53 protein-coding genes and 3 tRNA genes (1 of these 56 only partly in view) are annotated in these 56073 nt (G+C 71.2%); 28 read left to right on the plus strand and 28 right to left on the minus strand.

Annotated elements, in window-relative coordinates; genetic code table 11:
- On the minus strand, window positions 1–1427 hold a 1427-nt coding region (gene lysS, locus VFZ39_RS01590; RefSeq protein WP_330863968.1), incomplete at its 3' end, for a lysine--tRNA ligase.
- Window positions 1428–1672: 245 nt separating this feature from the next.
- Between lysS and VFZ39_RS01595 the strand changes: the two genes are divergently transcribed.
- A complete protein-coding gene (locus tag VFZ39_RS01595) occupies window positions 1673–2668 on the plus strand; it encodes a helix-turn-helix transcriptional regulator (RefSeq protein WP_330863969.1) in 996 nt (331 codons plus the stop codon).
- A gap of 7 nt (window positions 2669–2675) precedes the next feature.
- On the opposite strand, the gene VFZ39_RS01600 is transcribed toward VFZ39_RS01595, so the two are convergent.
- Window positions 2676–3587 (minus strand): diacylglycerol/lipid kinase family protein, encoded by a 912-nt coding sequence (locus VFZ39_RS01600; RefSeq protein ID WP_330863970.1) that lies wholly within the window; start codon window positions 3585–3587, stop codon window positions 2676–2678.
- A 192-nt stretch (window positions 3588–3779) separates the two neighbouring features.
- On the opposite strand from VFZ39_RS01600, the gene VFZ39_RS01605 reads away from it, so the two are divergent.
- Window positions 3780–5069, plus strand: coding sequence for an adenylosuccinate synthase (locus tag VFZ39_RS01605; protein WP_330863971.1), 1290 nt, complete (start codon window positions 3780–3782; stop codon window positions 5067–5069).
- Between the two features lie 21 nt (window positions 5070–5090).
- Window positions 5091–5972, plus strand: a complete 882-nt coding sequence (locus VFZ39_RS01610; RefSeq protein ID WP_330863972.1) for a catalase — start codon at window positions 5091–5093, stop codon at window positions 5970–5972.
- Window positions 5973–5976: 4 nt separating this feature from the next.
- Here the strand turns inward: VFZ39_RS01610 and VFZ39_RS01615 are convergent, their stop codons facing one another.
- From VFZ39_RS01615 to VFZ39_RS01635, 5 genes are read right to left on the minus strand one after another with little or no spacing between them, the layout of a single operon-like run.
- Entirely contained in the window at window positions 5977–7005 is a 1029-nt protein-coding gene (locus VFZ39_RS01615) for a LacI family DNA-binding transcriptional regulator (RefSeq protein ID WP_330863973.1), read from the minus strand.
- Window positions 7006–7015: 10 nt separating this feature from the next.
- Window positions 7016–8434 carry a GH1 family beta-glucosidase gene (locus tag VFZ39_RS01620; protein WP_330863974.1) on the minus strand — a complete coding sequence of 473 codons (1419 nt, stop codon included), beginning with the start codon at window positions 8432–8434 and terminating at the stop codon, window positions 7016–7018.
- Entirely contained in the window at window positions 8431–9249 is an 819-nt protein-coding gene (locus tag VFZ39_RS01625) for a carbohydrate ABC transporter permease (protein ID WP_330863975.1), read from the minus strand. The genes VFZ39_RS01620 and VFZ39_RS01625 overlap by 4 nt, the downstream gene beginning before the upstream one ends.
- Window positions 9246–10268, minus strand: a complete 1023-nt coding sequence (locus VFZ39_RS01630; protein ID WP_330863976.1) for a carbohydrate ABC transporter permease — start codon at window positions 10266–10268, stop codon at window positions 9246–9248. The genes VFZ39_RS01625 and VFZ39_RS01630 overlap by 4 nt, the downstream gene beginning before the upstream one ends.
- A 13-nt stretch (window positions 10269–10281) precedes the next feature.
- Window positions 10282–11565: an ABC transporter substrate-binding protein gene (locus VFZ39_RS01635; RefSeq protein ID WP_414690251.1), complete on the minus strand. Its 1284-nt coding sequence runs from the start codon at window positions 11563–11565 to the stop codon at window positions 10282–10284.
- A 220-nt stretch (window positions 11566–11785) separates the two neighbouring features.
- Between VFZ39_RS01635 and purD the strand changes: the two genes are divergently transcribed.
- The 8 genes from purD (at window position 11786) to purQ (ending at window position 18941) form a co-directional block, all read left to right on the plus strand.
- Window positions 11786–13051, plus strand: a complete 1266-nt coding sequence (gene purD / locus VFZ39_RS01640) for a phosphoribosylamine--glycine ligase (protein ID WP_330863978.1) — start codon at window positions 11786–11788, stop codon at window positions 13049–13051.
- A gap of 113 nt (window positions 13052–13164) precedes the next feature.
- The gene (purB, locus tag VFZ39_RS01645) at window positions 13165–14583 is read left to right on the plus strand and encodes an adenylosuccinate lyase (RefSeq protein ID WP_330863979.1); all 1419 of its coding nucleotides are present in this window, start codon (window positions 13165–13167) and stop codon (window positions 14581–14583) included.
- 136 nt (window positions 14584–14719) lie between these two features.
- Window positions 14720–15574 (plus strand): phosphoribosylaminoimidazolesuccinocarboxamide synthase, encoded by an 855-nt coding sequence (locus VFZ39_RS01650; RefSeq protein WP_330863980.1) that lies wholly within the window; start codon window positions 14720–14722, stop codon window positions 15572–15574.
- Window positions 15463–16014, plus strand: coding sequence for an SRPBCC family protein (locus VFZ39_RS01655; RefSeq protein WP_330863981.1), 552 nt, complete (start codon window positions 15463–15465; stop codon window positions 16012–16014). The genes VFZ39_RS01650 and VFZ39_RS01655 overlap by 112 nt, the downstream gene beginning before the upstream one ends.
- Window positions 16015–16119: 105 nt before the next feature.
- Window positions 16120–17709, plus strand: coding sequence for a long-chain-fatty-acid--CoA ligase (locus VFZ39_RS01660; RefSeq protein ID WP_330863982.1), 1590 nt, complete (start codon window positions 16120–16122; stop codon window positions 17707–17709).
- Window positions 17709–17900 (plus strand): hypothetical protein, encoded by a 192-nt coding sequence (locus VFZ39_RS01665; RefSeq protein WP_330863983.1) that lies wholly within the window; start codon window positions 17709–17711, stop codon window positions 17898–17900. Before VFZ39_RS01660 ends, VFZ39_RS01665 begins: the two co-directional genes overlap by 1 nt.
- A gap of 118 nt (window positions 17901–18018) precedes the next feature.
- Window positions 18019–18276, plus strand: coding sequence for a phosphoribosylformylglycinamidine synthase subunit PurS (gene purS, locus VFZ39_RS01670; protein WP_330863984.1), 258 nt, complete (start codon window positions 18019–18021; stop codon window positions 18274–18276).
- Window positions 18273–18941, plus strand: coding sequence for a phosphoribosylformylglycinamidine synthase subunit PurQ (purQ, locus tag VFZ39_RS01675; RefSeq protein WP_330863985.1), 669 nt, complete (start codon window positions 18273–18275; stop codon window positions 18939–18941). Before purS ends, purQ begins: the two co-directional genes overlap by 4 nt.
- Before the next feature lies 1 nt (window position 18942).
- Here purQ and VFZ39_RS01680 read toward each other — a convergent pair whose 3' ends face one another.
- Entirely contained in the window at window positions 18943–20262 is a 1320-nt protein-coding gene (locus VFZ39_RS01680) for a glycoside hydrolase domain-containing protein (RefSeq protein WP_330863986.1), read from the minus strand.
- Between the two features lie 150 nt (window positions 20263–20412).
- On the opposite strand from VFZ39_RS01680, the gene purL reads away from it, so the two are divergent.
- Window positions 20413–22659 (plus strand): phosphoribosylformylglycinamidine synthase subunit PurL, encoded by a 2247-nt coding sequence (gene purL / locus VFZ39_RS01685; protein WP_330863987.1) that lies wholly within the window; start codon window positions 20413–20415, stop codon window positions 22657–22659.
- A gap of 34 nt (window positions 22660–22693) precedes the next feature.
- Window positions 22694–23413, plus strand: coding sequence for an alpha/beta hydrolase family protein (locus VFZ39_RS01690; protein ID WP_330863988.1), 720 nt, complete (start codon window positions 22694–22696; stop codon window positions 23411–23413).
- Here VFZ39_RS01690 and VFZ39_RS01695 read toward each other — a convergent pair.
- Window positions 23297–24640 carry an MFS transporter gene (locus VFZ39_RS01695; RefSeq protein ID WP_330863989.1) on the minus strand — a complete coding sequence of 448 codons (1344 nt, stop codon included), beginning with the start codon at window positions 24638–24640 and terminating at the stop codon, window positions 23297–23299. The genes VFZ39_RS01690 and VFZ39_RS01695 overlap by 117 nt on opposite strands.
- 75 nt (window positions 24641–24715) lie before the next feature.
- Here VFZ39_RS01695 and VFZ39_RS01700 point away from each other — a divergent pair, with 75 nt between their 5' ends.
- From VFZ39_RS01700 to VFZ39_RS01715, 4 genes are all read left to right on the plus strand, one after another.
- Window positions 24716–25288 (plus strand): winged helix-turn-helix domain-containing protein, encoded by a 573-nt coding sequence (locus VFZ39_RS01700; RefSeq protein WP_330863990.1) that lies wholly within the window; start codon window positions 24716–24718, stop codon window positions 25286–25288.
- Window positions 25289–25328: 40 nt separating this feature from the next.
- A complete protein-coding gene (locus tag VFZ39_RS01705; RefSeq protein WP_330863991.1) occupies window positions 25329–25682 on the plus strand; it encodes a sterol carrier family protein in 354 nt (117 codons plus the stop codon).
- Window positions 25683–25690: 8 nt separating this feature from the next.
- Window positions 25691–26584, plus strand: a complete 894-nt coding sequence (locus VFZ39_RS01710; protein WP_330863992.1) for a 2-hydroxyacid dehydrogenase — start codon at window positions 25691–25693, stop codon at window positions 26582–26584.
- A 118-nt stretch (window positions 26585–26702) separates the two neighbouring features.
- Window positions 26703–28046, plus strand: a complete 1344-nt coding sequence (locus VFZ39_RS01715; RefSeq protein ID WP_330863993.1) for a dipeptidase — start codon at window positions 26703–26705, stop codon at window positions 28044–28046.
- Window positions 28047–28059: 13 nt separating this feature from the next.
- On the opposite strand, the gene VFZ39_RS01720 is transcribed toward VFZ39_RS01715, so the two are convergent.
- Window positions 28060–29856 carry a HAMP domain-containing sensor histidine kinase gene (locus VFZ39_RS01720; protein WP_330863994.1) on the minus strand — a complete coding sequence of 599 codons (1797 nt, stop codon included), beginning with the start codon at window positions 29854–29856 and terminating at the stop codon, window positions 28060–28062.
- A 354-nt stretch (window positions 29857–30210) separates the two neighbouring features.
- Between VFZ39_RS01720 and purF the strand changes: the two genes are divergently transcribed.
- From purF to VFZ39_RS01735, 3 genes are all read left to right on the plus strand, one after another.
- A complete protein-coding gene (purF, locus tag VFZ39_RS01725) occupies window positions 30211–31740 on the plus strand; it encodes an amidophosphoribosyltransferase (protein ID WP_330863995.1) in 1530 nt (509 codons plus the stop codon).
- A 12-nt stretch (window positions 31741–31752) separates the two neighbouring features.
- Window positions 31753–32835: a phosphoribosylformylglycinamidine cyclo-ligase gene (gene purM / locus VFZ39_RS01730; RefSeq protein WP_330863996.1), complete on the plus strand. Its 1083-nt coding sequence runs from the start codon at window positions 31753–31755 to the stop codon at window positions 32833–32835.
- Window positions 32836–33025: 190 nt separating this feature from the next.
- Complete coding sequence (locus VFZ39_RS01735; RefSeq protein ID WP_414690252.1) at window positions 33026–33190, plus strand: DUF3073 family protein; 165 nt, start codon at window positions 33026–33028, stop codon at window positions 33188–33190.
- Window positions 33191–33400: 210 nt separating this feature from the next.
- Here the strand turns inward: VFZ39_RS01735 and VFZ39_RS01740 are convergent, their stop codons facing one another.
- Entirely contained in the window at window positions 33401–34483 is a 1083-nt protein-coding gene (locus VFZ39_RS01740; protein ID WP_330863998.1) for a Glu/Leu/Phe/Val family dehydrogenase, read from the minus strand.
- A gap of 106 nt (window positions 34484–34589) precedes the next feature.
- On the minus strand, window positions 34590–37388 hold the full coding sequence (locus tag VFZ39_RS01745; RefSeq protein WP_330863999.1) for a PAS domain-containing protein: 2799 nt from the start codon (window positions 37386–37388) through the stop codon (window positions 34590–34592).
- 110 nt (window positions 37389–37498) lie between these two features.
- On the opposite strand from VFZ39_RS01745, the gene VFZ39_RS01750 reads away from it, so the two are divergent.
- Window positions 37499–38065, plus strand: a complete 567-nt coding sequence (locus VFZ39_RS01750) for a hypothetical protein (RefSeq protein WP_330864000.1) — start codon at window positions 37499–37501, stop codon at window positions 38063–38065.
- Between the two features lie 366 nt (window positions 38066–38431).
- Here VFZ39_RS01750 and VFZ39_RS01755 read toward each other — a convergent pair.
- Window positions 38432–38508 (minus strand) — tRNA-Phe (locus tag VFZ39_RS01755).
- Between the two features lie 114 nt (window positions 38509–38622).
- Between VFZ39_RS01755 and VFZ39_RS01760 the strand changes: the two genes are divergently transcribed.
- The 4 genes from VFZ39_RS01760 to VFZ39_RS01775 all read left to right on the plus strand — a co-directional run bounded on the left by VFZ39_RS01760 (window position 38623) and on the right by VFZ39_RS01775 (window position 39606).
- Window positions 38623–38698: transfer RNA gene (locus tag VFZ39_RS01760), tRNA-Glu, on the plus strand.
- Between the two features lie 91 nt (window positions 38699–38789).
- Window positions 38790–38863: transfer RNA gene (locus VFZ39_RS01765), tRNA-Asp, on the plus strand.
- A 76-nt stretch (window positions 38864–38939) separates the two neighbouring features.
- On the plus strand, window positions 38940–39209 hold the full coding sequence (locus tag VFZ39_RS01770) for a GlsB/YeaQ/YmgE family stress response membrane protein (RefSeq protein ID WP_330864001.1): 270 nt from the start codon (window positions 38940–38942) through the stop codon (window positions 39207–39209).
- Window positions 39210–39252: 43 nt separating this feature from the next.
- Entirely contained in the window at window positions 39253–39606 is a 354-nt protein-coding gene (locus VFZ39_RS01775; protein WP_330864002.1) for a metallopeptidase family protein, read from the plus strand.
- Here VFZ39_RS01775 and VFZ39_RS01780 read toward each other — a convergent pair.
- Entirely contained in the window at window positions 39597–40484 is an 888-nt protein-coding gene (locus tag VFZ39_RS01780; protein WP_330864003.1) for an ATP-binding protein, read from the minus strand. The two genes, VFZ39_RS01775 and VFZ39_RS01780, sit on opposite strands and share 10 nt — an antisense overlap.
- A gap of 244 nt (window positions 40485–40728) precedes the next feature.
- Here VFZ39_RS01780 and VFZ39_RS01785 point away from each other — a divergent pair, with 244 nt between their 5' ends.
- A complete protein-coding gene (locus VFZ39_RS01785; RefSeq protein ID WP_330864004.1) occupies window positions 40729–42204 on the plus strand; it encodes an NAD(P)/FAD-dependent oxidoreductase in 1476 nt (491 codons plus the stop codon).
- Window positions 42205–42254: 50 nt separating this feature from the next.
- Here the strand turns inward: VFZ39_RS01785 and VFZ39_RS01790 are convergent, their stop codons facing one another.
- The 13 genes from VFZ39_RS01790 to VFZ39_RS01850 all read right to left on the minus strand — a co-directional run bounded on the left by VFZ39_RS01790 (window position 42255) and on the right by VFZ39_RS01850 (window position 55064).
- Window positions 42255–43508, minus strand: a complete 1254-nt coding sequence (locus tag VFZ39_RS01790; protein WP_330864005.1) for an NAD(P)/FAD-dependent oxidoreductase — start codon at window positions 43506–43508, stop codon at window positions 42255–42257.
- A complete protein-coding gene (locus VFZ39_RS01795) occupies window positions 43505–43825 on the minus strand; it encodes a TraR/DksA family transcriptional regulator (RefSeq protein WP_330864006.1) in 321 nt (106 codons plus the stop codon). Before VFZ39_RS01795 ends, VFZ39_RS01790 begins: the two co-directional genes overlap by 4 nt.
- A gap of 78 nt (window positions 43826–43903) precedes the next feature.
- The gene (locus VFZ39_RS01800) at window positions 43904–44065 is read right to left on the minus strand and encodes a hypothetical protein (protein ID WP_330864007.1); all 162 of its coding nucleotides are present in this window, start codon (window positions 44063–44065) and stop codon (window positions 43904–43906) included.
- 78 nt (window positions 44066–44143) lie between these two features.
- Window positions 44144–46540, minus strand: a complete 2397-nt coding sequence (locus VFZ39_RS01805) for a glycoside hydrolase family 65 protein (protein ID WP_330864008.1) — start codon at window positions 46538–46540, stop codon at window positions 44144–44146.
- The gene (locus VFZ39_RS01810) at window positions 46537–47295 is read right to left on the minus strand and encodes a beta-phosphoglucomutase family hydrolase (protein WP_414690253.1); all 759 of its coding nucleotides are present in this window, start codon (window positions 47293–47295) and stop codon (window positions 46537–46539) included. Before VFZ39_RS01810 ends, VFZ39_RS01805 begins: the two co-directional genes overlap by 4 nt.
- Window positions 47292–48191, minus strand: a complete 900-nt coding sequence (locus VFZ39_RS01815) for a universal stress protein (protein ID WP_330864009.1) — start codon at window positions 48189–48191, stop codon at window positions 47292–47294. Before VFZ39_RS01815 ends, VFZ39_RS01810 begins: the two co-directional genes overlap by 4 nt.
- On the minus strand, window positions 48191–48556 hold the full coding sequence (gene mnhG / locus VFZ39_RS01820) for a monovalent cation/H(+) antiporter subunit G (protein WP_330864010.1): 366 nt from the start codon (window positions 48554–48556) through the stop codon (window positions 48191–48193). Before mnhG ends, VFZ39_RS01815 begins: the two co-directional genes overlap by 1 nt.
- Window positions 48553–48831 (minus strand): monovalent cation/H+ antiporter complex subunit F, encoded by a 279-nt coding sequence (locus tag VFZ39_RS01825; protein ID WP_330864011.1) that lies wholly within the window; start codon window positions 48829–48831, stop codon window positions 48553–48555. Before VFZ39_RS01825 ends, mnhG begins: the two co-directional genes overlap by 4 nt.
- Window positions 48828–49397, minus strand: coding sequence for a Na+/H+ antiporter subunit E (locus VFZ39_RS01830; RefSeq protein WP_330864012.1), 570 nt, complete (start codon window positions 49395–49397; stop codon window positions 48828–48830). Before VFZ39_RS01830 ends, VFZ39_RS01825 begins: the two co-directional genes overlap by 4 nt.
- On the minus strand, window positions 49394–51076 hold the full coding sequence (locus VFZ39_RS01835) for a Na+/H+ antiporter subunit D (RefSeq protein ID WP_330864013.1): 1683 nt from the start codon (window positions 51074–51076) through the stop codon (window positions 49394–49396). Before VFZ39_RS01835 ends, VFZ39_RS01830 begins: the two co-directional genes overlap by 4 nt.
- Complete coding sequence (locus VFZ39_RS01840) at window positions 51073–51519, minus strand: Na(+)/H(+) antiporter subunit C (RefSeq protein WP_330864014.1); 447 nt, start codon at window positions 51517–51519, stop codon at window positions 51073–51075. The genes VFZ39_RS01835 and VFZ39_RS01840 overlap by 4 nt, the downstream gene beginning before the upstream one ends.
- Window positions 51516–54407 carry a Na+/H+ antiporter subunit A gene (locus VFZ39_RS01845; RefSeq protein WP_330864015.1) on the minus strand — a complete coding sequence of 964 codons (2892 nt, stop codon included), beginning with the start codon at window positions 54405–54407 and terminating at the stop codon, window positions 51516–51518. The genes VFZ39_RS01840 and VFZ39_RS01845 overlap by 4 nt, the downstream gene beginning before the upstream one ends.
- A gap of 75 nt (window positions 54408–54482) precedes the next feature.
- Window positions 54483–55064 carry a TetR/AcrR family transcriptional regulator gene (locus VFZ39_RS01850; protein ID WP_330864016.1) on the minus strand — a complete coding sequence of 194 codons (582 nt, stop codon included), beginning with the start codon at window positions 55062–55064 and terminating at the stop codon, window positions 54483–54485.
- Between the two features lie 67 nt (window positions 55065–55131).
- Between VFZ39_RS01850 and VFZ39_RS01855 the strand changes: the two genes are divergently transcribed.
- Entirely contained in the window at window positions 55132–55389 is a 258-nt protein-coding gene (locus VFZ39_RS01855; RefSeq protein WP_330864017.1) for a hypothetical protein, read from the plus strand.
- 111 nt (window positions 55390–55500) lie between these two features.
- The gene (locus tag VFZ39_RS01860) at window positions 55501–55803 is read left to right on the plus strand and encodes a hypothetical protein (RefSeq protein WP_330864018.1); all 303 of its coding nucleotides are present in this window, start codon (window positions 55501–55503) and stop codon (window positions 55801–55803) included.
- Here the strand turns inward: VFZ39_RS01860 and VFZ39_RS01865 are convergent.
- Window positions 55800–56073 carry part of the coding region annotated (locus VFZ39_RS01865; RefSeq protein ID WP_330864019.1) for a BTAD domain-containing putative transcriptional regulator on the minus strand (this coding region is incomplete at its 5' end). Its footprint extends 3751 nt past the window's final position, so 274 of the 4025 annotated nt are shown. The genes VFZ39_RS01860 and VFZ39_RS01865 overlap by 4 nt on opposite strands.

Here is a 56073-nt window from a genome sequence, read left to right on the forward strand (position 1 = left end):
TCGAGCTCGCCCTCGGGGAGTCCGGTCAGGAGCAGCCGCAGCCACTCCGATTCCTGCGGGCCGAGCGCCGACAGGGCCGCGGCGTCGGGGGTGGTGCGGACCGTGGTCCGCTCGGACGCCGGGACGAACTCCTCCATCCACTGCATCGCCTTGGCCAGCCGCGGCTGCAGGTCGTCGACCGAGTCGTGCGGGTACCCGACGTCGCGGACGACCCTGCTGATCAGGGCGGACGAGCCGGCCGTCACGTCGGCCACCGACGACAGCACCCGGAAGGGCACGGTCACCGGGGACGTCGGCAGCTGCCCGGCGCTCGCGGTCGCCGACGCCCGCTCGTGCGCGAGGACGGCGCCGTCCCGCTTGCCCGAGGCGGCCTTGCGACCGAGGGCGTCCCACTCGTCGTACAGCCGGACGACCTCGGGGCCGAAGTCGATGTCGAAGGCCTGTCGCGGGTTGCGGCGCACGTAGAGCCACCGCAGGATCGGCGCCTCGAGCACCCGCAGCGCGTCCGCGGCGGTCGGTGCGCCGCCGGCCGACGATGACATCTTCTGGACCCCCGCGAACCCGACGAAGCCGTAGCCGAACCAGGCTGGTCGCGGCATCCCGAACACCGACTCCACCAGCTCGTGTCCCACGGTGAACGACGACCCCGGCGTCGCATGGTCCATGCCGGCCGGCTCGAAGTCGACGTGCTCGAACGCCCATCGCATCGGCCAGTCGACCTTCCACACCAGCTTGCCCTCGTCCTGCGTGGTGAGGTTGGTGACGCCGGAGAACCCGCACGAGGAGCAGGTGTAGGCGAGGTCGGTCGTCTCGTCGTCGTACGACGAGGGGGTCGTCGTGTCGCGACCACACTGTCGGCAGTAGGCCTTGAACGGGAACCGAGCCAGGTCGTCGACGGCGGCGGCGTCGTCGGGGTCGGGCGCCTTGGTGCGGTGCCTCGCCAGCACCGCCTCGATGTCGTCGCGGTGCGACACCGCGCGAAGGATCTGTTCGCGGTAGACGCCGGCGCGGTACCGCTCGGTCTGCGACACCTCCTCCATGTCGACGCCGAGCTCGTGGAGGGCCGTGCGCAACGGCTCCTTGAAGTGCTCGGCCCAGGAGGAATGGCAGTCCCACGGGTCGGGGACCTCGCTGAGCGGCCGCCCGATGTGCTCCGCCCACGACTGGTCGACCCCGGCCGGGACCTTCCGGAAACGGTCGTAGTCGTCCCACACGTGGAGGTGACGGGCCGGTACGCCGCGGCGCGCGAGCTCGTCGGCCACGAAGTGCACCGTGAGGAACTCGCGCAGGTTGCCGAGGTGTACCGGACCGGACGGCGACGCGCCCGACGAGCAGGTCACCGTCTCACCGTCGCGGGCGTGGCGGAGCGCGTCGTCGGCGGCCCTCGTGACCCAGTCGGTCGGGGGCCCTTGCTGGCCTCGTGCCATCGGTCGTCGGCTCCTGGCGGGCTGGTGGTCGGGCGTGGTGGGGGGCGCGCCAACGCTACCGGAGGGGGCCGACGCGAAAGGCGCCGGACTCTGCAGTCCGGCGCCTTCGCCGCGGTCGCTCGACCTGTTCCCCCGCCCCAGGTCGACACAGCGGCGTGGTGCCGCGCGGCGCGTGCGGGGCACAGTCTGCCAGTGACAGGACCGTGCCACCGGAGAACAACTGCCGCTGGCACTATCATGCCACGATGCCCGTCATCCAGTCACCGTCCGTCATCACCGCGCTGGGGTTCAGCAAGCGGGTCGAACGTGACTACCACCGGCTGCTCGCGCAGTCGGGCCGCGAGCTGGTGTCGGTCGCCGACTCGCTGCTCCGCACGCCGGAGCAGCTGCTGCACGACGTCCGCGGCCTGGTCGAGGCCGGGATCATCCGGATCGAGGACGCGCGCATCCACGTCGCCACCCCGCCCGAGGCGGTGGCACTCCTGCTGCGCGAGACGGCCGCCGCAGCGGCACTGGCCAACACGCGGCTGGAGGAGGTCGCCCGCGCGCTACCGCACCTGGCTGCGCCGGCAGCTCGCCCGCGGCCGGGGGACGTGCTCGACGTGCGGCCGATCGACGGAGAGATCAGCTCCGGCGGGAACCCCGTCCCGTTGTTGCGGGCGCTGATCACCGAGAGCGCGGGTGACCTGTGCTGGCTGCGCCCGGACGACCTCGGCACCAAACGAGAGCAGGCGATGGCGGCGGTGGTCGGCCAGGTCATCGAGCAGGGTCGCTCGTCCCGGGCGATCTACCCCGCGCGGTCGTGGGCGGACTCGCGCGAGACGCTCGAGCTGCGTGCCTCGGTGGGGGAGCACGTCCGGCTGCTCCCGGAGCTGCCGACGCGGATGTTCATCATCGGCACGACCCACGTCGTGCTGCCCGAGCCGCTCGGCTTCGTCGACGAACCACGTTCCCTGGTGCGACAGCCCGGCCTCGTGCAGGCGCTGACACTGTGGTTCGAGCTGCTGTGGGAGCGCGCCAGCCCGCTGCCCGAGGCCGGTCGCCCCAGCACGGACCGAGCCGAGCGCGACCGGTTCCTGCTGCAGCAGCTCGCCAGGGGGGCCAGGGACGAACAGATCGCACGCACCCTCGGCCTGAGCCTGCGAACCGTCCGCCGCCGCGTCGCGGACCTGATGGCAGACCTCGGTGCCGACTCGCGGTTCCAGGCCGGCGTCGAGGCGGCCCGCCGCGGGTGGCTGTGAGGAAGGCCTACGGCAGCGCCATCGAGTACGCCGCAGGCAGGACCCGCCAGCTGCGGTGACGCTCCGGACCGATGATCTCCCCGTCGGCCGAGCAGTAGAACTCCTCACCGGAGACGGTGACCCGGGACCCGCGCAGGTACGTGACGTCGTCCCGCTCGTGGTGTCGGGAGCGGGACAGGTGAGCGACGTACACGAACTTCGCGACCGGCCCCACCGCCCGGGAGATCATCACGTCGACCTTGCCGTCCTCGGGGTCTGCCTCCGGGGTCAGCTCCGTCCCACCTCCGACGCTGGTGCCGTTGCCCGCCGCGACCATCAGCACCGGGTCGTCGAAGTCGACCACGACCTTGCCGTCCACCTCGACCCGCAGCCGCAGCTGCGGCGGGTGGAAGGCCGCCAGCAACGCTCCGATCGGGTATCCCAGCTTGCCGAGATTGACCCTGCCCACCCCGACCGAGCCGAGCCGATGCTTCCACCGGTGACCGCGCCGGCTGGCCTGCGCCCCCGCGCCGACGTGGACGTTGTTCACGACGATCCCGCCCAGCTCGTCGACCAGCAGGTCGACCGGCCGGACCTCGCCGTCGATCACGAGCCGGGCGGCCTCCTCGGGGTCGAGCGGGACGTCCATGCAGCGGGCGAAGTCGTTTCCCGTGCCGAGCGGGATCAGCCCGAGCACGTGGTCGGCGAGCTCGTTGCGGCGGTGGAGCGCGGCGACCACCGCGTGCAGGCTGCCGTCCCCACCGGCGACCACGATCCGGCGGGTGCCCGCGCGGTGCAGCACACCGTCCAGCTCACCGGGGTTGGACGTGGAGACCACCTCGATCGAGCTGCGGTCGCTGAGGACCGCGACGGCCCGGTCCAGAGATTCCTGGTCGGCGGTGCCGGCGCCCTCGTTGGTGATGACCAGGCAGGACTCCACGCGGCGACCATAGACGACCCGTGCACGTTTCCCCGCTTGAACGGACAAGTCACGCAAGCGCGACGCCAGGCAGTGCCCACGGGGCCGAGGGGTCTGCTTTGGTAGCCTGCGGCGGCAAGAGCCTTGGAGCGGTTGTTGCCGCCCGGGGCTCTCGCGTTTCGCAGCACTCCCGAACCGGAAAGTGGGCCAGCGATGCCGGCCATCATCGTCCTCGGCGCCCAGTGGGGTGACGAAGGCAAGGGCAAGGCGACCGACCTCCTTGCCACGACCGACACCATCGACTTCGTCGTCCGCACCAGCGGCGGGCACAACGCCGGCCACACGATCGTGGTGAACGGCGAGAAGTATGCGACTCACCTGCTGCCCTCCGGCATCCTGACCCCGGGGGCGACCTCTGTGATCGGCAACGGCGTGGTGGTCTCGCCCGAAGCGCTCTTCCACGAGATCGACGGTCTGCTGGCCCGAGGCGTCGACGGCGTCGAGGACCGGCTGGTCGTCTCCTCGAACGCGCACGTCATCGCGCCGTACCACGTCACCGTGGACAAGGTCACCGAGCGCTTCCTCGGCAAGAACAAGATCGGCACCACCGGCCGGGGCATCGGCCCGACGTACGCCGACAAGGTCAACCGGCTCGGCATCAGGATCGCCGACCTCTTCGACGAAGCGCTGCTGCGGGACAAGGTCGAGGGCGCCCTCGACCTGAAGAACCACGTGCTGGCCAAGGTGTACAACCGGCGGGCGGTCGATCGCGACGCAGTCGTCGAAGAGCTGCTCTCGTACGTCGAGCGGCTGCGGCCGATGGTGCAGGACACGACGCTGCTGCTGAACCGCGCGCTCGACGACGGCCGGACCGTGCTCTTCGAGGGCGCCCAGGCGACGATGCTCGACGTCGACCACGGCACCTATCCGTTCGTCACCTCCTCGAACCCGGTGGCGGGCGGCGTGTGCATCGGCGCCGGGGTCGGGCCCACCCGGATCGACCGCGTGATCGGTGTGATCAAGGCCTACACCACCCGCGTGGGGTCCGGTCCGTTCCCGACCGAGCTCTTCGACGCCGACGGCGAGAAGCTCTGGAAAGTGGGCGGCGAGGTCGGCGTCTCGACCGGCCGCGACCGCCGCTGCGGCTGGTATGACGCGGTGATCGCCCGTTACGCCACCCGCGTCAACGGCCTCACCGACCTGTTCCTCACCAAGCTGGACGTGCTCTCGAGCTGGGAGAGGGTGCCGGTCTGCGTCGCGTACGACGTCGACGGGGTCAGGCACGACGAGATGCCGATGACCCAGAGCGAGTTCGCGCGAGCCACCCCCGTGTACGAGCACCTCGACGGTTGGTGGGAGGACATCTCCGAGTGCCGCAGCTTCGACCAGCTGCCGGTCAACGCCCAGCGGTACGTCCAGGCCCTCGAGGAGATGAGCGGCACCCGGATCTGGGGAGTCGGCGTCGGCCCGGGTCGGGAGCAGACGCTGGTCGTCCACGACTGAGAGCGCCACTACAGTCATTCCGTGGAGCCCGAGGAGGCGATCGACCGGCTGCGCGCGGCGTTCGGAGGGCCGCCGGGCTACCGGACCCTGCACGCCAAGGGCCGGTTCTACTCCGGCACGTTCACCGCGACGCCCGAGGCTGCGGTGCTCTGTCGGGCCGGTCACCTCGACGGCAGGACCCGGCCGGTGCTGGTGCGGTGGTCGACCGCGTCGGGCAACGGCCGGACGAAGGACACCTCGCCCGACATCCGTGGCATGGCGGTGAAGCTCGCGGGAGACGACGGGCAGCCGTTCGACCTGTTGGGCCAGACGTCGCCCTCGTTCCCGACGCAGGACCCGGAGGAGTTCGTCCGGATCGCCGAGGCATCGGTGAAGCAGCTGACCCTCCCCCTGTTCCTGCTGCGTCATCCTCGGCTGGTGCCGGCTCTGGTCCGCGGCCTGGCCGGGGTGAAACCCCACCACAGCTTCGCCGAGGCAGCGTTCCACCCGCTGCACGCCTACGGGTGGCTGGACGAGCACGGCCGGCGGACCTGGGTGCGCTACCAGTTCCGGCCGACCGCCACGCAGGCGGATCGGCTGCCGGAGACGTTCGAGGGTCGGGACCGGCTCGCCGAGGAGATCGCGGCCCGGCTGGCCCGCGGACCGGTCGTCCACGAGGTCTGGGTGCAGGTCGCGGGGGAGGGCCATGACCCGGACGACGTCACCACGTCGTGGCGAGGCGCCCGTGAGCTGCTCGTGGGGCGGCTCGTGGTGACCGCGGAGGCCGACGACCCCGAGGCCGGAGGCGCACCGACCGTGTTCGACCCCACCCGCACCGTCGACGGCATCAAGCTGCCGAACGACCCGATCCTGCGCTACCGCCGCGGCGCCTACACCGAGTCGGTGCGCCGGCGTACGTCGTGACGGCTCACGCCGACTGGCGGATCACCAGCTGCGTGGGGATGATCAGGCGGTAGGGACCGCCGCTCTCGCGGCCGTCGATCCGGTCCAGCAGCAGTCGCGTCGCGCGCTCGGCCATCTCCCCGATCGGGTTCTTCATCGTCGTCAGCGCCGGATCGGTCCGCTCCGCGACACCGAGGTCGTCGTAGCCGATGACCGCGAGGTCGTCCGGCACCCGCCGGCCGTGTTCGGCCGCGACGCGGAGCGCGCCGCGTGCCATCAGGTCGGACGCCACGACCAGGCCGTCGAGGTCGGGGTGCTGCTCGAGCAGGTCCGAGGCCGCCAGCCTGCCGCCCTCCTCGGTGAAGTCGCCGTGAACCACCGCGTCGGCCGACAGCCCGGCCGTGTGCAACGCCTGCGCCCAGCCGGTGAGCCGGTCGGTCGCGGCGGTCATGTCGGCCGGACCGGCGATCGTCCCGATCCTCCGGCAGCCGCGACGTACCAGGTACTCGGTCGCCTCCCGGCCACCGGCCACGTTGTCCACGTCGACGTAGGGCACCCGCTCGCTGCCGCTCCACGGCCGGCCACCGAACACGCACGGCACCCCGATCTGCGGCAACAGCTCCGCCAGCCGGTCGTCGCGGTGGTGGGACACCACGAGGGCACCGTCGACGTGACCGTTGGAGAGGTAGCGGAGCATCCGGGTCTCCTCCGCGCCCGGCTGCGCGAGCAGCAGCACGAGCTGCACCTCCCGCTCGCCGAGGACCCGGGTCACCGCGCGCAGCGTGCTCGCGAAGAACGGGTCGCTGAAGACCCGCTCGTCGGGCTCCGGTACGACGACCGCGACCGAGTCGGTGCGGCGGGTGACCAGCGTCCGGGCCGCCCGGTTCGGGACGTAGCCGAGGGTGCGGACCGCCTCCTCCACCGCGCGGCGGGCGTGCTCGCTGACCCGGGGCCCGCCGTTGACCGCACGCGACGCAGTGGCGCGGGAGACCCCGGCGACTCGGGCGACCTCGTCGAGGGTCGGGGAGCCGTTGGTGCGGCGGGGTGGATCCATCGCGGTCACGCTACTGGCTCCGATCCGGCAGCCGACCGGTCCGAGCGACGTCGGAGAACCAACGGGCGCTCGACTTGGGCGTGCGCACCTGGGTGTCGTAGTCGACGTGGACGATCCCGAAGCGCTTCGCGTACCCCTCGGCCCACTCGAAGTTGTCGAGGAACGACCATGCGAAGTAGCCGCGGACGTCGGCCCCGCCGGCGCGCGCGGCATGCACCGCGCGCAGGTGCGCGTCGAGGTAGGCCAGGCGCTCGGGGTCGTCGACCTCCCCGTCGGGTCCCACCTCGTCGTCGTACGCCGCGCCGTTCTCGGTCACCACCAGCGGCAGTCCCGGGTGCTCGTCGTGCAGCCGCAGCAGCAGCCGGGTCAGACCCTCGGGCTGGACCTCCCAGCCCATGGCGGTCCGAGGCAGGTCGCGCAGCGGCATCGAGAGCCGGTCGAGCCCCGGGAACGGGCTCGGCCCCCCAGGGTCGGCTGCGGGCCGCGCCGAGACGGAGTCACCGTGGTAGTAGTTCACGCCCAGCACGTCGATCGGTGTCGCGGAGATCGCGGCCAGGTCGCCGTCGCGGACCACCTCGGTCCAGCCGAGGTGCTCCGTGTCGGCCAGCAGGTCGGCGGGGTACTCCCCGTGCCGGATCGGCTCCAGGAACATCCGGTTGTGGAGCGCGTCGACCCGGCGCGCGGCGTCCACGTCGGCGGGATCCTCGGGGTCGGCGGGGTCGGCCACCGTGAAGTTGAGCGTGACCCCGAGCGTGTCGGCCCCTCGGGCGCGCAGCTCGGTGGCCGCGAGCCCGTGCGCCAGGAGCAGGTGGTGGGCGGCCCGCAGCCCGGCGGCTCCTTCCTGCCGGCCCGGCGCGTGCCGGCCGGACGTGTAGCCGAGGAACGCCGAGCACCACGGCTCGTTGAGCGTCGTCCACACCGGGACCCGGTCGCCGAGCGCCTCGTGCAGCGTCACGGCGTACTCGACGAAGCGGTCGGCCGTGTCGCGCACGGTCCAGCCGCCGGCGTCCTCCAGTGCCTGCGGGAGGTCCCAGTGGTAGAGCGTCAGCCACGGCGACACGTCGTGGGTGAGCAGCTCGTCGACGAGCCGGTCGTAGAAGCCGATCCCGGCCGGGTTCGGTGCGCCACCGTCGGGCCGGACCCGCGGCCAGGCCACCGAGAAGCGGTACCAACCGACGCCGAGGCCGGCCATCAACCGCACGTCGTCGGCCATCCGGTGGTAGTGGTCGCACGCCACGTCGCCGGTGTCGCCGCCCACGACGGCGCCGGGCACCCGGGAGAACGTGTCCCAGATCGACGGGGTCCGGCCGTCCTCGGCCGCTGCACCCTCGATCTGGTACGACGCGGTGGCGACTCCCCACCGGAAGTCGGGTGGGAACGCGAGCGGACCAGGTGCGGCTTCGGCCGAGGCGGGCAGTGTCGTGGTCATCCCTTGACGGCTCCTTGCATGATGCCGGACACCAGCTGGCGTCCGGCGACGATGAACAGGACGAGCAGCGGGATCGTGGCGAGCGTGGTACCCGCGAGCACCAGGCTGTAGTCCTTGAAGAAGCCGCTCTGCAGCTGGTTGAGCGCGACCTGGATGGTCGGGTTCTCGTGCGGCAGTGCGATCAGCGGCCAGAAGAAGTCGGTCCAGACCTGCATGAACGTGAACAGCCAGAGGATCGCGGCGGCCGGTCGCGCGGCCGGGGCGGCGACATGCCAGAACACCCGGATCTGCGAGCAGCCGTCCATCCGGGCGGCCTCGAGCAGTTCGTCCGGGACCGCGTCGACGAGGTACTGCCGCATGAAGAACACGCCGAACGCGGTCACCAGCCACGGGATGACGACTGCCCAGATGGAACCGGTCCACCCGAACTCCGACATCAGGATGAAGAGCGGCACCACACCGAGCTGGGTCGGGACCGCCATGGTGGCGATGACGAAGACCATCAGCGGGACGCTGCCGCGGAACCGGAGCTTCGCGAAGGCGTAGCCGGCCAGGGTGCAGAAGAAGACGACGGATGCAGCGGTCACCGACGACACGAGGATGCTGTTGCCGAGGGCCTTCCAGAACGGCACGGTGTCGAGCACCCGTTGCGCGTTGTCGAGGAAGTGGCCGCCGGGCAGCAGCGGTGGGACGCCCTGGGCCGCGACCTGCGCGGTGTGGGAGCCGAGCAGGAACGACCAGTAGAGCGGCGCGGCGGAGCCCAGGACGAACGCAAGCAACAGGCCGTAGACGAGGAAGCCCGGACGCCGGCTCATCGGTCGACACCCCCCAGCCGGCCCAGCCGTCGGATCGCGACGTAGTTGAGTGCCGCGAACAGGCAGATCAGCACGAACAGCATCCAGGCCGTCGCCGATGCCCGACCGAGGTCGCGCAGCTGCCACCCGAAGTCGTAGACCAGCATCGTGATCGTGCCGAACTGGCGGTCGCTGCCGCCGTTGCGGGCCGTGGTCTCGTCGAAGAGCCGCGGCTCGGCGAAGATCTGCAGTCCGCCGATGGTGGAGGTGATGATGACGAACACCATCGTGGGCCGGATCATCGGCAGCGTGACGCTCAGGAACTGACGGACCCGACCGGCCCCGTCGAGCTCGGCGGACTCGTAGAGGTCCCGCGGGACGGCCTGCATCGCGGCCAGGAAGATCAGGGCGTTGTAGCCGGTCCAGCGCCAGTTGACCATGGTCGCGATCGCGACGTGGCTGGCGAGCCGGTCGGTGTGCCACGGGATCGCGTCGATCCCGATGACGCCGAGCATCTCGTTGAACAGGCCGTAACGGTCGCCGAACAGGTTGCCGAAGATGATCGCGACCGCGACCGGCGAGACGACGAAGGGCAGCAGGATGCTCATCCGCCACCAGGTCCGACCGCGCAGCTGGTTGTCGAGCAGCGCCGCAAGGGTCACAGCGATCACGACCTGGGGCACCGACGAGAGCAGGAAGATGCTGACCGTGTTGACCAGCTGCTTGACGAAGTACGGGTTGTCGACCACCTCGCGGTAGTTCTCCAGCCCGACGAACTCGCCCTGACCGCCCAGCAGGCTCCAGTCGTGCACCGAGACGTACGCCGTGTACGCCAGCGGGAACAGCCCGACCACTGCGAACAGGACGAAGAAGGGGGAGATGTAGAGGTACGGCGAGAACCGCACGTCCCAGGCGGCCAGCCGCTGGCGCAGGCCGGGTCGCACCGGGACGGCGGAGGGGGCTGGGGTGGAGGGGATCGACGGCGGGGACATCCGAGGAGTATCGGTGTCCCCGCCGTCGACCTTCATGACTTCGCTCATTCGAGAAGGGTGATCAGCCCAGGGCCTCGACATCCGCGAGGAACTGGTTCCAGGACTCCTCCGGCTCCTGTGAGCCGTCGTCGACCCGGAGGATCGATGCCTGGAACGCCTGCAGGATGTCGGAGTACTTCGGGCCCTTGTAGGGCTGGACCGTCACCGCTTCGGCGCGGTTGGCGAGGATCTCGCCGATCGGGGCGTCGTTGAAGAAGGCGTTGCTGGCACCGGTGATCTCCGGTGAGTCGAGCGCCTCCACCTGGCTCGGGAAGGTTCCCTTGGCCGCGAACGCCTTCGCCTGCTGCTCCGGCGCGGTCAGCCAGGCCGCGACCTGCTTGGCCTCCTCGATGTTGTCACCCTGGGCCGGGACCGTCAGGAAGGACCCGCCCCAGTTGCCGCCGCCGCCCGGGAAGACGTCGGCGAAGTCCCAGCCCTTGACGCCGTCGGCGTTGCCCTCGACCACGCCCAGCATCCAGCCGGGGCAGGCCATAGTCGCGAAGCCGTCGTTCTGGAACGACGAGGTCCAGTCGTCACTCCACTGCGGGAGCCTGGTCGAGAGGCCCTTGGCGATGTTGCCGGTGACGGTGTCGAAGACCGCCTTCAGCTCGGGGTTGTCGACCGCGACCGTGTTGTCGTCGGTCTCGAACGGGTTCTCGACCTGGTTGAGCATCGCCTGGGACAGCCCGACGGATGAGTCGTACCACGCGGTGTCGGGGACCTTCTTCACGAAGTCCTCACCCAGGGCGAAGTACTCGTCCCACGTGCCCATCAGGCCGGCCACCTCGGCACGGTCTGTCGGCAGGCCTGCCTTCTTGAACAGGTCGGCGCGGTAGCAGATGCCCTCGGGCCCGATGTCGGTGGCGTACCCGATCATCTGACCCTCGGAGTTGGTGGCCTTCTCGGCGACCCAGTCGAGCCAGCGGCCGTCGAGCTCGGCGTCGGTGAGGTCGACGAAGGCGTCGGCCTCGGCCAGGATCGCAGGCATCGCGTCGCCCTCGATCGCCTCGATGTCGGAGAGTCCCGACCCGGCGGCGAGCTTGGTGTAGAGGTTGGCCTTGGCGTCGTCCCACGTACCGACCTTGACCTGCTCGATCTTGATGTCGTCGTGCTCGGCGTTCCACTCCGAGATGAGCTCCTCGTAGCCGAACTCGTTGAAGGTGGCGACCGTGACGGTCGTCGTGCCGTCCGCGTCGCCCGACCCGCCGTCGTCACCGCCGCACGCGGTCAGGACTGCGAGTAAGAGCGCCGTGAGGACGCCGAGGGCCAGCCGCCCCCGCTGGGTTGATCGGACCAAGTTGTGCACCGTGTCTCCTGTGTCTGCTCGGCCGCCGGCTCTCCGGCGGGATGGTGGAACAGGTGTGAGAGCGCTTCCACCACCGCTTGCTCTGAACCGTGACAGCGGTCACATATCCCTGTCAAGATCCTTGGATAACAATGTGGAAGCGCTTCCACAAATGTCGCTCACGTGAGCGGGGACGAGCCGCGAGAGGTCTGAACCGGTCACGGCGCTAGCATCGCTGGTCGTGAGGACTCTCGTCATCGGCACCGGCGGTCGCGAGCACGCGCTGGCCCGCGCTCTGGCACACGACCCCGGCGTGGCCGAGGTGCACGCAGCGCCTGGCAATCCCGGGATCGCCACCGTGGCGACCCTCCACGACGTCGACCCGATGGACGGCGAGGCGGTCGCCGCGCTCGCCGAGCGGCTCGACATCGACCTGGTCGTGGTCGGACCGGAGGCGCCGCTCGTGGCGGGCGTCGCCGATGCGGTGCGGGCCCGCGGCATCGTGTGCTTCGGGCCGAGCCGCGACGCCGCCATGCTCGAGGGGTCCAAGGCGTTCGCGAAGGACGTGATGGCGGCGGCCGGCGTGCCGACCGCGCGGGCCGTGGTGTGCACGACCGACGCGGAGGCGGCCGCTGCGCTCGACGAGCTCGGCTCGCCGTACGTCGTGAAGGACGACGGCCTCGCCGCGGGCAAGGGCGTCGTGGTGACCGACGACCGGGACCTTGCGCTGACCCACGCGGGCAGGTGCGACCGGGTCGTGATCGAGGAGTACCTCGACGGCCCCGAGGTCTCGCTCTTCGCGCTCTGCGGTTGGAACGAGGCGGACGGCGCGACGGTCTACCCGCTGCAGCCGGCGCAGGACTTCAAGCGGATCTTCGACGGCGACCGAGGCCCCAACACCGGAGGCATGGGTGCCTACACGCCGCTGCCGTGGGCTCCCGACGGGCTGGTCGAGGACGTGGTGCGCGACGTGCTGCAGCCGACCGTCGACGAGCTCGCCCGACGCGGCACACCGTTCTCCGGGCTTCTGTACGCCGGGCTGGCGCTCACGTCGCGGGGGGTACGGGTCATCGAGTTCAACGCCCGTTTCGGCGATCCCGAGACCCAGCCGCTGCTCGCACTGCTCGACTCGCCCCTGTCACCGCTGCTGCACGCCGCGGCGACCGGCACTCTCGCCGACGTGCCGGCCCCGGTGTTCCGCGACGGCGCCGCGGTCGCGGTCGTCATGGCCAGTCGCGGCTACCCGGAGTCGGCCACCAAGGGCGACGTCATCCTCGGGGTCGACGAGGCCGAGGCCCTCGAAGGCGTCCACGTGATCCACGCCGGGACTGCCGAGAGCGGCGGCCACCTGGTCACCGCCGGCGGTCGCGTGCTGGCGGTCGTGGGCACCGGCGCCGATCTGGCCACAGCCCGCGCCGCGGCGTACTCGGGCGTCGGCCTGATCGACTTCGACGGTGCGCAGCACCGCACCGACATCGCCGCATCCGCCTCCGTCCAGACCGGGTAACGCCCCCTGACTGGCGCTCCCACCCCGTTAGAACGTCCTGGGAGCGCACCTGGCGACGCGTTACCCAACGCACCCGGAGCCGGGACGGGTCCGGACCGCCGTAGCATCGTGCCGTGACCGTCCCCAACGTGCTCGCCGGCCGCTACGCCGGAGCCGACCTGGTCGAGATCTGGTCTCCGGAGCACAAGATCGTCCTCGAGCGGCGGCTGTGGATCGCGGTCCTGCGTGCCCAGCGCGACCTCGGGGTCGACGTGCCCGAGGGCGTGGTGGAGGCCTACGAGAACGTCGTCGACAAGGTCGACCTCGACTCGATCGCCGCCCGCGAACGGGTCACCCGTCACGACGTGAAGGCGCGGATCGAGGAGTTCAGCGCGCTGGCCGGTCACGAGCACGTGCACAAGGGCATGACCAGCCGGGACCTGACCGAGAACGTCGAGCAGCTGCAGGTCCGGCAGTCGCTCGCGCTGCTGCGTGACCGCGCGATGGCGGCGCTGGCGCGGCTGGCCCGGCTCGCGGCCGAGCACGAGACGACCGTGATGGCGGGCCGGTCCCACAACGTCGCCGCCCAGGCCACCACGCTCGGCAAGCGGTTCGCGACGGTGGCCGACGAGCTGATGGTGGCCGTCGAGCGGCTCGAGGAGCTGCTGGCCCGCTACCCGCTGCGCGGCATCAAGGGCCCGATGGGCACCTCGCAGGACATGCTCGACCTGCTGGACGGCGACGCCGAGCGGCTCGCCGAGCTCGAGTGGCGGGTGGCGAACCACCTGGGGTTCGACCGGGTCCTCACCAGCGTGGGGCAGGTCTACCCGCGCAGCCTCGACTTCGACGTGCTCTCCGCGCTCGTCCAGCTGGTCGCGGCACCCTCCAACCTGGCGACGACGATCAGGCTGATGGCCGGCCACGAGCTCGTCACCGAAGGGTTCGCCGAGGGTCAGGTCGGCTCCAGCGCGATGCCGCACAAGATGAACACCAGGTCCTGCGAACGGGTCAACGGCCTGGCCGTCGTCACCCGCGGCTATCTCTCGATGGTCGGTGAGCTCGCCGGCGACCAGTGGAACGAGGGCGACGTGTCGTGCTCGGTCGTCCGCCGGGTCGCGCTCCCCGACGCGTTCTTCGCCGCCGACGGGCTCTTCCAGACCTTCCTCACCGTGCTCGACGAGTTCGGTGCCTTCCCCGCCGTGATCCAGCGCGAGCTCGACCGCTACCTGCCGTTCCTCGCGACGACGAAGGTCCTGATGGCCGCCGTACGCCGAGGCGTGGGCCGCGAGACCGGGCACGAGGCGATCAAGCAGGCGGCGGTCGGCACCGTGTTGGCGATGCGGCAGGGCCAGGCCGCCAACGACGTCTTCGACCGGCTCGCCGCCGACGAGCGACTCGGCCTGAGCCGCTCCGACATCGACGCCCTGGTGTCCGACCCGATCTCCTTCACCGGTGCCGCCGTCGCCCAGACCCAGGTGGTCGTGCGCGCCGTGGAGCAGCTCGTCGCGCGTCACCCCCACGCTGCGGCGTACTCACCCGGCGCCATCCTCTGACCCCCCTCTGCGATAGTCCGTCGCCGAAATCATCGATCAGACCCCTGTGGACGATGATTTCGGCGGCGGAGTATCGGGCCGACGACCTGGCCGACCGCTTCCGCCGGGCGGGAGACGGTCGCTCTAGGATCGCGGCGTGACCGGCGACCTCCAGCACGTCCACTCCGGCAAGGTGCGGGACCTGTACGCCCTCCCGGACGGCCGACTGCTGATGGTCGCCAGCGATCGCATCAGCGCGTTCGACTTCGTCCTCGAGTCCGAGATCCCCGACAAGGGCGAGATCCTCACGCGGATGTCGCTGTGGTGGTTCGACCAGCTCGCCGACCTGGTGCCGAACCACGTGGTGTCCACCGACGTGCCGGAGCAGTTCCGGGGACGCGCTGTGGTGTGCGAGCGGCTCGCGATGCTCCCCGTGGAGTGCGTGGCGCGGGGCTACCTCACCGGGTCGGGACTGCTCGACTACGAGCAGACGGGGGAGGTGTGCGGCGTCGCCCTTCCGCCGGGGCTGGTCGACGGGAGCCGGCTGCCAGAGCCGATCTTCACGCCCGCGACCAAGGCGGAGCTCGGCGACCACGACCAGAACGTGTCCTACGAGGCGGTCGTCCGGACCGTGGGGGAGGAGACCGCCGCGGCGCTGCGCCAGCTGACGCTCGCCATCTACGACCGGGCAGAGGAGATGGCGAGCGAGCGGGGCATCATCCTCGCGGACACCAAGTTCGAGTTCGGGCTGCGCACGGACGACGTGATGGTGTTGGCCGACGAGGTGCTCACACCCGACTCATCCCGGTTCTGGCCGGCGAGCGAGTGGCAGCCCGGGCGCGCGCAGCCGTCCTACGACAAGCAGATCGTGCGCAACTGGCTGTTGTCGCCGGAGTCCGGGTGGGACCGGGCGTCTGGCGAGCCGCCTCCGCCGTTGCCGCCGGCGGTCGTCGAGCGCACGCGCAGCAGGTACGTGGAGGCCTACGAGCTGCTGACCGGGGAGTCGTTCTGAGCACGGTCGAGTTCGAGGCGCTGGTGGACATGCAGCACCCGCCCGAGACGGTCTTCCGCTACCTCGCCGATCCCCGCAACCGCCCGGAGTGGCAGGCGTCGCTGCTGTCGGTGACGCTGCACGACCGAGCCGAGCCGTACGTCGGCATGACCTGGCGCGACAACACCCTGGCCGGGGTGCGGCCCGCCATGGAGATCACCGAGCTGACGCCGTTCAAGGTGTTCTCCGAGGTCGGCAGGTGGCGGGGGATCGACGCGACCCTGTCGCTGCGTTTCACCGGCGTGGCCACCGGGTGCCGTGTGCATGCGATCGGGAGCCTCAGCGGCTCCGGGCCGTGGCAGCTGCCAGCCCGTGCCGCCGGGAGGCTGGCCGGACCGGCGATCCGTCGCGACCTGGTCCGGGCCGGGGTAATCCTCACCCGGGGCCGGCTGTCGAGGTGAGTACGACGGCCCCGGCTGACCCACCGTCGAGTCCACCTCGGTGAGGGTTGCTCGACCTCGCTCCACGCACTGCCCTCGGGCATCGGGCACGGCTAGGGTCGGGTCATGTTGAACCTCGCGTCCCTCCTCGAGAGCTCCGCCGAGCACTACGGCGACCGGGAGGCGGTCGTCCTCGTCCGACCGGACGGACAGACCACGCGACTGACCTACACGCAGGTGAACGCCGTCGCCAACCAGGTCGCGAACCTGCTGGTCTCGCGGGGCATCCAGCCCGGCGACAAGGTCGCGCTGAGCTGTCCGAACCTGCCCTACTTCCCGATCGTCTACTACGGGATCCTCAAGGCCGGGGCGACGGTCGTCCCGCTCAACGTGCTGCTCAAAGGGCGGGAGGTGGCCTACCACCTCGACGACTCCGACGCGGTCGCGTACATCTGCTTCCCGGGCACGCCGGAACTGCCGATCGGGCAGGCCGGCTACGAGGGGTTCGCGGCGACCGACGGCTGTCGGCACTTCTTCGTCATCACGGCGGACCCCGCCGCGCCGTCGCCGATCGAGGGCACCGAGACCCTCGGTCAGGGGTTGGCCGGCCAGCCGCCAACGTTCGAGACCGTGCCGACCGACGAGGACGACACCGCCGTCATCCTCTACACGTCCGGGACGACGGGACAGCCCAAGGGTGCGGAGCTGATGCACCGCAACATGCACTCCAACGCCATGACCGGCGAGGAGCTCTTCGGCGCGGACGCGAGCAACCCCGACACCTACCTCTGCGTGCTCCCCCTGTTCCACTCGTTCGGGCAGACCGTCATCATGAACGGCGGGTTCGCGTACGGCGGCCGGGTAGTGATGCTGCCCCGCTTCGAGGCAGAGGCGGCGTTGAGGACGATGGCCCAGGAGCGGGTCACCTTCTTCGCCGGCGTGCCGACGATGTACTGGGGGCTGCTCGGTGCGCTCGACTCCGTCCAGAACGAGGAGGGCGGTGTCGACGTGAAACAGCTCGCGGCTGACCTGCGGATCGCCGCCGCCGGCGGCTCCGCGCTGCCGGTCGAGGTGCACAAGGAGTTCGAGCGGCGGTTCGGCGTGACGATCCTGGAGGGCTACGGCTTGTCGGAGACCTCCCCGGTGGCGAGCTTCTCGCCGCTCGGCCACGGCGTGCGGGTCGGCTCGATCGGAAAGCCGATCCCCGGCGTGGAGATGAAGCTCATCAACCCGGACTGGTCCGAGCTCGAGGACGACCCCGACGCGGTCGGCGAGATCGCGATCAAGGGCCCCAACATCATGAAGGGCTACTACGGCCGGCCGGAGGCGACCGCCGAGGCGATCCACGACGGCTGGTTCCGCTCCGGTGACCTCGGCAAGCGCGACGCGGACGGCTGGTACTCCATTGTGGACCGGTCCAAGGACATGATCATCCGCGGTGGCTTCAACGTGTATCCGCGGGAGGTCGAGGAGGTGCTCCTGGAGCACCCGGCGGTGTCCCTCGCGGCCGTGATCGGCATCCCCCGCGAAGGCCTCGGCGAGGAGATCAAGGCCGTGGTCATCAAGGCGAAGGACCACGACGACGTCTCCGAGGAGGACCTGGTCGCTTGGAGCAAGGAGCAGCTCGCGGCGTACAAGTATCCGCGCGTGGTCGAGTTCGTCGACTCCCTCCCGATGACCGCCACCGGCAAGATCCTCAAGCGCGAGCTCTCCTGATGGGTCGGGTCATCGGGCTCGGGCTGGCCGTGCTCATGGTGCTGGTCGGCGGGCTCTGGACCTTGCAGGGGCTCGGGTACGTCGAGGGCAGCTCGATGTCCGGGTCCGGCACGTGGGCGGTCATCGGGCCGATCGTGGCCGGCCTCGGGGTCGCGCTGGCGATCGTGGTGCTGCAGCGCCGCCCCGGCTGACGCGTCGGTCGCGGGACCTGGCCTGGCCGCCGCCACGACCGCGGCGCCCCGCTCAGGATCCGGGCGTGCGTTCACCTAGACTCGGCGACGTCCCGTCCCCCCGCTCAGGAGAACCGCCGTGGCCCGTGTCGTCGTCGACGTCATGCCCAAGCCCGAGATCCTCGACCCGCAGGGGAAGGCCGTGCTGGGCGCGCTGCCGAGGCTGGGCTTCTCCGGCGTCACCGACGTGCGGCAGGGCAAGCGGTTCGAGCTCGAGATCGAGGGGGACGTCAGCGACGAGGTGCTCGCCTCGGTCGCGCAGATGGCCGAGACGCTGCTGTCGAACCCGGTGATCGAGAACTACCAGGTCCGCGTCGAGGCCGGCGACAGCGCATGAGGGTCGGGGTCGTCACCTTCCCGGGGTCGCTCGACGACGTCGACGCGCAGCGCGCGGTCCGGCTCGGCGGCCACGAGGCGGTGGCGCTGTGGCACGGCGACCACGACCTGCGCGACGTGGACGCGGTCGTGCTGCCGGGGGGCTTCTCCTACGGCGACTACCTGCGCTGCGGCGCGATCAGCCGGTTCGCGCCGGTCATGACGGAGGTGGTCGAGGCGGCCCGGCGCGGGATGCCGGTGCTCGGCATCTGCAACGGGTTCCAGATCCTCTGCGAGTCCCACCTGCTCCCGGGTGCACTGATCCGCAATGACCACCGCAAGTTCGTCTGCCGCGACCAGCGGCTGCGCGTCGAGAACACAGCGACGCCGTGGACCTCGGCGTACCGGCAGGGCGCGGAGATCACGATCGTCCTCAAGAACGGGGAGGGCGGGTACGTCGCGGACCAGCCGACCCTCGACCGGCTCGAGGGCGAGGGCCGGGTCGTGGTGCGCTACCTCGACGACAACCCGAACGGGTCGTTGCGCGACATCGCGGGCATCACCAACGAGCGGGGCAATGTGGTCGGGCTGATGCCGCACCCGGAGCACGCGGTCGAGGAGCTGACCGGGTCGGGCACGGACGGCGTCGGCTTCTTCACGTCGTTGGCCCTCGCCAGCTTCGCCTGACTCAGCGTCGGCCGGCGCGCAGCGCCCTCCACGTCCGGCCGACCACGATCCCGTTGGCGGTCTGGCCGACGGAGGCCTGCCAGGACTTGACCGCGTTCGTCGTGCGCTTCGTGTAGCGGCCGGTGATCTTCAGCTTCGCGCTCGCCCCGGCGGCCTTGAGGGCCCGCTGCACGCGGCGTACGTCCTCGCCGGCGGAGCCGAACTTGAGGACCCGGGCGGGGCCGTCGGCCAGCAGGCTCATCCAGTGCGTCCGGGTCCACGTGTCGCGGGCGGCGAACCCGTGGTCGGTCTGCCACTGGCGTGCGGCGGCGGCCGTCTTGGCGGTGTACCTCCCGTGCAGCCTGCCGCCGTAACGGCCCTTCTCCTTCAGCAGGCACTGCAGCGCCTTGACGAGCGCCGTCTCGGAGGTACCCGCTGCCAGCGGCAGGTACGCCGGGTGGTCGACGTCGACGCCGTCGCAGTGCGACACGGGCCGGGCGAACATCCCCTTACCGAGGTTGAGCCAGTTGCTGTCGATGTTGATGGTGACCCCACCCCAGGTCTCGTTGTGCCCGCCGCGGTACTGCTTCATCCGGCCGCCCGGCAGCCAGCCGTCGTCGCGGATGTAGTCGGTCCGGGTGTTGGCCAGGCCGTCCCACCGGGCGATCCAGATCCGGTCGGGCAGCACGACCTTGTCGGGTCGGTTGACCCGGGCGTCGTCGAGCATCTTGATCCCGGAGCCGGCGCTGGAGTAGACGCCCGAGACGTAGCCCAGCGCGCGGATCCTGGTCGTCCACGCCGAGAGGAACGCGATCGCGGACTCCCGGCAGCGCCGGTTGGTGACGTCGAATCCTTCGAGGTCGTACCAGAGGGTGCTGCGCTTCACGATGCCGAGGGCCTGGGCGGCAGCGACCGCCTTCGTCGCCTCGCGGCGGGCCTGGCGGCGGGCCTTGCGGTACGTGCCGGCCTGGCCCGGCCGGGGGTTGATGGTCGGGTCGTTGCCGTACCGGGGGAAGCTCGGGTGGCACGAGGCCTGCGGGCCGAGCGTGATCGGCAGCAGCCGCCAGCCCTTGCGCAGCTGGGTGGCCACCCACTTCTGGCTGAGGTTCGGCTGGGTGCGGCAGCCACGGCTGTCGCCGGAGATGTAGATCCCGACGGCCAGGAACGGCGAGGAGCGCAGCCAGGCGTTCATCGCCTTCTGCGTGGGTGCCACGCACTGGTCGAACCCGTGGCCCTTGAAGTTCCCAGGAGTCGCCACGTTTCCCGCGTCCGCGCGCACCGGCACGGTGAGCACGGCCGCGGCCAGCAGCCAGGCAAGCGTGAGGGGGATGGCGCGGAACATGACGACTCCTGGGTAGGGGGTAGCGGCACCATAACCTCACCAGTCACACGTGCAACATGAGTTCTAGACAACTACAAGGTTGTAGTTTTCGGGAGCCGCTACCAGCGGGCGTCCCGCTTCCGCCTCCGGCCCGACCAGTAGATTGGCGCCGTGCTGGACACTGTCGCTGCCGCAGCCAAGGACCCCGACCACGAGCAGCCGTGGGCCGAGCTCGGGCTCAAGGCCGACGAGTACCAGCGGATCCGCCAGATCCTCGGTCGCCGCCCCACCAGCAGCGAGCTCGCGATGTACTCCGTGATGTGGAGCGAGCACTGCTCCTACAAGTCGAGCAAGGTCCACCTGAAGCAGTTCGCCGAGATCCCGCAGGAGACTCCGGTCGGGAAGATGCTCGCAGGCATCGGCGAGAACGCAGGCGTGATCGACGTCGGCCAGGGGTACGCCGTGACGTTCAAGGTGGAGAGCCACAACCACCCGTCGTACGTCGAGCCCTACCAGGGAGCCGCCACGGGAGTGGGCGGCATCGTGCGCGACATCCTCGCGATGGGTGCGCGCCCGGTCGCCGTGATGGACCCGCTGCGGTTCGGACCGCTCGACGCGGACGACACCCACCGCGTGCTGCCAGGGATCGTGGCGGGCGTCGGCGGCTACGGCAACTGCCTCGGGTTGCCCAACATCGGCGGCGAGGCGGTCTTCGACCCGACCTATCTCGGCAACCCCCTGGTCAACGCGCTCTGCGTGGGGGTGCTGCGTCACGAGGACCTCCACCTCGCCAAGGCCTCGGGGGTCGGCAACCGGGTGATGCTGTACGGCGCTCGCACCGGCGGCGACGGCATCGGCGGCGTCAGCGTGCTGGCCAGTGAGACGTTCGAGGAGGGCGGCCCGGCGAAGCGCCCCAGCGTCCAGGTCGGCGACCCGTTCATGGAGAAGCTCCTGATCGAGTGCACGCTCGAGCTCTTCGCTGCGGGCATCGTCACCGGGATCCAGGACCTCGGCGGGGCCGGGCTCTCGTGCGCCACCTCGGAGCTGGCGAGCGCCGGCGAGGGCGGCATGCACGTCGAGCTCGACCGGGTGCCGCTGCGCGACTCGACGCTGGCTCCCGAGGAGATCCTGATGAGCGAGTCGCAGGAGCGGATGATGGCGGTCGTCGCGCCGGGCGACGTCGAGCGATTCCTCGCGATCTGCGCGAAGTGGGAGGTCGAGGCGACCGACATCGGCGAGGTGACCGACACCGGGCGACTTCGGATCGACTGGCACGGCGAGCAGGTGGTCGACGTGCCGCCTCGCTCCGTGGCCCATGACGGTCCGACGTACCACCGCCCGTTCGCCCGGCCCGAGGGCCAGGACGCAATGCAGGCCGATCGTGCCGAGGACCTGCCGCGGCCCGACTCCGGTGACGAGCTGCGCGAGACCGTGCTCCGGCTCGCGGGCAGCCCCAACCTGTGCGACAAGTCGTGGGTCACCGACCAGTACGACCGGTACGTCCGTGGCAACACGGTCCTGGCCCAGCCCAGTGACAGCGGCATGATCCGGGTCGACGACGAGACCAACCTCGGTGTCGCGCTCGCGACCGACTGCAACGGGCGGTTCGCTGCGCTCGATCCGTACGCCGGCGCCCAGCTCGCGCTCGCCGAGGCGTTCCGCAACGTGGCGACCGGCGGCGCCCGGCCGCTGGCCGTCAGCGACTGCCTCAACTTCGGGTCGCCGGAGGATCCCGGCGTCATGTGGCAGTTCGCCGAAGCGTGCCGCGGCCTCAAGGACGCCTGCGTGACCCTGGGGATCCCCGTCACGGGCGGCAACGTCAGCCTCTACAACCAGACCGGCGAGACCGCGATCCTCCCCACGCCTGTGGTCGCGGTGCTCGGCGTGATCGAGGACGTCACCCGACGGACTCCGACCGGGTTCCCGGCCGAGGGCCACGAAGTGGTGCTGCTCGGCGAGACCCGCGAGGAGCTCTCGGGGTCGGAGTGGGCGCATGTCGTGCACGACCACCTCGGTGGCGTTCCGCCACGGGTCGACCTGCTGGCGGAGTACCAGCTCGCCACGTTGCTCATCGACGCGTCCCGCTCCGGGCTGCTCACCTCGGCGCACGACCTGTCCGAGGGCGGGCTGGCCCAGGCGCTCGTCGAGTCGACCGTGCGCCGCGGGATCGGCGCCACCGTCCGGCTCGAGGGCGACCCGTTTGTCGCCCTCTTCTCCGAGTCGGCCTCGAGGGCGGTCGTGACGGTGCTGGCCGACGAGGTGACGCAGCTGCTCACGATGGCCGAGGCGCTCGGCGTGCCGGCCCGCACGATCGGTGTCACCGGCGGCAGCACCCTCGAGGCCGAGGGGTGGTTCGACGTACCGCTGGACGAGCTGCGGGCCGCGTGGATCGCGACGCTACCCGCCATGTTCGGCTGACGCCCGGAGCAGTGGCCGGAAGGGGAGACGTGAGGTGGGCGAGCGGTCGCGGGCGATCCGGTACGGCACGGACGCGAGCCAGTTCGGAGAGCTGAGCCTCCCCGACGGCCGACCGCGCGGCGTGGTCGTGGTCATCCACGGCGGGTTCTGGAAATCGGCGTACGACCTGTCCCTCGGCCGCCCGCTGGCCGAGAGCCTGGTCGCCGAGGGCTGGGCCGCCTGGAACCTGGAGTACCGCAGGGTCGGCAACGGCGGTGGCACCCCGGAGACGTTCGACGACGTGGCGGCGGGCATCGACCGGCTCGCAACCGTCGAGGGCCTCGACCTCACGACCGTCGTCACGCTCGGACACTCCGCGGGCGGTCACCTCGCTGCGTGGGCTGCCGGCCGCCCCGATGCTGCGGTCGGGGTGACCGGGGTCGTCTCGCAGGCGGGTGTGCTCGACCTGGTGCGCGCCCACGAGCTCGGTCTCGGCGGCGGCGCCGTCGAGGGGCTTCTGGGCCACCCGCCCGTCCCGGCGGATGCGACCTTCGACCCCTTCCAGCAGCTGCCGCTCGACGTCCCCGTCCGCTGCATGCACGGCCGAGCCGACGACGTCGTCCCGATCGAGATCTCCGAGCGGTACGTCGCCGCGGCCTCAGACGCGGGTGGCGACGCCGCTCTCACGGCGGTCGAGGGTGATCACTTCGTCGTGATCCATCCCCGCTCCGAGGCCTGGCAGCTGACGCTCAGGCTGCTCGACGAGCTCGCCTGACTCGTCCAGCACCGGCCAGTCACGCGGCCGCGGGACCGAGCGCACCGAGCGGGCCAGGGTCGGGATCAGCGCCGTCAGCACGGCGGCCACGAGCAGCATCGTGGTCGCGGTCGCTGCGCCGTACGTCTCGAGCAGCCAGCCGCCGAGGATCGGCGCGAGCGGGATGGTCATGAAGCCCAGGAACTGCGACGACGACGCGATCCGGCCCTGCAGCTCGTCGGGCGTGATCGCCACCCGGTAGGACTGGCCCGCGGCGTTGCCGGCCGGGTTGAGCAGCAGGCCGATGCACAGCATCGCGCCGACCAGCCACGGCGAGGACCAGAAGATCAGCGGGACCAGGAGCGGGACCCAGCTCCAGGCCACCGACATCGTGAGGTGGCCGGTGCGCATCCGGTCGATCAGGAACGGCGCGATGATCGCGCCCACGACGCCGCCGACCCCGGCCAGCGCCTCCACCAGTCCGATCGTCGTCGAGGGAACGCCCGCCTCGACCAGCCGCACGATCGCGACGAAGAACACCGCGTTGACGACCAGGTTGCACATCGCGCCGAACGCCGCGACGGACCGGAAGTAGGGCCGCGCCAGGAGGTAGCGCAGTCCGTCGCCGAGCTCGCGCACCGGCGCCCGCCGCGGCCTGTCGACCGGCGAGAGGTCTGCCCGGACGCGCGACACCGTGAGCAGCGAGACGGCGAAGGTCACGGCGTCGACCACGAACGGGAGCGGCCTCCCGACGGCGTACAGGACGCCTCCGAGAGGCCCGCCCAGCAGTGAGGCGATGTGGTGACGGGCCTGGTTCTGGCTGATCGCCGTCGACAGCTCGTCACGCTCGACCACGGAGCGCACCGCGGACAGCTCGGTGGGCATGTAGAAGCCTGCGACCGCCCCGGTGCCGAGCGCCACCACGATCAGGTGCGGCATCGTCATCGCCCCGAGCAGCCCGGCGATCGCGATCGACGCCGTCAGGACCAGGCCGACGGCACTCGCCGCCAGCAGCAGCAGCCGGCGGTCGACCTGGTCGGCGACGACGCCGGCCGGCAGGAGGGACACGGCGATGCCGAGCGTGTACGCCGCGACGGGGAGCGCGGCGAGCAGAGCGGACCCGGTCAGGGCGTAGCCGATCAGGGGGAACACGAACAGGCTCGCCGCCGTGCCGAGCTGGCTGACGGCCTCACCGACCCAGAGCCGGGTGAAGTCACGGTTCCGAGCGAGCTCACGGTAGCTGGTCATGGACCCGAGGATAGATGCGCACCATCACTTGCGCAAGTAGTATTGCGCAATTAGTGGTGCGGGTATGATCGGGGCATGGCCAACGTCCACGACCCCACGGTGCTGCGGGCGATCGCCCACCCGATCCGCAACCGGATCCTCGGCGAGCTGTCCGCCCAGGGGCCGCTGCGCGCTGCTGACCTGTCCCAGGAGCTCGCGATCCCCGCCAACCAGGCGTCGTTCCACCTCCGGCAGCTCGCGAAGTACGGCCTGGTGGAGGAGGCCGTCGGGGAGGGTCGCGATCGGCGTGATCGGGTGTGGCGACTCGTGCAGGAGGAAGGACTCAACCTCGACCTCGGGGAGCTCGAGAAGCAGCCGGGCGGGGCCGCGGCGGCAGCGGTGTTCCGCTCCCAGTCGGCGGCCTGGGCCCACGTCGTCATCGATGCCGCCCACACGCCCGAGAAGGAGCCCGACGTCTTCCGCTCGATCACCGAGCAGACCCTGCGCCTCACGAAGGACGAGGCTCGCCAGCTGGGCAGTGAGCTCAACGAGGTGCTGCAGGACTGGGTCCGCCGCACCCGCGGCCGCGACCAGACCCGCCGGACCTACCTGCTGTTCTCGATCCTGCAACCCCACCCCGAGACGCCCGCGCGCCGCGAGGAATCGTGACGCGGTGCCGCCGAGCAGGGCGCTGGCTAGGCTCGAGGCCGTGCCTTCCCGCCTGAGACTCGCCGCGCCGGAGGAGGTGGCCGCAGCGCTCGCCCGCCGATCACCGGCGGACGACCGGCTCCTGACCAAGCACTTCCTCGCCGTGCTGGCCGAGCGGGCTCCGGGCCGATCGGTCGAGGTCCGCGTCCCGCCGTACGCCGCCGTGCAGGCGATCCCAGGCGTCCGGCACACCCGGGGCACCCCGCCGGCCGTCGTCGAGACCGACCCCGACACCTGGGTCGCGCTGGCGACCGGCGAGCTGACCTGGACCGACGCCGTCGCCGGCGGGCGGGTCACCGCCTCTGGGGAGCGGGCCGAGCTCACGCCGTACCTGCCGCTGCTGGGGGACCCGTGATCGCCTCGATGCCCACCGAGGAGCTGCGCGGAGCCGTGGGCACCGTGGCAGGGGTCGAGACCGTGCTCTGGGACGGCATCACCGAGCCGGACCCGAGGATCGAGGTGTGCGTGCCCGACTACCGGGACACGGCTCAGGCACTGCGACGGCTCGGCGAGCTGCCGTCGGTGCGGGTGGTGCAGACCCAGCTCGCGGGGTACGACGGCCAGCTCGAGCTGCTGCCCGACGGGGTGACGCTGTGCAACGCGGCAGGCGTGCACGACGACGCGACCGCCGAGCACGCCGTCGGCCTGGCGCTCGCCGTGCTGCGCGGCATCCCCGAGGCGGTGCGGGCGCACGGCAGCTGGAGCGGTTTGCAGGAGGGACGCCGGTCGCTGGCCGACTCACGGGTGCTCGTGCTGGGTTACGGCTCGATCGGCCGCGCGCTGGCCGAACGGCTGACGGCCCACCGGGCCGTGGTCACGGCGGTGGCGAGCCGTCCGCGCGCCGATGACCTGGTCGGCCAGGTGCACGGCGTTGTGGAGCTGCCGGCCCTCCTCGCCGACCAGCACGTCGTGGTGCTGCTGCTGCCCTTGAACGACTCCACCCGGCACTTCGTCGGCGCCGATCTGTTGGCCGCGCTGCCGGACGACGCCGTGGTCGTCAACGTCGCCCGAGGCGGGGTCCTCGACACCGACGCGGTGCTCGCCGAGGCCGGTCGGTTGCGGTTCGCGCTCGACGTCACCGACCCCGAGCCACTCCCCGACGGGCACCCGCTCTGGGACGCACCCGGGGTGCTGATCACCCCGCACGTGGCGGGCGGCACCACCGCCATGCTGCCGCGGATGGCGTCGCTCGTGCGCGAGCAGCTGGCGGCGTACGTCGCCGGGAAGCCGCTGCGCAACGTGATCCGCGCCGGCTGACCCCGAGTGGTGGCGCGTAACGGTGCCTCGTCTGCGCTCCCACCCCGTTGCAGCGGGGTTGAAGGGCACCTGCGGCACCGTTACCGGGACCCGACGCAACCCTCACTAGGGTGGCTGCATGAAACGCGACGAGCTGCGCGCCCGGGTGGCCGAGGTGCTGCCCGGGATCCGCGCCGACCTCGAGGACCTGGTGCGCATCGAGTCGGTCAGCGCCGACCCTGCTCGGGCGTCGGAGGTGCAGCGGAGTGCCGAGGCGGTGCGGGCGCTCTTCGAGGCCGAGGGCTGCGAGACCGCGATCGTGTCCGTCGACGGCGGCGCACCGGCGGTCATCGCCCACAAGTCCGGCCCCGAGGCTGCGCCGACCGTGCTGCTGTACGCACACCACGACGTCCAGCCCGAGAACGACCACGCCGAGTGGGACTCCCCGCCGTTCGAGCCGACCGAGCGCGGCGCGCGCCTCTTCGGCCGCGGTGCCGCCGACGACAAGGCCGGCATCGTGACCCACCTCGCCGCGCTGCGGATCTTCCGTGACGAGCTGCCGGTCAGCGTCACCCTCTTCATCGAGGGGGAGGAGGAGGTCGGCTCCGACACCCTCCCGGCGCTGCTGCGCGAGCACCACGAGCGGCTCGCGGCCGACGTGATCGTGATCGCCGACTCCGGCAACTGGGACATCGGCGAACCGGCCCTGACCACCAGCCTGCGTGGTCTGGTGCGGGCCGACGTGGAGGTCCGCACCCTGACCCACGCCGTGCACTCCGGCATGTGGGGCGGGCTCGTGCCCGACGCCCTGATGACGCTGAGCCGGCTGATCGCGACGCTGCACGACGACGCCGGCAACGTTGCCGTCGCCGGCCTGCACCAGGGCCCGGCTGCCGACGTGACGTACCCCGAGCAGCGGCTGCGCGCCGAGTCCGGGGCGACCTCGCAGGTGGAGTGGATCGGCGACGGGTCGGTCGTGGAGCGGCTCTGGACTCGTCCCTCGCTCAGCATCACCGGACTCGACGCGCCGCAGGTCGACGGCGCCAGCAACACCCTGGTGCCGGTCGCGCGAGCCAAGATCTCGATGCGGATCGCCCCTGGCGACACCACCGCCAACGCCACCGAGTGCCTGCGGCGCCACCTCGAGCAGCACGTGCCGTGGGGCGCCGAGCTGACCTTCACGGTCGTCGACACGGGGGAGGCCACCCAGATCGACGCCACGGGCCCGGCGTACGACGCCGCCCGGCGAGCGTTCGCCGAGGCCTGGGACGGGACGGAGCCGGTCGACATGGGAGTCGGCGGATCGATCCCCTTCATCGCCGAGTTCCTCGAGAGCTTCCCGGACGCGAGCGTGCTGGTGACCGGCGTGGAGGACCCGGACACGCGTGCGCACGGCGCCAACGAAGGACTCCACCTCGCCGAGTTCGAGCGGGTCGTGCTCGCCGAGGCGCTGCTGCTCGACGGGCTGGGCCGCGGCTCCTAGCGCGCCCCGCGACTCAGGTGGCCGCGGGCAGCGAGACCGTGAACGTGCTGCCCACACCGAGCTCGGACGCGACCGAGATCTCGCCGCCGTGCCGTTCCACGATCCGCTTCACGATCGCCAGCCCGAGGCCGGTGCCCGGCTGCTGCGCCGCCTGGTGGTGCGAGGAGCGGAAGAACTCCTCGAACAGTCGCTCCTGGTCCGCTGCGGAGATTCCGAAGCCCTCGTCGGCCACCTCGAGCACGACCCGGTCGCCGGTACAACGGAGCCGAATGTCCACCCGCCGGCCGCTGGGGGTGTACTTCACGGCGTTGCTGACCAGGTTGGAGACCAGCCGGTCGACCTCCGTGGCGTCGCCCCAGGCCGTGACCGGGTCCGCTGGAACGTCGACGGCGACGGTGAGGTCCTTGTGCCGTGCCGTCACCGCGACCAGGTCGGTCACCTCGTCCACGACCCGTTTCACGTCGACCTCGGCGGCGATCATCCGCTGGTGCGGGTCGCCCACCTTCGACAGCAGCAGCAGGTCCTCGACGACCCGTGAGAGTCGGGCCGCGCCGCGACCCATCGCGTCGACCGCGGAGCGTGACGACGGGTCGAGTGAGTCTGCCGACTCGAGGATCTCGAGGTATCCGGTGATCGCCGTGAGCGGGTTCTTGAGCTCGTGCGACACCGTGGCGATCAGCTGGCTCTTGTAGGTGTCGAGCGCCTGCAGCTCGACCACCAGCTCGTGCTCCCGCTGGAACGTGCGTGCGTTGAGGATCACCCGGCCGAGGTCGTGCCCGATGTCGAGGGCAGCCCGGCGGTCGAGCTCGGTCCACGCCTCCCGGCCGGACCGGGTCAGGACCAGGTTGCCGAGGCACTCAGCGCCGGCGCCCAGCGGCACGAAGAGGAGCGACCCGATCCCCATCGCGTCCAGGAAGTCCACGATGGTGGCGCGCTCCTCCTCGGTGATCCCCGCCGGGAGCGGGTGCCGACCTCCGACCACCTGCACGACCTGGTGCGCCCAGCAGTAGCGCGCCGAGCGTTCCGCGAGGTCGACGAACTCGTCTGGCAGGTCGACATGGATGCCGTTCGCGGAGTGCACGGCACCGGAACCGCGGCCGTCCTCGTCGAACGTCTGGATCCACGAGCCGCGGGCGCGAAAGCCCCGCGCCAGGCTGTCCTGGAGGTCGGCCAGCACCTCACCGAGGTCTCGTTGCGCGCTGGCGTTCCGCACGATCGTGCGGGCGGTGTCGGCCAGTCGGACCTGCTCGGCGAGCTCCTCCCGCTCGAGCGTGGTGACCACGGCTCGCCCGGCCATGGTCGCGTACTTCTCCAGCAGTGCCCGCTGATCCTCGCCGGGCCGCCGTCCGTTCTCGGGCAGGTCGATGGCGAGCGTTCCGCGCAGCACCCCGTGGTCGTCGTGGAGCAGCGCCACCAGCAGGTCGAGCGGGTGCCAGGCGTCCGGTGCGTCGATCGGCTCGAAGTCCGGGACCACCCAGCCGTAGGCGTTCTCCACGTCCTCGGTCTCGAGCAGCTCGTGAGGCAGGAACCGGAACTGCCCCCACACCTCTGCCTTCTCCAGCTCCATCAGCAGGCTCGCGAGCGGCGTACGCCGACCCACGATGATCTCGCCGCTCGGGTCGTCACCGGCGTCCGCGATGACCTCGAGCTCCTCGGTGCCGTCGGCCGCCTGCCGGACCACGCTGATGGTGGCGAGCTGGAAGCCGACGATCTCCGTCACGCCTTCCGCGATCAGCTGGAGGGCGTCACGGAACACCTGGTCCGACCCGCCCGCGGGCAGGTCCCCCGAGCTCGCATCCTGGTGACCCACGTTGCTCCCTGTTCTTGACGCCCCGCGGCGAATGGTACGGAACCAGCCCCCGCGGTGTCCCGTCCCTGCGTGAAGTAGCCGCGACCGCGTTACCCCGACGCCAGCGGCGGGCTCGGCCGAGGACATCGGCGTTTGGGCAGATACGACGGCTGCCGCGGGCGTGTCGTCGCCGTTTGTGTCCAAACGGGATCTGCCTCGTCCGCCGCGCGAGCCTCATCGCCCCCCAGGCGCGTTTGGGCAGATACGACGGGCGCCCCCGGCGTGTCGTCGCCGTTTGTGTCCAAACGGTGAGCGCGAACCCCGACTGGCCCCGCCGAAGCAGGGTTGAGACCCGAAGGTTTGTAGACTCCAGACGTGCTCCGAGCCAGCTGGTCCCGTCCCGGCGACGGCCGACTCTCCGACTCGCTCGACCCGCAGGATCTCGGCCCCCAGGACGCGTGCGGTGTGTTCGGGGTGTGGGCTCCCGGCGAGGACGTCGCCAAGCTCACCTACTTCGGCCTCTACGCCCTGCAGCACCGCGGCCAGGAGTCGGCCGGCATCGCGGTCAGCAATGGTCGCCAGATCCTCGTCTACAAGGACATGGGGCTGGTGTCGCAGGCGTTCGACGAGACGACGCTCGCCTCGCTGAAGGGGCATCTCGCGGTCGGCCACTGCCGGTACTCCACGACCGGCTCCAGCGTGTGGCAGAACGCGCAGCCGACGTTCCGGCCGACTGCCGACGGCTCGATCGCGCTCGGCCACAACGGGAACCTGATCAACACCGCCGACCTGATGGCGCAGGTCGCCGCGCTGCCGAGCGCGACCGACGAGCTCGACATCCACGCCCGCAACCTCGAGGCGTCCACCAACGACACCGGCCTGGTCACCGCCCTGCTCGCGCACCACCCCGACACGTCGCTGGAGCAGCGGGCGCTCGACGTGCTGCCGACGCTGGAAGGCGCGTACTGCTTCGTCTGGATGAACGAGGACACGCTGTACGCCGCCCGCGACCCGCAAGGCATCCGCCCGCTCGTGCTGGGCCGGCTCGAGCGCGGCTGGGTGGTCGCGTCCGAGGACGCCGCCCTCGCCACCATCGGCGCCAGCGTCGTCCGCGAGGTGGAGCCTGGCGAGCTGCTCGTGATCGACGAGAACGGGCTGCGCAGCCACCGGTTCGCCGAGCCCGCGCCGAAGGGCTGCGTGTTCGAGTACGTCTACCTCGCCCGGCCCGATGCCACCATCAGCGGCCGCAGCGTCCACGAGGCGCGGGTCGAGATGGGTCGTCGGCTGGCGCGGGAGTTCCCGGTCGACGCCGAGCTCGTGATGCCGGTGCCGGAGTCCGGCACTCCCGCCGCCGCGGGCTACGCCGAGGAGAGCGGCATCCCGTTCGGCCAGGGCTTCGTCAAGAACGCGTACGTCGGGCGCACCTTCATCCAGCCCAGCCAGAGCCTGCGTCAGCTCGGCATCCGGCTCAAGCTGAACGCCTTGGAACACATGATCCGTGGCCGCCGGATCGTCGTCGTCGACGACTCGATCGTGCGCGGCAACACCCAGCGCGCCCAGGTGCGGATGCTGCGCGAGGCCGGGGCCCTGGAGGTCCACGTGCGGATCTCGAGCCCGCCGGTGAAGTGGCCCTGCTTCTACGGCATCGACTTCGCCACCCGGGCCGAGCTGATCGCCAACGGCCTCGACGTCGACGAGATCGCAGCGAGCATCGGTGCCGACAGCCTGGGTTACATCTCGCTGGAGGGCATGGTGGAGTCGACCGGCCGGCCGGCGTCCTCGCTCTGCACAGCGTGCTTCACCGGCAGCTACCCGATCCCGCTCCCCGACGAGGCCCTGCTCGGCAAGCACCTGCTGGAGTCCTCCCTGACCGCCGAGGCACTCCCCGTCCTCAACAACCCCTGACCCGGAGGTCCCGTGACCGAGCCCGAGGCTCCCCAACCCGAGGACCGCCAGCCCGCCTACGCCGCGGCCGGCGTCTCGATCGAGGCGGGCGACAAGGCCGTCGAGCTGATGAAGGTGTGGGTCGAGAAGGCCCGTCGACCTGAGATGGTCGGCGGGATCGGGGGTTTCGCGGGGCTCTTCGACGCCACTGCCCTCAAGTCCTACGACCGCCCGCTGCTGGCGTCCTCGGCCGACGGCGTGGGCACCAAGGTCGCGATCGCCCAGGCGATGGACAAGCACGACACGATCGGATTCGACCTGGTCGGGATGCTGGTCGACGACCTGGTCGTCTGCGGCGCGGAGCCGCTCTTCCTCACCGACTACATCGCGACCGGCCGAGTCGTGCCGGAGCGGGTAGCCGCCATCGTGAAGGGGATCGCCGAGGCGTGTGTCGAGGCCGGCTGCGCGCTGATCGGCGGCGAGACCGCCGAGCACCCCGGCCTGCTCGAGCCGGACGAGTACGACGTCGCCGGCTCCACCACCGGGGTGGTCGAGGCCGATCGGCTGCTCGGCCCGGGCCGGGTGCGACCCGGGGACGCGGTGATCGCGATGGAGGCGAGCGGCCTCCACTCCAACGGCTACTCCCTCGTCCGTCACGTCCTGCTGGCGCAGGCCGGGTGGAGCCTGGACCGGCACGTCGACGACCTCGGGCGCACGCTCGGCGAAGAGCTGCTCGAGCCGACCAGGATCTACGCCAAGGCGTGCCTGGCCCTGGCGGCCGCGGGCGGCACCCACGCCATGTCGCACATCACGGGCGGAGGACTCGCAGCCAACCTCGCCCGGGTTCTGCCCCTCGAGCTCGATGCGAGGGTCGAGCGAGGCACCTGGGTGCTGCCGCCGGTCGTCGAGCTGGTGCAGCGGGTGGGCGACGTACCGCTCGGGGATCTCGAGCAGACCCTCAACTGCGGAGTGGGGATGGTGGCCCTCACCGCTCCCGAGGCGGCCGACGAAGCGGTCCGAGTGCTCGAGCAGCACGGCATCCGCGCCTGGGTCGCCGGTGAGGTCACCGCGGGCAGTGGGACGGTGTCGCTGACCGGTTCCTACGCCGGTTCGTAGCCGGTCGAGCGGCGATCACGCTCATTTGCCGGAGTGGGTGTGCGGGAACAGCCGGGCAGCAGGTAGCGTTGCCCCTACGAGAAACCAGACCGATCAGACCGGGGGAACGCCCGCGTAGGGTGGCCCCGGCCCAGTGTGCGAGGGGGTCGACCCTATGGGGCGCGGCCGAGCGAAAGCGAAGCAGACCAAGGTGGCCCGCGAGCTGAAGTACCGCTCTCATGAGACGGACTTCGGCGCGTTGGCCAAGGAGCTGCACGGCGAGAAGGACGGGTCCGAGCCAGCAGGCAGCCCGCCCGACGACGTCGGCGATGACGACGAGTGGTCGGCGTACGCCGCCGACCGCGAGCGGGACTGACCTCCCCCCACCCAGCCCGCCTCCGGCGGGCTGTTGAGTCGCGCGTCCGCGGCGGTTGAGTCGCGCGTCGGCGGCGGTTGAGTCGCGCGTCCGCGGCGGTTGGGTCGCGCGTCCGCGGCGGTTGGGTCGCGCGTCGGCGGCGGTTGGGTCGCGCGTCTGCGGCGGCCCACAGGCCGCAACCGCGCCGTTCGAGTGCCGCCTACGCGCGACTCAACGGAGGTGGATGCCGCGGAGCCGGCCGACGTCGCGCATCCGCTGTTCTGCGAGCCGGTCCGCGGCCACGGCCGGCGGCACTTGCTCGGCGCGGGCCAGCTCGAAGACCGAGCGCGTGGTCTCGAAGATGCCGCTCGCCCGCTGCTGCGCACGCTCGAAGGAGAAGCCCTCGAGTTCGTCGGCGACCTGGATCAGCCCCCCGGAGTTCACGCAGTAGTCGGGCGCGTACAGGATGCCGTGCTCCTCGAGCACCTTCTCGACGCCGGGGTGCGAGAGCTGGTTGTTGGCGGCGCCGCAGACGATCTTGGCCGACAGCGTCTCGACCACGGCGTCGGTCAGCGCGCCGCCGAGCGCGCACGGCGCGTAGACGTCCAGCGGCGAGGCGACCAGCGCGTCGGTGTCGGCCACGACCTTGACCTGCGGGAACTCCGCCAGCACCCGGTCGACCGAGGGCCGGTACGGATCGGAGACGACGACGCTCGCGCCGTCCTCGACCAGGTGGCGGACCAGGTGCCACCCGACCTTGCCCACGCCCGCGACGCCCACCGTGCGACCGCCGAGCGTCGGTTCGCCCCAGACCGCCTCCGCGGCCGCGCGCATCCCCTGGAACACGCCGTACGCCGTGAGAACCGAGCTGTCGCCGGCGCCACCGTGCGCCACGGTGCGGCCGGTGACGAAGTCGCACTCGCGGGCCACGTGGTCCATGTCCTCGCTGTAGGTGCCCACGTCGCACGCGGTGTAGTAGCGGCCGTTCAGCGACTGCACGAACCGGCCGTACGCACGCAGCAGCGCCTCGGACTTCAGCGTGTGAGGGTCTCCGATGATGACGGCCTTGCCGCCGCCGAGGTCGAGCCCGGCCAGGGCGGCCTTGTAGGACATCCCTCGCGACAGGTTGAGGACGTCGCGCACGGCGTCGTCGGTCGACTCGTAGGGGAAGAATCGGGTTCCGCCGAGGGCCGGGCCGAGCGCGGTGGAGTGGATGGCGATGACGGCGCGAAGGCCGGTGGCCGGGTCGTTGGCGAACACGACCTGCTCGTGCTCAGCGCCGAGCTCGAAGACGTCGACCGAGGTGCTGGACATGTGATGACCGCTTTCTGTCTGTCTGCTGCCACGCGGGTGGGTGGCCGTGGGGTGCGAGCCGCAGGGGTGGCGCGGCCCGCGCGTCAAGGGTAGTTGTCCGTCCGGGTTACCCAGAAGTACGCGCGGCGCGCTCGCGGCCGAGGGCCGTGACCGCCTCCGCCATCTCTCGGACCAGGTCGTCGTAGGCCTGCTCCGTGCCGGCCAACCGCCCCGCGCGACCGCTCTCCTCGAGAGCGAGCGCGGCGGCGCCGACCCGCGGCAGTCCGAGGTTGAGGGCGCTGCCCTTGAGCTTGTGAGCGGCCGCCGACAGCCGGGCGGCGTCGCCGTCTCGCACCGCCGCGTCGATCGCAGCCAGGTGGTCCTGGGCGTGCGCCAGGAAGTTGCCCGAGCTGCGCTGGAACAGGCTGACGCCGTCCTTCACCATCTCGTGCAACATGTCGAGCCTGGCCGCGTCCACGGTGTCGAGCACGTCGGCGTCGGCGACGGTCGTCGGGGTCTCGCCCCCTGGCCGGCCGTCGGCCTCCACCCCGTCCGTGGTCCACGCGCGGACGACCCGTTGCATGCGTCCGGCATCGACCGGTTTGGTCAGGAAGTCATCCATGCCCGCCTCCAGGCAGCGCTCACGCTCACCCTCGAGGGCCGATGCGGTCATCGCGATGATCGGCACCCGCCCTCCGGGCCGCTCCTGGGCCCGGATCGCGCGCGTGGCGGTGAACCCGTCCATCCGCGGCATCCGGCAGTCCATCAGCACCGCGGCATAGCCGTGGTCGCCAGCCAGCGCGGCGACGGCCTCGAGCCCGTCCTCAGCCACGTCGGCCGCGTACCCGGAGCTCTCCAGCAGGCCCACGGCGACCATCTGGTTCACCTGGTTGTCCTCGACCACGAGGATCCGCTGCACTGGCGCGTCCGCCGGTCGCACCCCGACCGACGCCCCCTCCACCTCGCGCTCGTCGCCGGTGGCCGGTCCGAACGGCGCCGTGAACCAGAACCGTGACCCCCCACCCGGCTCGCTCTTGAGCCCCAGCTCGCCTCCCAGCGCGTCGACGAGCTGCCGGACGATGGTCAGGCCGAGTCCGGTGCCGCCGTGGCGTCGGGTCGTCGAGGGATCGGCCTGCGTGAACGCGTCGAAGAGCCGGGCCTGGCCCTCGGGCGGGATCCCCGGACCGGTGTCCTCGACGACGGTCTCGAGCACCACGCCGTCCGGGGCCTGCTGCGCGGCCTCCACCCTCACGGTGACCGAGCCGGAGTCGGTGAACTTCACGGCGTTCGATCCCAGGTTGGACAGCACCTGCGCCCAGCGCCCGGCGTCGCCGCGCGCGTACGTCGGGACGTCGTCCGCAACCGTCACCTGCAGGTCGAGACCCTTCTCGATGGCGGGGCCGCGGAGCAGGTGCACCGTCTGCTCGACGACGGCTCGGACCTCGAAGTCCACCAGCTCCAGCTCGAGCTTCCCGGCCTCGATCTTGGACAGGTCGAGGATGTCGTTGATGATGCCGCGCAGCGTCGCGCCGGCGCCGTGGAGCGCTTCGGCGAGGCGTCGCTGCTGGTCGTCGAGGTTGGTGCGCATCAGCAGGTCGGTGAGCCCGATGACGCCGTTCATCGGGGTCCGGATCTCGTGGCTCATGGTGGCCAGGAACTCCGACTTCAGCCGGGACGCCTCCATCGCCTGGTCGCGCGCCTCGGCGAGCTCTGCCGCGCTCCGCTCGCGCTCGGCCACGCGTCCCAGCTGGACGGCGATCTGCTCGATCAGGTCGCGGGAGTTCGCGTCCGGGGGCACTTCGTCCGCCACCAGCTCCACCACGCAGGCGACGCCGCCGCCGTGCAGGACCGGGAAGGCCACCAGGCTGTGGCTGCGCTCGTAGCCGGGCACCGGCACGTGGACGAGCGTCTGCGAGTCCCACGAGCGTTCCGCCAGGTCGAGATCGGGGTCGAGGCCCCACGGTCGGTCGGGCGCCGCGAGCACCAACGGCGTCAGGTCACCGGACGTCTCGTCCCGCACGAACACCGCGATCGGGTCCCACCCGGGTGTCCCCGTGAGGGTCTCCGCGGCGCGGGCCAGCGTCTCGACCAGGCTCGTCGACTGGTTGGCCGCCTCGGCGACCTGCCGGAGCAGTCCGAGGCGGCGGGTGTACTCCGCGATCTCGTTGTCGGCGTGCACCTGAGCGGTGATGTCCTGGTCGACCCCGGTCAGCCGGATCGGCGTACCCGTTGCGTCCCGCTCCACCTGGCCGAGACAGCGGCACCACCGCTCCTCACCGTCGGGCCGGACGATCCGGGCCTGCCACGTGAAGGTGTCGTCCCCCTCGAACGTCGCGTCCAGCGCCGCCCGGACGTGGTCGCGGTCCTCGGGGTGGACGCACTCGAGGAACGCGTCCCAGTCACCACCGAAGGTCTCGGGGTCGATGCCGTAGATCCGGTACAGCTCCTCGGACCAGACGCTCTCGTCGTGGACGATGTCCCACTCCCAGCTGCCCATCTTCGCGATGTGCTGAGCCGTGGCGAGCTGTTGCTCGCGGTGCGCGAGCTGGTCGATCAGGCCGTGCGCCTCGGTGTAGTCGGAGTACTGGTGCAGGAAGCCGATCAGGGAGCCGTCGATGTCGTGCACCGGCCGGAAGCTGACCAGCACCCAGACCGGCGTCCCGTCCGGCTTGTAGTACTTGGCCTCGCGGTCGAAGTGCCCCGGGTGTCCCGCCCGTGCCTCGGCGAGGTGCTGGGCGAACTCGACCTTGCCTTCCTCGTCGTGGACGTCGAACGCGGAGAGGCCCTCCATCTGCGCCGGGGTGCGGCCGAGGAGCTCGGCCATCCGCGGGTTGTAGAGGATGGTGGTGCCGTGCTCGTCGAGCAGCCACAAGCCGTCGGCGCTGGCCTCGACCAGCTTCCGGTACAGCTCGGGGTCCTGACTCACGGGGGCTCCTCGTCGGGGATCCCACCATGATCCCGCGACGCACCCGTTTCCGCCGAGGTTTCGCGCTGCCCGCACGGGAACCGAGGAGGAACGTCGGCCGTCGGATCGCCATGAGGTCGTTCCGGATCCTGATCGCCGCGGTACTGCTGGGCGCGGGGCTGGCACTGGGCGCCCCGGCGTTCGCCTGCAGCTGCGTCGCGCAGACTCCCGCCCAGTACGCCGAGGGGGCCGACGTGGTCTTCGCGGGGACGCTCACCGACATCGACGAGCCTCGGCAGTTCCCGGTCGTGAGCTCCGCCGCGGAGACGCGCTACACGTTCGACGTCGACGCCGTCTACGCGGGCGATCCGGCGCCGGTCACACGCGTCGGGTCGGCCTGGTCGGGCGCCAGCTGCGGGCTGGAGGGCATGGACGTCGGTGAGAGGTACGTCGTGTTCGCGTACGTCGACGGCAAGCAGCTGGACGCCAGCCTCTGCGGTGGGACCGGCCTGGCGTCCCCGCGGCTCGAGGGCAAGGTCGGGGACGTGCTCGGCCCTGCCGCCCTGCCGGACCCCGGGGGCCAGCACGGCGGGCAGCCACCCCTCCCGTCCCCGGCCACCGCCTGGGCCTGGGTGGCCGGGCTGTTCGTGGTCGCCGTTCCGCTCTGGTGGCTGTGGTCGAGGCGAACCGTCGGGTGACGCGGTTTCCGGACGGACCGGTCGAGCATTCGCGCGCGTGTTCGCGATCGGGTCACGACGCGGGAGTGGACCTTTCGGACGTTGCTTGACGTCAAGCAAGTGCGTGAGAGCGCCCGGCCGCGGCGGTGGTCGAACCGGACGGCTTCATGCCGAGGGCCACCAGGGGCGGGGTTGTGTGGCGGGGTGACGCGGTTTCCGGACGGACCGGCCGAGCCTCCACGCGTGTTCGAGACCGGTCACGGCGCGCGGATGGACCCTTCGCGCGGTTGCTTGACGTCAAGCAAGTGCGCGAGCGCACCCGGCCGCCGGGTCGAGCCGGGCCGCGTCATGCCGAAGGCCGCACCTGGGCGGTGCGGCCTTCGTGTCTGGTGGCCAGGGGCGGGGTCGAACCGCCGACCTTCCGATTTTCAGTCGGACGCTCGTACCAACTGAGCTACCTGGCCGCGCTCGATCTCAGAGCGAGGGGAACCATACCGGAGCGCGCGGAACGTCACGAAAACGGGCGCGGCCGATTGCCGGGCCCGGTGCGTCCCCGCCTATGCTGGGCGCGCAGTCCGGCCCCCATCGTCTAGCGGCCTAGGACCCCGCCCTTTCACGGCGGTAGCGCCGGTTCGAATCCGGTTGGGGGTGCCAGCCGCCGGCTCCACGCCTCGATTGGGAGGCGTCGGGGCCGATGAGTTAGAGTTCCCACCGCTTCGTGCAGCAGGCAGGCACGAGCAGACCTGGCCCCGTAGCGCAGTTGGTTAGCGCGCCGCCCTGTCACGGCGGAGGCCGCGGGTTCGAGTCCCGTCGGGGTCGCCGACAACGCCCCGGAACCATCGGTTCCGGGGCGTTCGTGCGTCCCTGGCCCGAGCCGGTGCCCTACGCTCGCTCCATGCTTCTGATCGCCCTCATCCTGTTCGGCATGTTGATCGGCGCCGGCGCGCAGCTGATCCTGGGTCGGTCCGGAGAGGGGATCGACTGGCCGATGGCGTTCGCGTCGGGTCTGGTCGGTTCCTTCGTCGGTGGCCTGCTCATCAGCCTGCTGGCAGGCGACGGTCTGTCGCTACAGCCCAGCGGCATCCTCGGCTCGCTCGTCGGCGCCCTGATCGTGACCGCGATCTGGCAGTGGTGGCGAGCCCGCAGCAGGTCTCGGGCCGCCTGAGAGCCCGCCCGCCGGGCTGGGGCACCGCCCTACGCTGGCCCTCATGCCGGTCGAGATGGGGCGCGCGGAGTTCGAGCGACTGGTCGACGCCGCCCTGGACTCCATCCCCGAGGAGATCGCGCGGCTGATCCGCAACGTGGCCGTCATCGTGGAGGACGACCCGCCGCCCGACGACCCCGATCTGCTCGGGCTCTACGACGGCGTCGCCCTCACCGAGCGGTACGGCGAGCCGGGGATGGTGCTGCCCGACCGGATCTTCGTCTACCGGCACCCGCTGCTCGAGTTCTGCGACGACGTGGAGCAGCTCGCGGACGAGGTCCGGATCACGGTCGTGCACGAGGTGGCACACCACTTCGGCATCGACGACGCACGACTCGACGAGCTCGGCTACGCCTGAGCGCGGTACGCCGGAGGGGCTGCCCACGCCCGCGGAGGGTGCCCGTCACGCTGCCGGACGAACTCGGTGAGGAACCAGGTCTGGAACGTCCGCTGTGCCGGCGTCCGCGCGACCGAGAGCAGCCGCTCCCGGGCAGCGAACTCGTCGGCGAAGTCGAGCAGGTCGACCAGGCTGCCCATCTCGTCCACCGACTCAGGAGGCAGGTGTACGACGAGATCGACCGTGCCGTCGGATGACGGTGTCGCGTCGTGGTCGACCTCGATGCCGTGCACCAGCTGTCGATGCATGGCACCGAAGTGGTCCGAGAGGGTCTTCGCAAGTGGATAGTGCTCCTCGTGCGCGAGCGCGAGCAGCCGCACTTCACGGCGCAGCTCGAGGTAGTGGCGCTGGAACTCCTGCAGCCAGTCGGCCGGGACGCGGAGCAGGTGGAAGGCCCGCTGGTCGCCCCGGTCGTCCTGCGGGACGGCCGACGGGACCCCCGTCACGTGGCCGGACGAGACGGTGTCGCCCACCTCCACGGCGGGAGTGAACCAGACCACCTTCCCGGTGGTCTCGATCTCCGCCCCCCACGCCTCCGCGCACCGCGCGACGATGTCGAGGCCCCGGCCGAACGTGACCAGGAGGTCCTCGTCATCGTTCTCGTCGGCCAGGAAGTCCTCGAGTCCCAGGTCGGGGATCGACGAGGTCTCGTCGGGCAGCACCGGCGGGTCGGTGGAGTGGTCGTGCACTTCCACCCGCGGGTGGTCGGTGGTGCCGCCGATCCGGACCGAGACCGGAGGGGTGCCGTGGAGCAGGGCGTTCGTGACCAGCTCGGAGACACCGAGCTCGGCTGACTCGCTCAGGTCGGGGCGGCCCAGCCCCTTGATCACGTCGACCACCCAACGGCGCGCCTGTTGAACACCGCGCGGTCCCGGACCCAACGCGAGCGCGGGTCTCCTACGCGACACGATGAACCCCATGCTCTGTCGTGGCTACACCTGACGGTCGGACCATTCCCCGGTCCTCGATCGACAAAACCTTTACACGTTGAACTTTTTCTCGGGCGATTTCAGCAAGACAAGTGTGACTGACGAGACGTGGTCACGATTGGGATGGGGTCCGTCAGGCGAGGACAATGGAGGCATGGAGAAGCAGGGGACGACCGCACGGCACCGCGTCGTGGTGGTCGGCTCGGGCTTCGGCGGCCTGTTCGGGACCAAGGCGCTGCGCCGATCCGACGTCGACGTGACCATGATCGCGAAGACCTCGCACCACTTGTTCCAGCCGTTGCTCTACCAGGTGGCGACCGGGATCCTCTCCGAGGGTGAGATCGCACCACCGACGCGCGAGATCCTGAGCGGGCAGTCCAACACCCAGGTGCTGCTCGGCGAGGTCACCGCCATCGACCTCCAGCGTCGTGAGGTCACCTCGGTGGTGCTGGGGCGACCCACGATCACGCCGTATGACTCGCTGATCGTGGCTGCCGGCGCCGCGCAGTCCTACTTCGGGAACAACCAGTTCGCCGAGTACGCGCCCGGCATGAAGAGCATCGACGACGCGCTCGAGCTGCGCGGCCGGATCTTCGGCGCCTTCGAGATGGCCGAGCTCGGCGCCAGCCGCGGTGACGACGTCGACCACCTCCTCACGTTCGTCGTCGTCGGAGCCGGACCGACCGGGGTCGAGATGGCAGGCCAGATCGCCGAGCTGTCGCGACGCACCCTCCCCAAGGACTTCCGCGCGATCCAGACCCACAAGGCACGCGTGATCCTGGTCGACGCCGCGTCGCAGGTGCTGCCGCCGTTCGGTGCCAAGCTCGGCGCCGCGACCCAGCGCGAGCTCGAGAAGCTCGGGGTCGAGGTGATGCTCGGCGCGATGGTGACCGATGTGGACGAGCGCGGCATCGAGGTGAAGTACAAGGACGGACGTACCGAGCAGATCGCGGCGGTCACCAAGATCTGGGCCGCGGGCGTGCAGGCGAACCCGCTCGGCGAGACGCTGTCGGAGCAGACCGGGGCGCCGCTGGACCGCGCAGGCCGGATCGCGGTCAACCCCGACCTCACGCTGCCCGGTCACCCCGAGGTGTTCGTGGTCGGCGACATGATCGCCCTCGACAACCTGCCAGGCGTCGCCCAGGTCGCCATCCAGGGCGCCAGGTACGCCGCCAGGGAGATCGACGGTCGACTCCGCGGGAAGGCCCCGCAACCGCCGTTCAAGTACTTCGACAAGGGCTCGATGGCGATCATCAGCCGCTTCAACGCGGTCGCGATGATCGGCAGGCTGCGACTCAAGGGCGTGGTGGCCTGGCTGATGTGGCTCGGGCTCCACCTCATCTACATCACCGGTTTCAAGAACCGCGTGACCGCCTTGCTCCACTGGGCGGTCTCCTTCCTCGGTCGCGGCCGCTCGGAGCGGACCACCACCGAGCAGCAGATCTTCGCCCGTTCCGCGCTGGCACGGTTGCGCCACGGCGCTGCCGACCTCGTGTCCGATCCCGGGGCCTACGACGCGGCGCGCGCGATGATCGAGGAGACCCGGCGGGCCGAGCTCGAGGCGCGCGCCGTCGAGGAGGCCCGGCTCACCGACGCCGGCGTCCGCGGCGTACCTGCCGACCAGCGCTGACCCACGGCACCGGCGCCGCGGTCCGTGGGCCGCGGATCACCGCTGGCCGGCTAGCGCGTGGGGTCGAAGGGCGCCAGCGCCGCCGGACGGGTCCCGGTGACGATCTGCTCGGCGAGGAGCTTGCCGGTGACGGGCCCGAGAGTCACTCCCCACATGCCGTGACCGCCGGCGACGTGCACGCGCGAGGAGCTGGTCGCGCCGATCAGCGGGAGCCCGTCGGTGGTGCAGGGCCGCGACCCGACCCACTCGTCGTGCCGACGGTCGAGGTCCGCGCCTGCGATCAGCCGTCCGGTCGCGTCGACGATCGCCTTGATCCGACGAGGGTCGAGCGGCTCGTCGGCCCCGCGGAACTCCATCATCCCGGCGACCCGGAGCCGGGGGCCGGTCGGCGTGTCGAGGGGGGTGCACGCGATCCGCTCCGCCGGGAAGTACAGCGGGCCCGCGGGCAGGTAGCGGCTCTCGACGCTGAACGAGTAGCCGCGTCCGGCCTGCACCTGTCGGCGTACGCCGAAGTCGGCCGCGAGGTCGCCGAGGGCCGCGCCGGTGGCGAGCACCACCGCGTCGTAACGCTGGACCAGCCGCGGCCCGGTCTCCACCAGCACGCAGCTTCCGAGCTCCCGGACCCGCCGCACCCGCGACGCCTGGTGCAGCTTGCCTCCGTTGCCGACCACGGCGTCGGCGAGCGCGTGCACGAACTCGGGCGGATTGACGTACCGCTGGCCCTGGAGCCGGATTGCGGCGCGGATCCTCGACGACAACGCCGGTTCGAGCTTGCGCGCCCGGTCTCCGGTGACCAGGTCGAAGTCGACCGGCTGGACCTGGCGGATGTGCTCCAGCTCCGCGACCATCGCCGCGCGCGCCGCGTCGCTCGAAAAGCCGACGAGGAACGGCGCGGCCTCGCGGGGTCGCGGTACGGCGCCGCCCTCGCCTAGCTCGTCGAACGCGTCCAGCGCGATCCGGTTGAGGGGCGCGTAGGCCGCCATGGCCCGCTTCCACCGCCGATTCGTGCAGTGGCGCGCGAAGCCCACCAGGAACCGCCACAGCTGGGGGTCGGCGCGCGGCGGGACGTAGACGGGAGACGACGGCATCAGTGCCGTGCGAAGGCCGTAGCGCAGCACCGCCGGCTCGGGGAGCGGCGTGGCGATGGCCGGGGTGAGCCAGCCTGCATTGCCCCACGAGGCGCCGGCGGCGACCCGGTCGCGGTCGTAGACGGTGACCGAGACGCCACGTTGCTGCAGGAACCAGGCGGTGGCGAGGCCGACGACGCCGGCTCCCACCACCGCCACCTCGCGTGGCCGGTTCATGCCCGTGGAGCGCAGGCGACGCACAGCGTCGTCCACGGTCGCAGGTCGAGCCGCTCGGCCGGGATCGCGGCGGCGCAGCCCTCGCAGCGACCGAACCTGCCGGTCGCCAGGCGTTCCTGCGCCGCACGGATCTCGGAGAGGATCCGGGTGACGCTCTCACGGTGGGCCGCGGCGACGAGGTCACCATGGGTGGGCGGCAGCTCGGCGAGCTGACGCTCCCGGCGCGCGGCGGCGGTCGTGAGCGCGGTGTCGAACTGGTCCCTCAGCTCGGCGGAGAGCTCCGGGACGTCGCGGGATACAGATGCGTGGATGGTCATGTCAGGGTCCTGTCCTCAGATGTGCTTCGTGCGCGCAGGCGCACGCCGCGGCCGTGCCGCGGCGGGTGTTGGGGGAGGTCAGGCCCAGCCGGGCGGAGCGCGGTCGACGCTGCGACGCAGCACGTCGAGTCCGCGGATCCCTCGGGCGACTTCGCTGAGCTGCAACGCCAGCAGCGCCGCGCCCGAGGGCAGGTGGGACGGCTCGGCGGAGTCCGCCCGTGTCGTCCGATACCCGATCATGTGTCGACCATAGGTCACCGGGAACCGCAAATCGAGTCGACGGACGTGGTCTCGCCTGTCGAGAGCGGCCCCACGTCGTCAGGGGCGACGGAACGGCGGACGACCCTCGGGCTGCGACACCTTCTCCACCGACGGCGGCGGAGGAACGGGAAGCGTCACCGGCACGCCGGCCTCGAACCGCACCGGTCGCCCGTGGTGAGACGTCTCGAACGGGTCGCCGCTGAGCAGCCGGTACGTCGCGGCCGCGGTCGTCGTCTCCCCGGGGTCGCCGGTGTCGTCGACGCGGTGGACGTCCACCTCCAGCGTCCTGTCCCGGACCATCATCCGGAAGCGCAGCCGGGACAGTCTCGGCGGCAGCCGGGGGGCGAACGTGATCCGGCCGGAGTGGTCGCGCATCCCACCGAAGCCGGAGACCGCCACCGCCCAGGTGCTCGCCGCCGCGGCGATGTGCATGCCGTCGTCCACGTTCTCGTGGAGGTTGAGGATGTCGGTGAAGGCGACCTCGGCCCAGTAGTCGTGGGCCAGGTCGAGGTGGCCCACCTCGGCGGCCATGATGGCCTGCGGCGCGGCGCTCAGCGACGAGTCGCGGACCGTGCGGGCCTCGTAGTACGCGAAGTTCCGTTCCTTCTCCTCCGGTGTGAACGCGTCTCCGCGGAGGTGCATCGCCAGGACGAGGTCCGCCTGCTTGATGACCTGCTTGCGGTACAGCTGGAAGTACGGGTAGTGCAGCAGCAGCGGGTAGTCCTCCGGCGCGGTCCCGGCGAAGTCCCACTCACCGTGCTGCGTGAAGTCCTCGGACTGGGGATGGACACCGAGCAGCTCGTCGTACGGCAGGCGCACGGCATCGGCGGCGGCTCGCCAGGTGCGCACCTCGTCCTCGCTGACGTCGAGTCTCTCGGCGGTGTCGGGCCACCGCTCGCACGCATCGGCCGCGGCCCGCAGGTTCTGCTGGGCCATCAGGTTGGTGTAGACGTTGTCGTCGACCACGGCGGTGTACTCGTCCGGCCCCGTGACACCGTCGATCCGGAAGCACGTCTCGGACGTGAACTGGCCGAGCGACGCCCACAGCCGGGCGGTGTACACGAGCAGGTCGGCCCCGAGCGTGCTCGCGAACTCCTCGTCGCCGGTGGCCGCGGCGTAGCGCGCCGTCGCGTCGGCGATGTCGGCGTTGACGTGGAAGGCGGCGGTACCTGCGGGCCAGTACCCGGAGCACTCCTCGCCGTGGATGGTGCGCCACGGGAACGCCGCACCTTCCAACCCGAGCTCGGACGCGCGGGCGGTGGCGATCGGCAACGTCTCGTGCCGCCAGGTGAGCGCGCCCTTGGCGGCCTCCGGCGCGGTGTAGGTCAGCATGGGCAGCACGAACGTCTCGGTGTCCCAGAAGGCGTGTCCGTCGTACCCCGGCCCGGTCAGGCCCTTGGCGGGAATCGCCTGCGACTCCGTCCGAGCGCCCGCCTGCAGGACGTGGAACATCGAGACGCGCACGGCTTGCTGCAACGCAGGATCGCCCTCGACCTCCACGTCGCTGCGCTCCCAGAACCGGTCGAGGTACTCCCGCTGCTGCGCCGCCAGCTCGTCCCAGCCCGCGAGCTTCGCGACCGCGAGCGCCGCGTCGACCTGGTCCCGAAGGGCGGCCGGCGAGCGCCGGCTCGACCAGCTGTAGGCGAGCAGCTTGACCACGCGCAGTCGTTGTCCCGGCTGGAGCTTGCAGGTCGCCGTGAGCCGGGCGAGGTCCTTGTCCGCCTCCATCGTGGTGACCGCGCCGTCGGGGAGCTCGAGGAGATGGTCCATGCCGGCCGCGACCCGCAGCCGGCTGCGTGCGGTCCGGTGCACCAGGACCGCCCGGAGGTCCCGGCTGTCGTGGAGCTCACCCTTCAGCGGCTTGTCCAGCGGTGCGGAGTCGCGCGGGTCGCGGGAGACTCGCGCGGCGCCGTCGTTCGCCAACAGGTCGGACTGGACAGCGGCGTAGAACCCCTCGTCCAGCGCTTCGACCTCGTAGAAGATCGCCGCGAGCACCCGCTCGGCGAAGGAGACCAGCCGACGCGAGGTGACCCGGACGCTCGTGCCGTTGGGCGCGGTCCACTCGGTCCGTCGTTCGAGCACGCCCGCCCGCAGATCCAGGGCGCGTTCGTGCGACCAGACGCGCCCGTACCGCAGGTCGAACGGCGAGTCACCGACGTGCAGCCGGATCAGCTTGCCGTCGGTCACGTTGACGATCGTCTGGCCGGACTGCGGGAAGCCGTACGCCGACTCGGCGTGCGGCAACGGACGTTCCTCGTAGTAGCCGCTGATGTCGGTGCCCGGCACGACGTTCGGTTCGCCCTCCTCGAGTGAGCCGCGCAAGCCGATGTGCCCGTTCGACAGGGCGAACAGCGACTCCGTCGCCCGCAGGTCCGACGGGTCGAGCCGAGAGGTGCGCAGGTGCCACGGCTCGACCAGGAACGGGCCCACCCACTCCTCGTCGTCGCTGATCACGACGCGTCCAACAGGCCCGACAGGTCGTCCACGACGACGTCCGCACCGTTGTCGCGCAGACCGTCGGCCTGGTCGCCGCTGTTGACGCCCACCACGAACCCGAAGCCGCCGGCACGCCCGGCCGCGACTCCCGCGAGCGCGTCCTCGAAGACCGCCGCGGCCGCAGGCTCGGTTCCGAGCAGGCGGGCGGCCGCCAGGAAGGTGTCGGGTGCAGGCTTGCCGGGCAGGCCCTCGCGCTCGGCGACCAGTCCGTCCACCCGCTCCTCCACGAGGTCCTCGAAGCCGGCGGCGCGGATCACCTGGGCCCCGTTGGCCGAGGAGGTGACGACCGCGGTACGCAGGCCCGCCTCACGGACCGCCGTCAAGTAGGCGGTCGTGCCCGGCAGGACCGTTACTCCTTCCCGGTCGAGCCGTTCGAGCAGCAGCACGTTCTTCCGGTTGCCGATCCCGGCGACGGTGTCGGCCTCGGGTGGGTCCTCGGGTGACCCCTCCGGTGGAGTGATGCCGCGCGACGCCAGGAAGTCGCGTACCCCGTCGGCTCGGCGCTTCCCGTCGACGTACTGCAGGTAGTCCTGGTCGGTGAACGGTGGTTGACCGCGGGCGGCCAGCACGTCGTCGAACACCTCGCGCCACGCCGCTCGGTGAACCGCGGCGGTGTCGGTGAGCACGCCGTCCAGGTCGAAGAGGCAGGCACGGATGCCCTCGGGCAGTCCCAGGTGGGTCATGCCGGCCAACGTACCCAGAATCGGCGTCATGCCTGCCCCTCATCGACGATCGCGACCGCGCAGTCGGCGCCGTGGATCACCGCATGGCTGACCGAGCCGAGGAACATTCCTTCGAACGCTCCTCGGCCGCGGGTGCCGACCACGACCAGGCCGGCGTCACTCGCGGCGCCGAGGAGGGCGAGCTCTGCGGGACAGTCCTCGACGCGCGTCGTGACGTGGAGCCCCGGATGGCTCCCGCGCAGCTGGTCGGCCGCTGACTCGGCGATCTGGGCCGCACTCGCCCGGAGCTCGCGCTCATCGACGTTGTCGACCAGGTGGCCGCCGGTGCACGTCAGGATCTCCAGCGTCGCCACGGCAGCGGCAGCGCGGTCGGCGGCGAAGCGCACCGCCGCTCCGGCCGGTGCGGAGCCGTCGGTGCCGACGACGACCCGGTGCTCAGGCCCGGCCGGGCGCGCGGCAGTTCCGTCCTTGACGACGATCACCGGACACGCGGCGCGCGCGGCGACCGCGAACCCGACCGAGTTGAGGAGAGCGCCGGCGACGCGCCCGTAGCCACGGCTCCCGAGGACGACGAGCGTGGCCTCCTTGCTCGCCGCCGTCATGGCCTGCGCCGCGCTGGTCACCTCGGTCGCGCCGGCCACCCACAGCCCCGGATAGGCAGCCATGACCTCGGCGACGCCGCGACCGGTCACGTCGTACGCCGCGTCCAGCGCGCCCGGGTCGCGCTCGAACAGCCCCGGTCCGGGATCGACGTTCATCCCCGGATAGTTCGCGGCGAACACCACGAGCAGTGGCGCCCCTTGCTGGACCGCTTCCTGCGCCCCCCACATCAGGGCCTCGCGACTGTGGTCCCGACCGTTGTAGCCGACCACCACCGATCCCGGTGGCGGGTCGGCCTCCGACCATGCCCCCACCTCGCGATACATCAGCCCGCTCCCTTCCCGTCGGCGTCCGACAGCACCTCCGTGAGCTCGTCGACGACCAGCAGGTCCCGTCGTACCTGACCCGCGCGGAACGACGCGCGGCCGACCATGTGGCTCGCGATCGGCGAGGTCAGGAGCTGGAACACCGCCACCATCAGGAGCAGCCCGACCGTGGCGGGCTCCCGCAGCCGGAGGCCGAGGCCGAGCACGATCACCAGCAGGCCGAGCACCTGGGGCTTGGTCGCCGAGTGCATCCGAGTCAGGACGTCGGGGAACCGGAGGATCCCGATCGCCGCGACCAGCGTGAGCAGGGCGCCCAGCACCAGGCAGGCCGCCGCGGCAGCGTCGGCGATGCTCGACCAGCTCATGGTCGCTCCTCCTCCACGTCATCGCTGCCGGGCGAGAACCTCGCGACGCTCACTGCCCCGACGAATCCCAGCAACGAGAGCACCACGAGTATCGGCAGCGTAGTCGTGTGCTGGTGCACGGCGGCCTCCAGAGCGAGCCCGCAGATCACGACGGCGACGAGCGCGTCCAGACCGACGATCCGGTCCAGCATCGTAGGCCCGAGCGAGATGCGCACAACGAGCAGCAGCGCGGAGCAGGCCAGGATCGCGCCACAGACGATCAGGATCACGTTCATGGCGACGCCTCCTGGCCCGGCCGCAGTCCCACTTCGAGCGCGCGCGCGACGCGGCGCTCGAGCGCGTCCACCTCGCGGCGCATCTTCTCTACCCCCGCTTCGTCACGCGCGTCGAGCACGTGGAGGAAGAGGGTGTGGGTCGACCGGCGCGCCTCGACCACGAGGCTGCCGGGCACCAGCGACACCATCTCGCCGACCACGGTCAGGATCAGGTCCGACTCGGTCCGCAGGTCGACCTCGATCACCGCGTTGCGTGGGGTACGACGGAGCTGCAGCGTCGTCCACGAGACCTGGGCGCTCGCAACGACAACGTCTGCCAGGAAGCGGAGCACCAGCCAGCACAGGTGCACGGGGTGGACGCGGAGCCCCATCGGCAGTCGCGGCAGCGGGAACACCAGACACACGCTCACGGCGACGAGTGCACCGCTGACGACCACGAACAGCGACAGCTGACCCCACAGCGCGACCCACACCGCGGTCAACCAGGCGAGGGCGGGGAGCTGGAGTCCGCGGAGCCGCTGGGACCGACGCGCCGTGCCTGCCTCACTCGCCCGTGTCTGGCTCATCGTGAGTCCTCGGGCAGGACCGCGTCGATGTAGACGTCGCGATCGAGCAGGTCGTCCGCGGCCTGCTGGGTGAAGCCGAACAGCGGCCCGGCCACGACGGTGAGGGAGAGACTCACGGCCACCAGGCCGCCGGTGGCACCGACCATGGTGCGGGGGAGGCGGGTCGGGAGCAGGCCCTGCCGGCTGAGCTGGTGGAGGTCCTGGTTGCTGCCGTCGTCCTCGTCCAGGATGCTGCGCGCCTCGTCCGTGTCACGGCTCCCGAACGTCCCCGACCCGATGTGCACGTGGTCTCGGTGCTCGATCACCTCGAGCGCCCCGGGGAGCTGACGGTCCGACAGCGTTCGCGCCATCTCGTGAGCCTGCTCCGGCGTGCGCCAGAAGGCGAGGTTCCAGGCCTTGGCGACGGCGTACAGCGTCAGCAGGCTGGTCAGCATGCCGGCCGCGACCACGCCGTACGCCAGCGGGCTGCCGACGTCGATCCCGGCCTGGGCGAGGGAGACCTTCCCGAGGAAGCCGGACATCGGAGGGATGCCGGCCAGGTTCATGGCGGGCACGAAGAACAGCACGGCGATGACGGGCGAGAGCCGGGCGAGGCCACCCAGTCTGATCAGGCTGGTGCTGCCGCCGCGGCGCTCGACGAGCCCGAGCACCAGGAAGAGCGTGGTCTGGATGGTGATGTGGTGCGCGACGTAGAAGACGGCGCCCGCGTAGCCGGTCGCGGTGCCGAGAGCGATACCGAAGAGCATGTAGCCGATGTGACTCACGAGGGTGAACGAGAGCATCCGCTTGATGTCGGTCTGTGCGACCGCCCCGAGGATGCCGATGACCAGGGTGAGGAGGGAGGCCCACAGCAGCAGGTCGGTGAGCGGACTCTCGGGGAACAGCAGGGTCTGGGACCGGATGATCGCGTAGACACCGACCTTGGTGAGCAGGCCGGCGAACACTGCGGTGACCGGCGCCGGGGCCGTGGGGTAGCTGTCCGGAAGCCAGAAGGACAACGGGAAGACCGCGGCCTTGATCGAGAACGTCGTGAGGAGCAGCAGCTGCAGCACGAGGCTCAGCTCGGACGGCAGGCTGTCGATCCGGACGGCGAGCTGTGCGAGGTTGAGGCTGCCGGTGGCGGAGTACACGGCTGCGATGGAGATGAGGAACAGCATCGAGGAGACGACGTTGACGATCACGTAGATCGTGCCGGCCCGGATCCGCGCGCCGGTGCCGCCGAGCGTGAGCAGGACGTAGCTCGCGAACAGCAGCATCTCGAAGCTGACGAACAGGTTGAACAGGTCGCCGGCCAGGAACGCGTTCGAGACCCCCGCGGCGAGGACCAGGAAGGTGGGGTGGTAGATCGTCAGCGGGGTGTCGCGCTCGTTGCCGGTCATGCCCTGGCCGATGGAGTACACGAGCACGGCGAGGGTGACCACCGTCGACACCAGCAGCATCAGGGCAGACAGCCGGTCGGCCACCAGCGAGATGCCCAGCGGCTCCCTCCAGGCGCCGATCCACAACACCTGGGGTCCGTTCCGGTCGGTCTCGTACACCAGGGTCGCGGCGACGACGACTCCGGCGCTCAGCACGGTCGTGCTCACGGCCCGTTGGAGTCGCGGCCGTCGCCCGAGCATGAGCGTGAGTCCAGCGCCCAGCAGGGGGAGGATCACGGGAAGCGGCACCAGCCAGGTCATGCCGGACTCCCCTCCTCCTCGGGCATCTCGAGCTCGCCCTCTCCTTCCCCGCTGGAGAGGTCGTAGCTGTCGGACGCGGCATCGGCAGCGGCGAGCCGACGGATCGCCCGGTCCTCGACGTCGTCCTGCACGTCGTCGTGACCGGTGAGCTGCCAGCTCCGGTAGGCCATCGCGAGGACGAACGCGGCCGTGGCCAGGCTGATGACGATCGCCGTCAGCACGAGCGCCTGGGGGAGCGGGTCGCTCATGGCCGACGCGTCGCTCTCGTCCACGATCGGCGCTCGCCCCGGAGGTCCACCGGAGATCAGGAACAGGACGTTGACGCCGTTGCCGAGCATGACGACCCCGACGAGGACCCGCGTGAGGCTGCGTTCCAGGACCAGGTAGATGCCACAGCCGATCATCGCGGAGGCCGCGAGGATCAGGGAGAGACTCGCCGTCACGTCGCCTCCTCCAGCTCTGCAGCGTCGGTCTGCAGCTCGCCCACGATCTGCCGGTCGATCCCGGCACCCAGGCTGCGCAACAGGTCGAGCACCAGGCCCACCACGAGCACGTACACCCCCACGTCGAAGAACACCGAGGTCACCAGGTGGATGTCGCCGACGACGGGCAGGTGCAGGTCGATCAGGGCGCTCTGCAGGACCGCGCCACCGAAAGCGAGCGGCGCGAGTCCCGACAGTGCGGCGATGAACAACCCTGTTCCCATCAGTGCGCCGGCGTCGACGGGTGCCGCCTCGTCGAGCTCGTACCGGCCTCCGGCGAGGTACCTCACCACCAGAGCCAGACCGGTCACGAGGCCGGCGGCGAACCCGCCGCCGGGACTGTTGTGCCCCGAGAAGAGCAGGAAGAGGGAGAACACCACGATCGTGTGGAAGACCAGGCGGGTGACGACCTCGAAGATGATGGAGCGTCGATCGGGTGCGAGGGTCCGACTGGCGGGCAACCAGATCCGTCGCGGGGGATGGGTGGGGGTCTGGTCGGCAGCGGCCGACAGGGCGTTGGGGTCCACGCGGTGCACCCCCGCGCGGCGGGTGCGGAGGAACACCAGGCTGGCGACCCCGGTGGCGGCCGCGACCAGGACCGAGATCTCGCCCAGCGTGTCCCAGGCGCGGATGTCCACCAGCGTCACGTTGACGATGTTCTTGCCTCCGCCGAAGGCCACTGCCTCGCGGGGGAACGCAGCCGACACGGGGGTCTCGGTGCGTGCGCCGGTGGTGAGGATCATGATCCCCGCCACCACCGCCGCCACGGCCGAGCCGATCGCCGCCCGCCAGTAGCGGCGCCGGGTCAGCGGTGTGTCGTTGAAGTACTCGGGCAACCTGCGGAGCACCAGGACGAACGCCACCAGCGTGACGGTCTCGACGAGCACCTGCGTGAGCGCCAGGTCGGGGGCTCCGTGCAGCAGGAACAGCAACGCGGTTCCGTAGCCGGTGACGCCCACCAGCACGACCGCCTTCAGGCGGCGTCGCGACCGGGTCGTCTGCACCGCGGCGACCACGATGATCGCCGCGACCGCCACCTGGCCCGCGTTGTCCCAGCCGATCACGGAGTAGCTGCCACCGGCGGACGCTGCCAGCAAGGCGGTCCCCGGCAGCAGCACCACGACCATCAGGATCACGCCGACGTACGTCGTCACCGAGCCCCGCTGCGTGAGGCTCGTGACCTCGACGGCCGTGCGGTCCAGGATCCGTACCAGGGTGAGGTAGCCGCGCTCGGCACTCCAGGCCTGCTTGACGGCGGACTGCAGCGACGCGAACGACGCACGCCTCCAGAACAGCAGCAGCCCCACCCCGAGCGAGACCGTCGACAGCGCCAGGGCGAGCCCCGGTCCGTGCCACAGCGCCAGCGACTCGAGGTGATCACCAGCGGGGAACCGGTCGGCCTGCGGCGCCAGCAGCGCGGTCTCCGGCGCGCCGAGGAATCCCAGCACCAGTGATGCGACGGCGAGCAGCAGTGGTGCTGCGAGCATCCCGGTCGGGGTCCGACCGGCCGGGAGGCGGTCAGCGTCCGGCTTGGTGGCGAAGGTGCCCCACACGAACCGCGCCGTGTAGGCGACCGTTAGCGCGGAGCCGAGCACGACGCCAGCCAGCACGATCCAGCCCGCGGCGGTTCCCAGACCGGTGCCTTCTCCATGGCGGGCGATGTCGATCAGGGCGCCGTAGATGCTCTCCTTGGCGACGAAGCCGGCCAGCGGCGGGACTCCGGCCATCGAGGCACCGGCGAGGACCGTGACGCCCAGCAGGAGGGGCGCGGACCGGCCGAGCCCTGAGAGCTGACGGATGTCTCGGGTACCCGTCCGACGGTCGACGATGCCGACCACCAGGAAGAGCGTCGCCTTGAAGAGGGCGTGCGCGATCAGCATGGCCAGCCCCGCCAGCGCGGCTGCCCGGGTGCCGATGCTGACCACGACCAGCAGGAACCCGAGCTGGCTGACCGTGCCGTAGGCGAGCAGCAGCTTGATGTCGTACTGGCGCAGCGCTCGCCAGCCACCCAGCAGCATCGTGTAGACGCCCAAGGACAGCAGGACGCCTCGCCACCCGGGCACGTCGGCGAACGCGGGTGCCAGCAGCCCGACGAGGTAGACACCGGCCTTCACCATGGCGGCCGCGTGCAGGTAGGCGCTGACCGGCGTCGGCGCCGCCATTGCGGCGGGCAGCCAGAAGTGGAAGGGGAACAGTGCGGACTTGCTGATCGCGCCGAGCAGGATCAGCAGGACGGCGACGGTGACGGCGGTCCCGGACGGCGGGTCCGCCAGCAGCTCACTGATCCGGAACGTGCCTGCCCGGGTGCCGAGGACGAGGACGCCGACCAGCATCGCGAGGCCGCCGAATGTGGTCACGACCAACGCCTGCAACCCCGCCGCGCGGCCCGCGCGCTTCGCGGGGTCGTGCCCGATCAGGAGGTAGGAGAAGACCGTGGTCAGCTCCCAGAACACGTACAGGAGCAACAGATCGTCGGCGAGGACCAGGCCCAGCATGGAGCCGGCGAAGGCGACGAAGTGGCCGGCGAAAGCACCGAGTCCGGCCTCGTCGGCGTCGAAGTACCAGGTGCAGTAGAGCAGCACGAGCGCGCCGATGCCGGCGACGACCAGCACCATCACCCACTGGAGCGATCCCATGGCGAACGCGAGGTCCAGGTCGAGCGCCGGCACCCAGTCGACCACCTCGGTCGTGACCACTCCGTCGGCCATCCGGCTCGTCCAGGTCAGCGCCCATCCCGCGGCCGCAGCCGGTACCAGCGCGAGGAGCAGGAAGGCGCGCGGCCCCAGGATCCTGACCAGAGCCGGTGCGCAGGCCGCCGCCAGGAAGTGCGCGAGCACCAGGGCTAGCAACAGACCTTCCTCCAGCCGTCCGCGGGGGCGCGTGTCATGTGCGACGTCAGCCTAGGGCCCGGCCCCAGGGGCGGCTCAGTCGCTCGATCGCGCGAGGGCCGCCCACATCAGGTCCAGGCAGCGGTCCATCCACTGGCTGTCGACCCGTCCGCGGCGGACCAGCTCGCCCAGGTAGGCACCGACCAGGAGGCTGACGACGGCCTCGGCGTCGACGTCCGCGCGGAGCAGCCCCGCCTGTGAGTCCTCCCGGATCCGGGCTGCGAGGGCGTCGTCGTACGGCCGCAGCGTCGCGCGGAACAGGTCCGTGAACTCGGGATCGGCGTCCATCACGATCGCGGCGAGGCCACCCGGGCCGAGGATGTCTGCCATCTGGCTCCAGGTCCGGTCGAGGGCGAACCGGAGCTTGTCGCGGACGGTGCCGTCGGGCACCGGCTCCGGCGTGCCGACGGCGTCACGCAGGGCTGCACGGAGCAGCTCCGCGCGGTTCGCGTGGCGGCGGTAGATCGTCGTCTTGGCGACCCCCGACGCAGCGGCGACCGCTTCCACGGTGACTGCAGCGGGGCCGCCGGATCGCAGCAGGGAGAGGACGGCGGAGCCCAGCCGGGCGTCCACGTCCGGCTGCCGCGGGCGACCGGGGTGCTTCGTCGTGGAACTCATGCGCGGGGGATGGAATACAATACGCTATGCGTAGCGTTCTTGAAGTACACGGAAGGAGTGTACTGCGATGAGCGGATACCTGATCTGGATCGTCGGTACGGCGATCATGACCGTCACCATCCTCACCGTCGGCACCCTGGCGGCGGCCGGGACGCTGACGCGGGAGAAGGGGCGACCCGACCTGAGCCGGCACCGCACTCCCGCCGCCCGCGCGATCCGTAGGGACCGGCTCCTGACCCGCGCCGCCCCGGCGCCGATCCCGGACATCGTCGAGGAGTGGGGTCTGCAGTCGTTCCCGGCCAGCGACGCGCCCGCCAACTGGTAGCGCCCACGGGCGACCACAACCGAACCACAACCGCGCCCGGCCGACCTCACAACCGTCGCGCGCTCTGCTCCTCCCAGTGCCGGGAGACGCCCGGCGGACAGAGGAGTCACCATGCAGAAGTCATTCACCGCTCGCACCGTCGTCACCCTGATCGCGATGGCAGTGCTGGGTGCCCCGCTCGTGGGGTGTGGAGAGGTCCCCGCCGAGGGGGCCACCGACCACGTCAAGTCCCAGAAGCAGCTCCAGATGGAGGCCGAGGTCCTGGCCCGCAAGGGGCAGGCCTACGAGGGCGACCCGTGGGAGAAGCGTTTCCGCGAGCAGTTCTGGGCCACGCAGCACATCCACGACTCGTGGAATCGCTGCCACCTCGGAGAGAACGTGCCCCGCGCGCTTCAGCAGGGCCCGGGTTGCTAACCGAGGTCGCACACCCGCCGGTACGGCGTGCCGGGCAGGTACCTGTTCCACTCGGCATGGGTCAGGTCCCGCCCGGCCACGTCGCACGCCAGGGCCAGCCAGCGAGCCGGGTCGAGCGGGTAGACGTGCCCGGGGCCGCCTTCGTTGAAGACGGCCACCTCGCTGTCGGGGAACGGCAGCAGGAAGGTGAAGCCGTCACCCGGCCGCGTGGACGCGGGCAACCTGCTGCCGCCCACGAAGTCCTGCTCCACGTCGTACAGCGAGACCACC

Origin of the sequence: Nocardioides sp. (assembly GCF_036374615.1) — a bacterium.
Lineage (GTDB): Bacteria > Actinomycetota > Actinomycetes > Propionibacteriales > Nocardioidaceae > Nocardioides.

What these genes read in the sequence shown, in the direction of transcription:
- VFZ39_RS01595 (WP_330863969.1), top strand. Translation starts at nt 1,673, where the DNA reads ATGCCCGTCATCCAGTCACCGTCCGTCATCACCGCGCTGGGGTTCAGC.
- VFZ39_RS01770 (WP_330864001.1), top strand. Translation starts at nt 38,940, where the DNA reads ATGCTTCTGATCGCCCTCATCCTGTTCGGCATGTTGATCGGCGCCGGC.
- VFZ39_RS01605 (WP_330863971.1), top strand. Translation starts at nt 3,780, where the DNA reads ATGCCGGCCATCATCGTCCTCGGCGCCCAGTGGGGTGACGAAGGCAAG.
- VFZ39_RS01750 (WP_330864000.1), top strand. Translation starts at nt 37,499, where the DNA reads ATGAGGTCGTTCCGGATCCTGATCGCCGCGGTACTGCTGGGCGCGGGG.
- VFZ39_RS01825 (WP_330864011.1), bottom strand. Translation starts at nt 48,831, where the DNA reads ATGAACGTGATCCTGATCGTCTGTGGCGCGATCCTGGCCTGCTCCGCG.
- VFZ39_RS01710 (WP_330863992.1), top strand. Translation starts at nt 25,691, where the DNA reads ATGCCCACCGAGGAGCTGCGCGGAGCCGTGGGCACCGTGGCAGGGGTC.
- VFZ39_RS01790 (WP_330864005.1), bottom strand. Translation starts at nt 43,508, where the DNA reads ATGAACCGGCCACGCGAGGTGGCGGTGGTGGGAGCCGGCGTCGTCGGC.
- VFZ39_RS01855 (WP_330864017.1), top strand. Translation starts at nt 55,132, where the DNA reads ATGAGCGGATACCTGATCTGGATCGTCGGTACGGCGATCATGACCGTC.
- VFZ39_RS01700 (WP_330863990.1), top strand. Translation starts at nt 24,716, where the DNA reads ATGGCCAACGTCCACGACCCCACGGTGCTGCGGGCGATCGCCCACCCG.
- VFZ39_RS01810 (WP_414690253.1), bottom strand. Translation starts at nt 47,295, where the DNA reads ATGACGCCGATTCTGGGTACGTTGGCCGGCATGACCCACCTGGGACTG.
- VFZ39_RS01740 (WP_330863998.1), bottom strand. Translation starts at nt 34,483, where the DNA reads ATGTCCAGCACCTCGGTCGACGTCTTCGAGCTCGGCGCTGAGCACGAG.
- VFZ39_RS01775 (WP_330864002.1), top strand. Translation starts at nt 39,253, where the DNA reads ATGCCGGTCGAGATGGGGCGCGCGGAGTTCGAGCGACTGGTCGACGCC.
- VFZ39_RS01850 (WP_330864016.1), bottom strand. Translation starts at nt 55,064, where the DNA reads ATGAGTTCCACGACGAAGCACCCCGGTCGCCCGCGGCAGCCGGACGTG.
- VFZ39_RS01800 (WP_330864007.1), bottom strand. Translation starts at nt 44,065, where the DNA reads ATGATCGGGTATCGGACGACACGGGCGGACTCCGCCGAGCCGTCCCAC.
- VFZ39_RS01680 (WP_330863986.1), bottom strand. Translation starts at nt 20,262, where the DNA reads ATGTTCCGCGCCATCCCCCTCACGCTTGCCTGGCTGCTGGCCGCGGCC.
- purQ (WP_330863985.1), top strand. Translation starts at nt 18,273, where the DNA reads ATGAGGGTCGGGGTCGTCACCTTCCCGGGGTCGCTCGACGACGTCGAC.
- VFZ39_RS01815 (WP_330864009.1), bottom strand. Translation starts at nt 48,191, where the DNA reads ATGTATCGCGAGGTGGGGGCATGGTCGGAGGCCGACCCGCCACCGGGA.
- VFZ39_RS01630 (WP_330863976.1), bottom strand. Translation starts at nt 10,268, where the DNA reads ATGAGCGAAGTCATGAAGGTCGACGGCGGGGACACCGATACTCCTCGG.
- VFZ39_RS01795 (WP_330864006.1), bottom strand. Translation starts at nt 43,825, where the DNA reads ATGACCATCCACGCATCTGTATCCCGCGACGTCCCGGAGCTCTCCGCC.
- VFZ39_RS01660 (WP_330863982.1), top strand. Translation starts at nt 16,120, where the DNA reads ATGTTGAACCTCGCGTCCCTCCTCGAGAGCTCCGCCGAGCACTACGGC.
- VFZ39_RS01715 (WP_330863993.1), top strand. Translation starts at nt 26,703, where the DNA reads ATGAAACGCGACGAGCTGCGCGCCCGGGTGGCCGAGGTGCTGCCCGGG.
- VFZ39_RS01625 (WP_330863975.1), bottom strand. Translation starts at nt 9,249, where the DNA reads ATGAGCCGGCGTCCGGGCTTCCTCGTCTACGGCCTGTTGCTTGCGTTC.
- VFZ39_RS01785 (WP_330864004.1), top strand. Translation starts at nt 40,729, where the DNA reads ATGGAGAAGCAGGGGACGACCGCACGGCACCGCGTCGTGGTGGTCGGC.
- VFZ39_RS01830 (WP_330864012.1), bottom strand. Translation starts at nt 49,397, where the DNA reads ATGAGCCAGACACGGGCGAGTGAGGCAGGCACGGCGCGTCGGTCCCAG.
- VFZ39_RS01835 (WP_330864013.1), bottom strand. Translation starts at nt 51,076, where the DNA reads ATGACCTGGCTGGTGCCGCTTCCCGTGATCCTCCCCCTGCTGGGCGCT.
- VFZ39_RS01860 (WP_330864018.1), top strand. Translation starts at nt 55,501, where the DNA reads ATGCAGAAGTCATTCACCGCTCGCACCGTCGTCACCCTGATCGCGATG.
- VFZ39_RS01665 (WP_330863983.1), top strand. Translation starts at nt 17,709, where the DNA reads ATGGGTCGGGTCATCGGGCTCGGGCTGGCCGTGCTCATGGTGCTGGTC.
- VFZ39_RS01695 (WP_330863989.1), bottom strand. Translation starts at nt 24,640, where the DNA reads ATGACCAGCTACCGTGAGCTCGCTCGGAACCGTGACTTCACCCGGCTC.
- VFZ39_RS01615 (WP_330863973.1), bottom strand. Translation starts at nt 7,005, where the DNA reads ATGGATCCACCCCGCCGCACCAACGGCTCCCCGACCCTCGACGAGGTC.
- VFZ39_RS01620 (WP_330863974.1), bottom strand. Translation starts at nt 8,434, where the DNA reads ATGACCACGACACTGCCCGCCTCGGCCGAAGCCGCACCTGGTCCGCTC.
- mnhG (WP_330864010.1), bottom strand. Translation starts at nt 48,556, where the DNA reads ATGAGCTGGTCGAGCATCGCCGACGCTGCCGCGGCGGCCTGCCTGGTG.